The organism is Rhizobium sp. YTUHZ045 (genome assembly GCF_051124255.1).
Classification (GTDB): domain Bacteria; phylum Pseudomonadota; class Alphaproteobacteria; order Rhizobiales; family Rhizobiaceae; genus Rhizobium.
Map to the genome: position 1 here is coordinate 171,804 of NZ_CP101436.1, position 55,908 is coordinate 227,711.

56 protein-coding genes (2 of these 56 running past the window's edge) are annotated in these 55,908 nt (G+C 62.2%); 32 read left to right on the forward strand and 24 right to left on the reverse strand.

What is annotated here, in order from left to right; translation table 11 throughout:
- The 3 genes in view from NMA58_RS32205 to NMA58_RS32215 are tightly spaced (at most 20 nt apart) and all read left to right on the forward strand, a layout consistent with a single transcriptional unit that may run on beyond the window.
- Positions 1–23, forward strand: partial view of an ABC transporter permease gene (locus NMA58_RS32205; RefSeq protein ID WP_085780699.1) — the 3' end only. Its footprint begins 805 nt before the window's first position; 23 of the gene's 828 nt are visible here — the last part of the coding sequence; its start codon lies beyond the left edge, outside the window; its stop codon occupies positions 21–23.
- Positions 16–1,647, forward strand: coding sequence for an ABC transporter ATP-binding protein (locus NMA58_RS32210; protein WP_434715062.1), 1,632 nt, complete (start codon positions 16–18; stop codon positions 1,645–1,647). Before NMA58_RS32205 ends, NMA58_RS32210 begins: the two co-directional genes overlap by 8 nt.
- 20 nt (positions 1,648–1,667) lie before the next feature.
- The gene (locus NMA58_RS32215; protein ID WP_434715064.1) at positions 1,668–3,671 is read left to right on the forward strand and encodes a CocE/NonD family hydrolase; all 2,004 of its coding nucleotides are present in this window, start codon (positions 1,668–1,670) and stop codon (positions 3,669–3,671) included.
- A 3-nt stretch (positions 3,672–3,674) separates the two neighbouring features.
- On the opposite strand, the gene NMA58_RS32220 is transcribed toward NMA58_RS32215, so the two are convergent.
- Complete coding sequence (locus NMA58_RS32220) at positions 3,675–4,586, reverse strand: alpha/beta hydrolase (RefSeq protein WP_434715065.1); 912 nt, start codon at positions 4,584–4,586, stop codon at positions 3,675–3,677.
- A gap of 263 nt (positions 4,587–4,849) precedes the next feature.
- Between NMA58_RS32220 and NMA58_RS32225 the strand changes: the two genes are divergently transcribed.
- Together NMA58_RS32225 and NMA58_RS32230 are read left to right on the forward strand one after the other, a co-directional pair.
- Positions 4,850–5,374 carry an RNA polymerase sigma factor gene (locus NMA58_RS32225; RefSeq protein WP_434715066.1) on the forward strand — a complete coding sequence of 175 codons (525 nt, stop codon included), beginning with the start codon at positions 4,850–4,852 and terminating at the stop codon, positions 5,372–5,374.
- Positions 5,371–7,482 carry a vWA domain-containing protein gene (locus NMA58_RS32230; RefSeq protein WP_434715068.1) on the forward strand — a complete coding sequence of 704 codons (2,112 nt, stop codon included), beginning with the start codon at positions 5,371–5,373 and terminating at the stop codon, positions 7,480–7,482. The genes NMA58_RS32225 and NMA58_RS32230 overlap by 4 nt, the downstream gene beginning before the upstream one ends.
- A gap of 56 nt (positions 7,483–7,538) precedes the next feature.
- On the opposite strand, the gene NMA58_RS32235 is transcribed toward NMA58_RS32230, so the two are convergent.
- A complete protein-coding gene (locus NMA58_RS32235; RefSeq protein ID WP_434715069.1) occupies positions 7,539–8,465 on the reverse strand; it encodes an SMP-30/gluconolactonase/LRE family protein in 927 nt (308 codons plus the stop codon).
- 220 nt (positions 8,466–8,685) lie between these two features.
- On the opposite strand from NMA58_RS32235, the gene NMA58_RS32240 reads away from it, so the two are divergent.
- Positions 8,686–9,759: a LacI family DNA-binding transcriptional regulator gene (locus NMA58_RS32240; RefSeq protein WP_434715071.1), complete on the forward strand. Its 1,074-nt coding sequence runs from the start codon at positions 8,686–8,688 to the stop codon at positions 9,757–9,759.
- Here the strand turns inward: NMA58_RS32240 and NMA58_RS32245 are convergent, their stop codons facing one another.
- Positions 9,760–10,791 (reverse strand): L-idonate 5-dehydrogenase, encoded by a 1,032-nt coding sequence (locus NMA58_RS32245; protein ID WP_434715073.1) that lies wholly within the window; start codon positions 10,789–10,791, stop codon positions 9,760–9,762.
- 10 nt (positions 10,792–10,801) lie between these two features.
- Complete coding sequence (locus NMA58_RS32250; protein WP_434715074.1) at positions 10,802–11,743, reverse strand: 2-hydroxyacid dehydrogenase; 942 nt, start codon at positions 11,741–11,743, stop codon at positions 10,802–10,804.
- A gap of 135 nt (positions 11,744–11,878) precedes the next feature.
- Here NMA58_RS32250 and NMA58_RS32255 point away from each other — a divergent pair, with 135 nt between their 5' ends.
- From NMA58_RS32255 to NMA58_RS32295, 9 genes are all read left to right on the forward strand, one after another.
- Positions 11,879–12,643, forward strand: coding sequence for an SDR family oxidoreductase (locus tag NMA58_RS32255; protein ID WP_064695139.1), 765 nt, complete (start codon positions 11,879–11,881; stop codon positions 12,641–12,643).
- A gap of 13 nt (positions 12,644–12,656) precedes the next feature.
- Positions 12,657–13,214 carry a gluconokinase gene (locus NMA58_RS32260; RefSeq protein ID WP_434715076.1) on the forward strand — a complete coding sequence of 186 codons (558 nt, stop codon included), beginning with the start codon at positions 12,657–12,659 and terminating at the stop codon, positions 13,212–13,214.
- Positions 13,204–14,097 (forward strand): NAD(P)-dependent oxidoreductase, encoded by an 894-nt coding sequence (locus NMA58_RS32265; protein WP_434715078.1) that lies wholly within the window; start codon positions 13,204–13,206, stop codon positions 14,095–14,097. Before NMA58_RS32260 ends, NMA58_RS32265 begins: the two co-directional genes overlap by 11 nt.
- 104 nt (positions 14,098–14,201) lie before the next feature.
- Positions 14,202–15,698, forward strand: a complete 1,497-nt coding sequence (locus NMA58_RS32270; RefSeq protein ID WP_434715080.1) for a sugar ABC transporter ATP-binding protein — start codon at positions 14,202–14,204, stop codon at positions 15,696–15,698.
- Between the two features lie 18 nt (positions 15,699–15,716).
- The gene (locus tag NMA58_RS32275) at positions 15,717–16,757 is read left to right on the forward strand and encodes an ABC transporter permease (RefSeq protein ID WP_183699998.1); all 1,041 of its coding nucleotides are present in this window, start codon (positions 15,717–15,719) and stop codon (positions 16,755–16,757) included.
- Positions 16,758–16,807: 50 nt separating this feature from the next.
- Positions 16,808–17,905, forward strand: coding sequence for an ABC transporter substrate-binding protein (locus tag NMA58_RS32280; protein ID WP_434715082.1), 1,098 nt, complete (start codon positions 16,808–16,810; stop codon positions 17,903–17,905).
- Between the two features lie 95 nt (positions 17,906–18,000).
- Positions 18,001–18,339 carry a hypothetical protein gene (locus NMA58_RS32285; RefSeq protein WP_434715083.1) on the forward strand — a complete coding sequence of 113 codons (339 nt, stop codon included), beginning with the start codon at positions 18,001–18,003 and terminating at the stop codon, positions 18,337–18,339.
- Between the two features lie 313 nt (positions 18,340–18,652).
- Positions 18,653–19,723, forward strand: a complete 1,071-nt coding sequence (locus tag NMA58_RS32290; RefSeq protein WP_434715084.1) for an LLM class flavin-dependent oxidoreductase — start codon at positions 18,653–18,655, stop codon at positions 19,721–19,723.
- A gap of 638 nt (positions 19,724–20,361) precedes the next feature.
- On the forward strand, positions 20,362–22,335 hold the full coding sequence (locus NMA58_RS32295; protein ID WP_434715085.1) for a HAMP domain-containing methyl-accepting chemotaxis protein: 1,974 nt from the start codon (positions 20,362–20,364) through the stop codon (positions 22,333–22,335).
- Positions 22,336–22,413: 78 nt separating this feature from the next.
- Here the strand turns inward: NMA58_RS32295 and mctP are convergent, their stop codons facing one another.
- From mctP to NMA58_RS32325, 6 genes are all read right to left on the reverse strand, one after another.
- Complete coding sequence (gene mctP, locus NMA58_RS32300) at positions 22,414–23,889, reverse strand: sodium:solute symporter family monocarboxylate transporter (RefSeq protein WP_434715086.1); 1,476 nt, start codon at positions 23,887–23,889, stop codon at positions 22,414–22,416.
- Entirely contained in the window at positions 23,879–24,076 is a 198-nt protein-coding gene (locus tag NMA58_RS32305; RefSeq protein WP_430960608.1) for a DUF3311 domain-containing protein, read from the reverse strand. Before NMA58_RS32305 ends, mctP begins: the two co-directional genes overlap by 11 nt.
- 12 nt (positions 24,077–24,088) lie before the next feature.
- Positions 24,089–24,220 (reverse strand): hypothetical protein, encoded by a 132-nt coding sequence (locus NMA58_RS32310; RefSeq protein WP_434715087.1) that lies wholly within the window; start codon positions 24,218–24,220, stop codon positions 24,089–24,091.
- A gap of 101 nt (positions 24,221–24,321) precedes the next feature.
- Positions 24,322–24,993 carry a response regulator transcription factor gene (locus tag NMA58_RS32315; protein ID WP_434715088.1) on the reverse strand — a complete coding sequence of 224 codons (672 nt, stop codon included), beginning with the start codon at positions 24,991–24,993 and terminating at the stop codon, positions 24,322–24,324.
- A complete protein-coding gene (locus tag NMA58_RS32320) occupies positions 24,990–26,375 on the reverse strand; it encodes a cache domain-containing protein (RefSeq protein ID WP_434715089.1) in 1,386 nt (461 codons plus the stop codon). The genes NMA58_RS32315 and NMA58_RS32320 overlap by 4 nt, the downstream gene beginning before the upstream one ends.
- An 85-nt stretch (positions 26,376–26,460) precedes the next feature.
- The gene (locus NMA58_RS32325; RefSeq protein WP_064807195.1) at positions 26,461–26,925 is read right to left on the reverse strand and encodes an Lrp/AsnC family transcriptional regulator; all 465 of its coding nucleotides are present in this window, start codon (positions 26,923–26,925) and stop codon (positions 26,461–26,463) included.
- A gap of 162 nt (positions 26,926–27,087) precedes the next feature.
- On the opposite strand from NMA58_RS32325, the gene NMA58_RS32330 reads away from it, so the two are divergent.
- From NMA58_RS32330 to NMA58_RS32350, 5 genes are all read left to right on the forward strand, one after another.
- A complete protein-coding gene (locus NMA58_RS32330; RefSeq protein WP_434715090.1) occupies positions 27,088–27,867 on the forward strand; it encodes an ABC transporter ATP-binding protein in 780 nt (259 codons plus the stop codon).
- A gap of 49 nt (positions 27,868–27,916) precedes the next feature.
- Entirely contained in the window at positions 27,917–28,690 is a 774-nt protein-coding gene (locus tag NMA58_RS32335; protein WP_430960612.1) for a transporter substrate-binding domain-containing protein, read from the forward strand.
- A gap of 12 nt (positions 28,691–28,702) precedes the next feature.
- Positions 28,703–29,428, forward strand: a complete 726-nt coding sequence (locus NMA58_RS32340) for an ABC transporter permease (protein WP_434715091.1) — start codon at positions 28,703–28,705, stop codon at positions 29,426–29,428.
- Positions 29,429–29,440: 12 nt separating this feature from the next.
- The gene (locus NMA58_RS32345; RefSeq protein ID WP_434715092.1) at positions 29,441–30,130 is read left to right on the forward strand and encodes an ABC transporter permease; all 690 of its coding nucleotides are present in this window, start codon (positions 29,441–29,443) and stop codon (positions 30,128–30,130) included.
- A gap of 72 nt (positions 30,131–30,202) precedes the next feature.
- The gene (locus NMA58_RS32350; RefSeq protein WP_434715093.1) at positions 30,203–31,111 is read left to right on the forward strand and encodes a homocysteine S-methyltransferase family protein; all 909 of its coding nucleotides are present in this window, start codon (positions 30,203–30,205) and stop codon (positions 31,109–31,111) included.
- 93 nt (positions 31,112–31,204) lie between these two features.
- Here NMA58_RS32350 and NMA58_RS32355 read toward each other — a convergent pair whose 3' ends face one another.
- The gene (locus tag NMA58_RS32355) at positions 31,205–31,639 is read right to left on the reverse strand and encodes a MarR family winged helix-turn-helix transcriptional regulator (RefSeq protein WP_430960616.1); all 435 of its coding nucleotides are present in this window, start codon (positions 31,637–31,639) and stop codon (positions 31,205–31,207) included.
- 198 nt (positions 31,640–31,837) lie between these two features.
- Between NMA58_RS32355 and NMA58_RS32360 the strand changes: the two genes are divergently transcribed.
- The 3 genes from NMA58_RS32360 (at position 31,838) to NMA58_RS32370 (ending at position 34,474) form a co-directional block, all read left to right on the forward strand.
- On the forward strand, positions 31,838–33,652 hold the full coding sequence (locus NMA58_RS32360) for a chloride channel protein (protein WP_434715094.1): 1,815 nt from the start codon (positions 31,838–31,840) through the stop codon (positions 33,650–33,652).
- A gap of 136 nt (positions 33,653–33,788) precedes the next feature.
- Entirely contained in the window at positions 33,789–34,055 is a 267-nt protein-coding gene (locus NMA58_RS32365; protein ID WP_430960618.1) for a type II toxin-antitoxin system Phd/YefM family antitoxin, read from the forward strand.
- A complete protein-coding gene (locus tag NMA58_RS32370; protein WP_434715095.1) occupies positions 34,052–34,474 on the forward strand; it encodes a type II toxin-antitoxin system VapC family toxin in 423 nt (140 codons plus the stop codon). The genes NMA58_RS32365 and NMA58_RS32370 overlap by 4 nt, the downstream gene beginning before the upstream one ends.
- Positions 34,475–34,513: 39 nt before the next feature.
- Here the strand turns inward: NMA58_RS32370 and NMA58_RS32375 are convergent, their stop codons facing one another.
- From NMA58_RS32375 to NMA58_RS32395, 5 genes are all read right to left on the reverse strand, one after another.
- The gene (locus NMA58_RS32375) at positions 34,514–35,284 is read right to left on the reverse strand and encodes an ABC transporter ATP-binding protein (RefSeq protein WP_430960620.1); all 771 of its coding nucleotides are present in this window, start codon (positions 35,282–35,284) and stop codon (positions 34,514–34,516) included.
- Between the two features lie 9 nt (positions 35,285–35,293).
- Complete coding sequence (locus NMA58_RS32380) at positions 35,294–36,277, reverse strand: ABC transporter substrate-binding protein (RefSeq protein ID WP_434715096.1); 984 nt, start codon at positions 36,275–36,277, stop codon at positions 35,294–35,296.
- 39 nt (positions 36,278–36,316) lie between these two features.
- Positions 36,317–37,168: an ABC transporter permease gene (locus NMA58_RS32385; protein WP_434715097.1), complete on the reverse strand. Its 852-nt coding sequence runs from the start codon at positions 37,166–37,168 to the stop codon at positions 36,317–36,319.
- Positions 37,169–37,178: 10 nt separating this feature from the next.
- Positions 37,179–38,531, reverse strand: a complete 1,353-nt coding sequence (locus NMA58_RS32390) for an LLM class flavin-dependent oxidoreductase (RefSeq protein ID WP_434715098.1) — start codon at positions 38,529–38,531, stop codon at positions 37,179–37,181.
- Positions 38,532–38,828: 297 nt separating this feature from the next.
- The gene (locus NMA58_RS32395; protein ID WP_285193979.1) at positions 38,829–39,614 is read right to left on the reverse strand and encodes an IclR family transcriptional regulator; all 786 of its coding nucleotides are present in this window, start codon (positions 39,612–39,614) and stop codon (positions 38,829–38,831) included.
- Between the two features lie 221 nt (positions 39,615–39,835).
- Between NMA58_RS32395 and NMA58_RS32400 the strand changes: the two genes are divergently transcribed.
- The 8 genes from NMA58_RS32400 to NMA58_RS32435 are packed head-to-tail and all read left to right on the forward strand — an operon-like array spanning position 39,836 to position 48,022.
- The gene (locus NMA58_RS32400; RefSeq protein ID WP_434715099.1) at positions 39,836–40,906 is read left to right on the forward strand and encodes an ABC transporter substrate-binding protein; all 1,071 of its coding nucleotides are present in this window, start codon (positions 39,836–39,838) and stop codon (positions 40,904–40,906) included.
- A gap of 21 nt (positions 40,907–40,927) precedes the next feature.
- The gene (locus NMA58_RS32405) at positions 40,928–42,442 is read left to right on the forward strand and encodes a sugar ABC transporter ATP-binding protein (RefSeq protein ID WP_430960625.1); all 1,515 of its coding nucleotides are present in this window, start codon (positions 40,928–40,930) and stop codon (positions 42,440–42,442) included.
- A complete protein-coding gene (locus NMA58_RS32410) occupies positions 42,439–43,401 on the forward strand; it encodes an ABC transporter permease (protein ID WP_434715100.1) in 963 nt (320 codons plus the stop codon). Before NMA58_RS32405 ends, NMA58_RS32410 begins: the two co-directional genes overlap by 4 nt.
- Positions 43,398–44,339, forward strand: coding sequence for an ABC transporter permease (locus NMA58_RS32415; protein WP_434715101.1), 942 nt, complete (start codon positions 43,398–43,400; stop codon positions 44,337–44,339). Before NMA58_RS32410 ends, NMA58_RS32415 begins: the two co-directional genes overlap by 4 nt.
- The gene (locus NMA58_RS32420) at positions 44,336–45,292 is read left to right on the forward strand and encodes an amidohydrolase family protein (RefSeq protein WP_430960628.1); all 957 of its coding nucleotides are present in this window, start codon (positions 44,336–44,338) and stop codon (positions 45,290–45,292) included. Before NMA58_RS32415 ends, NMA58_RS32420 begins: the two co-directional genes overlap by 4 nt.
- Positions 45,285–46,595 (forward strand): alanine racemase, encoded by a 1,311-nt coding sequence (locus NMA58_RS32425; RefSeq protein WP_434715102.1) that lies wholly within the window; start codon positions 45,285–45,287, stop codon positions 46,593–46,595. Before NMA58_RS32420 ends, NMA58_RS32425 begins: the two co-directional genes overlap by 8 nt.
- A gap of 37 nt (positions 46,596–46,632) precedes the next feature.
- The gene (locus NMA58_RS32430; RefSeq protein ID WP_088394588.1) at positions 46,633–46,977 is read left to right on the forward strand and encodes a RidA family protein; all 345 of its coding nucleotides are present in this window, start codon (positions 46,633–46,635) and stop codon (positions 46,975–46,977) included.
- Positions 46,978–47,008: 31 nt separating this feature from the next.
- Positions 47,009–48,022 carry a succinylglutamate desuccinylase/aspartoacylase family protein gene (locus NMA58_RS32435; protein WP_430960632.1) on the forward strand — a complete coding sequence of 338 codons (1,014 nt, stop codon included), beginning with the start codon at positions 47,009–47,011 and terminating at the stop codon, positions 48,020–48,022.
- A gap of 22 nt (positions 48,023–48,044) precedes the next feature.
- On the opposite strand, the gene NMA58_RS32440 is transcribed toward NMA58_RS32435, so the two are convergent.
- The 7 genes from NMA58_RS32440 to NMA58_RS32470 all read right to left on the reverse strand — a co-directional run bounded on the left by NMA58_RS32440 (position 48,045) and on the right by NMA58_RS32470 (position 54,014).
- Positions 48,045–49,229 carry a hypothetical protein gene (locus NMA58_RS32440; protein WP_430960630.1) on the reverse strand — a complete coding sequence of 395 codons (1,185 nt, stop codon included), beginning with the start codon at positions 49,227–49,229 and terminating at the stop codon, positions 48,045–48,047.
- A gap of 154 nt (positions 49,230–49,383) precedes the next feature.
- Entirely contained in the window at positions 49,384–50,058 is a 675-nt protein-coding gene (locus NMA58_RS32445) for a 4-carboxy-4-hydroxy-2-oxoadipate aldolase/oxaloacetate decarboxylase (RefSeq protein ID WP_434715103.1), read from the reverse strand.
- Positions 50,059–50,146: 88 nt separating this feature from the next.
- On the reverse strand, positions 50,147–50,983 hold the full coding sequence (locus NMA58_RS32450; protein WP_434715104.1) for an ABC transporter substrate-binding protein: 837 nt from the start codon (positions 50,981–50,983) through the stop codon (positions 50,147–50,149).
- A gap of 31 nt (positions 50,984–51,014) precedes the next feature.
- On the reverse strand, positions 51,015–51,779 hold the full coding sequence (locus NMA58_RS32455; RefSeq protein WP_430960933.1) for an amino acid ABC transporter ATP-binding protein: 765 nt from the start codon (positions 51,777–51,779) through the stop codon (positions 51,015–51,017).
- Positions 51,776–52,534: an amino acid ABC transporter permease gene (locus NMA58_RS32460; RefSeq protein ID WP_430960932.1), complete on the reverse strand. Its 759-nt coding sequence runs from the start codon at positions 52,532–52,534 to the stop codon at positions 51,776–51,778. Before NMA58_RS32460 ends, NMA58_RS32455 begins: the two co-directional genes overlap by 4 nt.
- Positions 52,531–53,238: an amino acid ABC transporter permease gene (locus NMA58_RS32465; RefSeq protein WP_430960931.1), complete on the reverse strand. Its 708-nt coding sequence runs from the start codon at positions 53,236–53,238 to the stop codon at positions 52,531–52,533. The genes NMA58_RS32460 and NMA58_RS32465 overlap by 4 nt, the downstream gene beginning before the upstream one ends.
- Entirely contained in the window at positions 53,235–54,014 is a 780-nt protein-coding gene (locus NMA58_RS32470; RefSeq protein ID WP_434715105.1) for an SDR family oxidoreductase, read from the reverse strand. The genes NMA58_RS32465 and NMA58_RS32470 overlap by 4 nt, the downstream gene beginning before the upstream one ends.
- Before the next feature lie 256 nt (positions 54,015–54,270).
- Here NMA58_RS32470 and nac point away from each other — a divergent pair, with 256 nt between their 5' ends.
- Positions 54,271–55,176, forward strand: a complete 906-nt coding sequence (gene nac, locus NMA58_RS32475) for a nitrogen assimilation transcriptional regulator NAC (protein WP_430960929.1) — start codon at positions 54,271–54,273, stop codon at positions 55,174–55,176.
- 13 nt (positions 55,177–55,189) lie between these two features.
- On the opposite strand, the gene NMA58_RS32480 is transcribed toward nac, so the two are convergent.
- Positions 55,190–55,908 carry the 3' portion of a pyridoxal phosphate-dependent aminotransferase gene (locus NMA58_RS32480; RefSeq protein ID WP_434715106.1) on the reverse strand. 484 nt of this gene lie beyond the right edge of the window, so 719 of the gene's 1,203 nt are visible here — the last part of the coding sequence; its start codon lies off the right edge, out of view; its stop codon occupies positions 55,190–55,192.

Here is a 55,908-nt window from a genome sequence, read left to right on the forward strand (position 1 = left end):
AGGGAGGGCGCGGCGATGCCTGAGCTTCTTTCCGTCCGCAATCTGAAGATCGAGGCGACCAGTTATCCGCCGGGCGAACCGCCGAAGCGCGTGACGATCGTCGACGGCGTTTCCTTCGATCTTCAGAAGGGCAAGGTTCTCGGCCTGATCGGAGAATCCGGCGCCGGCAAGTCGACCATCGGCCTCTCGGCACTGGCCTATGGCCGCGGCGGCGCCGAAATCACCGGCGGCGAGGTGCGGCTCGGCGGTACCGACATTCTGGCGCTCGGCAAGAACGGCATCCAGAAAATCCGCGGCGCCCGGGTCTGCTACGTCGCCCAATCGGCGGCGGCAGCCTTCAATCCGGCGCACAGGCTCGGCGATCAGGTGATCGAAGCGTCGATCAAGCATGGTCTGATGACGAAAGACGAGGCGCGCAAACGGGCGCTTTATCTGTTCCGTGTTCTCGGATTGCCCAACCCAGAAAGCTTCGGTGAGCGCTTTGCCCATCAGGTTTCCGGCGGCCAGCTGCAGCGCGCAATGACGGCGATGGCGCTTTGCTCGAACCCCGAACTCATCGTGTTCGACGAGCCGACGACGGCGCTTGACGTCACCACCCAGATCGACGTGCTGGCGGCGATCAAGCATGCCATCGAGGAAACGCATACGGCCGCGCTCTACATCACCCACGACCTTGCCGTCGTCGCCCAGATCTCCGACGACATCATGGTCCTGCGCCATGGCCGCCAAGTGGAATATGGCAGCGTTCAGCAGATCATCGAGGCGCCGCAACAAGATTATACGCGCGCCCTCGTCAATGTCCGGCAAGCCTATCGCGAGGAAGCTTCAGACCAATCCGCGGCACTTCTTAAAGTGGAAAATCTCAGCGCCGAATATTCCAACGGCTTCAAGGTGCTGCACGATGTTTCGCTGCATGTGCCGAGGGGGCAGACGCTTGCGGTCGTCGGCGAATCCGGCTCGGGTAAATCGAGTCTGGCGCGCGCCATTACCGGCCTCTTGCCGCCTAGCAGCGGGCGGATTGTCTTTGATGGGAAACCGTTGATGCCTGATCTCAAGAGCCGGCCGAACGATGATCTGAGACGTATTCAATTGATCTACCAGATGGCCGACACGGCGATGAACCCGCGCCAGACGGTGCGTGACATTATCGGCCGTCCGCTGACCTTCTATTATGGCCTGAGAGGTGCGGCGAAGACCGCCCGGGTGAAGGAATTGCTCGATCAGATCGAAATGGGTAATGGCTTCATCGACCGCTATCCGGCTGAACTATCCGGCGGTCAGAAGCAGCGCGTGGCGATCGCGAGAGCCCTTGCCGCCAAGCCGGAACTCATCCTCTGCGACGAGCCGACCTCGGCGCTCGATCCGCTGGTGGCCGAGGGCATCCTCAAGCTGCTGCTGCGCCTGCAGGAGGAAGAGCAGCTTTCCTATGTCTTCATCACCCACGACATCGCCATCGTCCGGGCGATCGCGGACAGCGTCGCGGTGATGCATCGCGGCAAGCTGGTGCGGTTCGGCCCGAAGTCGACGGCACTGTCGCCGCCCTTTGACGACTACACCGACCTGCTGTTGAAATCCGTGCCCGAAATGGAAATCGGCTGGCTGGAACGGGTGCTTGCGACACGCCGCATGGAAAGCGCCGGCAATTGAATGTGAATGAAGGAGTGAGCATGACATCCCGCGGCTTCACCACCATCGAGAATGAATGGATTGAGCTCAAGGATGGAACGCGGCTTGCCGCGCGCATCTGGATGCCCGACGGCGCAGAAGAAGATCCGGTTCCCGCCGTCTTCGAATTCCTGCCCTATCGCAAGCGCGACGGAACCAGCCCCCGCGACGAGTCGACCTATCCGGTCTTCGCGGCCGCAGGCATTGCCGGCGTGCGCGTCGATATCCGCGGATCCGGAGAATCCGAAGGCGTCATCGACGGCGAATATACCGAGCGCGAACTTGCCGATGCCTGCGGGCTGATCGCCTGGATTGCCGCGCAGCCATGGTCGAACGGTTCGGTCGGGATGATGGGCATCTCCTGGGGCGGCTTCAACAGCCTTCAGGTCGCGGCACTGCGCCCGCCGGCGCTCAAAGCCGTCATCTCGATCGCCTCGACCGTCGACCGTTACAACGACGACATCCACTATAAGAACGGCTGCCACCTCTCCGCGCAGCTCTCCTGGGCGGCGACCATGCTCGGCTACCAGTCGCGCCCGCCCGATCCGGCACTTGTCGGCGAACGCTGGAAGGAAATGTGGCTGGAACGCCTCGCCGGCGAACCGTTCTTCATGGAGGAGTGGCTGGCGCACCAGCGGCGCGACCATTTCTGGCGTCACGGTTCGATCTCGGAGGATTTTTCGCAGGTGGATATCCCGGCGCTCGTCATTGCCGGCTGGGCGGACGGCTACCGCAATACGCCTCTGATGGCGGTCGAAGGTCTCGGCGGAAAGGCGAAGGCCCTGATCGGCCCATGGGTCCACAAATATCCGCACTTCGCCTGGCCGAAGCCGCGCGTCGACTTCCACAGCGAAGCGATCGCCTGGTGGAACAAATGGCTGCGCGGCGACGACAATGGCATCGACCGACTGCCGCAGGCTCGCGCCTATATTCTCGATGCCGTCAGGCCTGCCGCCCGACGCGACAGCGATCCAGGCTTCTGGATCGCCAAGGACATGTGGACGCCGCCGCGGATGCAATGCTTCTATGTCGAGCAATTCGGCCGGTTGACGCAAGGCATGCCCATCCCGCATGCGCCCGAGCATCCCGTCCATCTCCATTCTCCCCTCGACACCGGCACCGCGTCCGGAGAGTATTTTACGCTGAAGCCCGACGCCGAAATGGCCATCGACCAACGCTCAGACGATGCCGGCTCGCTGGTCTTCGACACGGTGCCGCTTGCAGAGGATCATGGTTATCTCGGCCGGCCCGTCGTAACGCTTGCGCTGCGCCCCCACGCAACAGGCGGCAATCTCTGCGCCCGCCTGGTCGATGTCCATCCGGACGGCACGGCCACCCGTGTCACCTTCGGCGTCGTCAATCTCACGCACCGTGATGGCAATGCCGATCCCAAGCCGCTCACGCCGGGCGAGAAAGTGCCGATCCGGCTCGTGCTCGATGCCTGCGGCTATCGCTTCCGCAAGGGCCATCGAATCCGCCTTTCGCTTTCGACCGCCTATTGGCCGATGATCCTGCCGCCGCCCGATGATCAAGAGGTCGAGATTGATATCGCCTCGCTCGGTCTGGCGCTGCCCTTGCTTGGGGACCACCGGAAGATCGAAATCGATGAACCGGCCAATCCCGATCCCCTGCCCAAATATATCGAGCATGCGGGCGCCGCGACGAAGCGTCAGGTCGTCCGTGACCTCTCGGCCAACCGCACGGACTATCGCATCCACGAGGAGACCGGGCTTTACGAACACCCGGAAACCGGCCTGTCGACGCGGCAATTGCGCGAAGAGGTCTGGTCGATTTCGCCAGATGACCCGCTGTCGATGACCGGCACCTCGACCTGGACTTGCGACATGCACCGGCCCGGCTGGTTCGTGCGCACGGTCGCGACCGCGCGGATTGCCTGCACCGGCAGTGATTGGATCGTCAGCGCCGTCGTCACCGCTTTCGAGGACGATGTGCAGATCTTCGAAAAGATCTTTGCCGAAAAGCGGATCGCGCGCGACCTGATGTGATCGTCAGGCTGATGCGAAATGCCGAACCGCCTCGCAGACGGCGTGAAAGCCGTCGCGCGCGCCTTCACTCATGTGACGGGCGCGAAGCCAGGCATGCACCATCTGCGGCTCCTCCCGAAAGGAGACCTCGACACCCTCCGCTGCAAGCCGGGCCGCATACTGGCGGCCGTCGTCTCTCAACGGATCGAAATGCGCGACCGTGATGTAGGTGGGCGGCAGTCCGGCAAGCGAAGACGCATTCAGCGGCTCGGCGATCTCGCTGCCTGCCGGCGCCTGCAGGATCTCGCGATAATAGGCAACATCGGCCGTGGTCAGGCCAGGCGCCGCAGCCATCTCGACATAGGAGCCGGCGGCCAGGTCTCCGCCGAGCGCCGGGTAGATCAGGACCTGACCGACGACGCCCGGTAGGCCTTCGTCGCGTGCCCGCAGTGCAAGGCCCGCCGCAAGATTGCCCCCGGCGCTATCGCCGATCAGCACGACCTTGTTGTTGGCCGAAAGCAGATGCTTCAGCACGGCAAAGGCGTCATCCGTCTGTGCCGGCCAGCGATATTCGGGAGCCAGGCGATAATCGACGGAAACGAGTTCTGCACCGGCAAAATCGGCAATCTCCGCGCAGATGGCATGATGGCTCTCCAGCGAACCGACGACGAAACCGCCGCCATGGAGATAGAGAAGTACCGTGCGCGTGCTGATCTTGCGGGGACGGTAGCGCCGGATCGGAATGCGCTGGACCATGCCGTCGGCAAAAATCATTTCAGGCGGCAGCGGGCGGTCGAACCGGGCGCAAAGGGCATCGTACCAGTTTCGCTGCTGCTCGACCGACGCTTCGACCGCGTCGGCGGGATAGAAACTATCGCAAATCTCGAGAAACTGCAGGATGGCTTTTTCGGCAGGGACAGGCGGTGGAGCGGACATGAAGAGTCCTTTCGATTTGGGACATGCAGATCCATGCCCTTGGCCGACTCTGCCATCATCATGCGCCTTCAAAACGGAGGCAATCTGTCTGGTCGCGACCCATGGATGTCGCGGCGTCCACTATTTTTGGCCTGCGGGGCGGAGACTTGCCGCCGCTTCAGAAAAAGCCATAATTTTTTTGCCGTCGACCCAAGGAACGCCATCGGAGAAACGTCTCAATCCCGAAATAGCATCTTGCTTGATAGCTTGGGGGTAGGTGCGCATTGGATGCGGAGCTCATAGAACGGGCGCAGCGCGGTGACCGGGAGGCCTTTGGGCAGCTGGTCTCGCGCCATTATGATTTCGTCCATGCGACGGCGTGGCGGTGGTCGGGCAGTTCCACCGATGCGGACGACATCGCCCAGGACGTCTGTGTCAAGCTCGGCGCGGCGATCCGCGGCTTTCGCGGCGCCAGCCGCTTCAGGACATGGCTCTACACCCTGACGCTGAACGCCGCCCGCGACCATAGGCGCAAGCTGGATCGAGAAGAACAGACGTTCCGTGCTTATGCCGCCGAACCGCTGCCCGATGCGCCCAGTAAGAATGACGATGAGATATCGAGCGAATTGTGGGCGGCCGTGCGCGCTTTGCCGGAGAGGCAATGCGACGCGGTGCTGCTCGTCTATGGCGAAGGGCTCAGCCATTCCGCTGCCGCCTATATTATGGGCTGCTCGGAAACGACCGTCTCCTGGCAGGTGCATGAAGCGCGCAAGAGACTGAAGGCCATGCTCGGCAAGGAAGAGGTATGACCATGGACAAGGAACTGGAAAAACTCTCCCGCACCACGCCGCCGGCAGCCGATCCGGAGGCGCGCGCGCGTGCGCTTGCCGCCGCCATGCAGGCCTTCGACGACGCAGGAAATGATACTGCCGCAGCCCAAGGAAATCTGAAGGGCTGGCGTCAAAGCTCCATCATCAATTGGATATGGAGCCCTGCCATGAACAAGAAATTCCTTGCCGGTTCAGCCCTTGCGACGCTGCTCGTCATTCCCGCTGCCGGTTATCTCGTGATAGCGCTGAATCACAGCGGGCTGCCGATCGTCGATCAGGAAAAGATCGCGAGTGACGTCTCGCAAAATAATGCGCCAGAGCCGGCCGAACCCGTCGAGGTCGCACCTCAGCTTGCCCAAGCACCGGCGAAAGAGAAGCAGCCGGCAGCTCAATCATCGGCGGCTGATAGCACCCGAGGCTTGCAGGACGAGGAGCAGCCGGCCGCCGCTAAACCCGCTGCGCCTTCTGAATTCGATGCCGGCGAGATCGCCCCGCTGACGAAGTCCGAGGGCTCGGCTGCGGCGCTCGGCGCGGCCAAACGCGTCGCGCCGGCCGCTCCCGGCGCCCCTCAACCGCAATTGGCAGAGTCGATGGCCGTCGCCCCCTCGCCTTTGCCGCCGGCGGAAGGGCGTGTGCAGATCCAGCCCGATGCCAATCGCGAGCGCTTTGCCAATGCTGCGGCAAATCCGGTCAAGAGCGTGGCAACGGATCCGGTTTCGACCTTCTCCGCCGATGTCGACAGCGCCTCCTATTCCTTTGTCCGCCGATCGTTGACGAGCGGGGCGATGCCCGATCCGCAATCGGTTCGCGTCGAGGAAATGATCAACTATTTCCCCTATGACTGGCCGCGCCCCGAGAGCGCAGATCAGCCCTTCAAGGCGACCGTAACGGTGATGCCGACACCGTGGAACCACGACACGCAATTGATGCATGTGGCGATCAAGGGCTATGATATCGCGCCGGCGACGACGCCGCGTGCCAATCTGGTTTTCCTGATCGACGTTTCGGGTTCGATGGACGAGCCGGACAAGCTGCCGCTGCTGAAGAGCGCCTTCCGTCTGCTGGTCAACAGGCTGAAGGCCGACGACACCGTCTCGATCGTCACCTATGCCGGCAATGCCGGCACGGTGCTGGAACCGACACGCGTGGCTGAAAAATCGAAAATCCTCTCGGCGATCGACAGACTGGAGCCCGGCGGCTCGACCGGCGGCGCCGAGGGCATCGAGGCGGCTTACAATCTTGCCAAACAGGCCTTCGTCAAGGGCGGCGTCAACCGCGTGATGCTGGCAACCGATGGCGACTTCAATGTAGGCCCGTCGAGCGACGAGGACCTGAAGCGCATCATCGAAGAGAAACGCAAGGACGGCATCTTCCTGACCGTTCTCGGCTTCGGACGCGGCAATCTCAACGATTCCCTGATGCAGACGCTGGCGCAGAACGGCAATGGCAGCGCCGCCTATATCGACACCCTGGCGGAAGCGCAGAAGACGCTCGTCGAAGAGGCCGGATCGACACTGTTTCCGATTGCCAAGGACGTCAAGTTCCAGGTCGAGTTCAATCCGGAACGGATCGCCGAATATCGGCTGATCGGCTACGAGACGCGCGCCCTTAACCGCGAGGATTTCAACAATGACCGCGTCGATGCCGGCGATATCGGCTCTGGCCACAGCGTCACGGCGATCTACGAGATTGCGCCCAAGGGAAGCCCCGCGGTCAAGAACGACGACCTGCGTTATGGCGCAGCCGACAAGGTGCTGGCCGAGACAGCGGGCAGCGGGCGCCAGGGTGAGCTTGCCTTCGTCAAGATGCGCTACAAGCGGCCGGGTGAGGACAAGAGCGCGCTGATCACCACGCCTGTCGGCGCGGGCAACGCGGTCGCCAGCGTCGATGCCGCGCCACAGGATGTCCGCTTCTCGGTGGCCGTCGCCGCCTTCGGCCAGAAACTGAGCCGCCTCCCCGCCCTCGACACTTATTCCTATCAGGCGGTTGCCGATCTGGCCGCGGCATCGCGGGGGGCGGATCCCTTCGGCTACAGGTCGGATTTCCTCGGGCTCATCAGGCTGGCCGACGGTCTCAGTCAACGGTGAGCTGCGGAGCACCCAGAAAGCGCGGCCGCCCGAAAGCGCGGCCGCGCTGCATGAGTTTACCCCGGTCTCGACCCATTGGCCGTGAGATAAACGGCGTAGAGAGACGTAGTCCCGGTGATAAAGAGGCGGTTCAATTTCTCTCCGCCGAAAGTCACGTTGGAGACGATCTCGGGAATATGGATCTTGCCCAGCAGCGTGCCATCCGGATCATAGGCGTGCACGCCGTCAGCCGCACTTGTCCAGATCCTGCCCTTCCGGTCCACGCGAAACCCATCGAACATGCCGACAGTACATTCCGCGAACACGCCGAGGTCGCTCAGCGTCCCGTCGCCTGATACCGCGAGCTTTCGGATATGACGCGGACCACCCGGCAAGTGCGATGCACCGGTGTCGGCGACGTAGAGAACCGACTCGTCGGGCGAGAAAGCCAGACCGTTCGGCTTGATGAAATCCGACGTCATCTGATCGGTCACGCCAGTTTCCGGATCATGCCGGTAGACATGACATCCGCCGATTTCCTCTTCGCCGTAGTCGCCTTCATAGTCGTGAAGTATGCCGTAGCTCGGATCGGTAAACCAGATTGTGCCGTCGGACTTGACGGTCACATCATTCGGAGAATTGAGCCGCCTGCCCGCGATCCGGTCGGCGAGCACGCCGACCTTGCCGTCGAACTCCGTCCGGGTGACCCGGCGTGCCAGATGCTCGCAGGTGATCAGCCGGCCCTGATTGTCGACGGTGTTGCCGTTCGAGTTGTTGCTGGGCGAGCGGAAGACGGAGGTATGTCCGCTGGTATCGTCGTAGCGCATCATGCGGTTGTTCGGGATATCCGAGAAGACCAGATAGCGTCCGGCGGCAAACCAGGCCGGTCCCTCCAGCCAGCGGCCGCCCGTCCAGAGGCGTTCGACCCGAGCATGGCCGACGAAGCAGCTTTCAAAGCGCGGGTCGAGGACCTCGAACCCGGTACCTTCGATTTCACCGAACATAAGTCTTCCTCCTCAAGATTGTTATCGATATCATAATGCTCGGATTTCGGAGATTCGTATAGCCGCCAAGGCGCCGGTAACCTAGCAAATCCGGTGAGAAGCAGGCTTTTCCGGCTGTGGAACCGCATACTTCTTCGATAAAATCGATTGTGCGATGATAACGATAACTTTATCGTGTGCTGAATTACACAATTCCGGCGTTGTTTGAAAGCAGAGAGCAGTGAAAAACGACGATGAGCCAAAGGTCAAGCGCCTCAAGACTGGAGACGCCCAAAAGCTGACGATGGCTGAGGTCGCCAAATATGTCGGCGTATCGGCCATGACCGTTTCGCGCGCCTTTCGGCAGGATGCGAGTGTTTCCGAAGAGACGCGCAAGCGCATCATGGAAGCCGTCGATGCGCTGGGCTACGTGCTCGACCTTTCGGCCGGCAGTCTTTCCTCGCGGCGCAGCGGCTTCATCGCGGCGCTGGTGCCCTCCATCAACAATTCGAATTTCTCCGACACCGCCCGCGGCATTACCGATGCGCTGGAGAATACCGGCCTTCAGCTTCTGCTCGGCTATACCGACTATTCCGCCGAGAAAGAAGAAAAACTGATCGAAGCGATGCTGCGCCGGCGTCCCGAAGGCATCATCCTGACAGGCGGTTCGCACACCGACCGCGCCCGACGCATGCTTGATAAGGCAGGCATTCCGGTGGTGGAAACCTGGGAGCTTCCGGAGGAGCCGATCAACCATGTCGTCGGCTTTTCCAATAGCGAGGCGATGTCGCTGCTGGTGCGGACGCTGGCCAGCCAGGGCTATCGGAGGTTCGGCTATATCGGCGGGACGACGGCGCGCGATACGCGCGGCAGCCAGCGGCGAAGCGGTTTCCTGAAGACGGTCGAGGAACTGGGCCTCGGGCCGGGCCGGGCGATTTCCTTCGGCGTACCGCCGATCACCATGGAACAGGGCGGTCAGGCGATTATGAGCCTGCTGGAGCGCTGGCCGGACACGGAAGTGGTTCTCTGCGTCTCCGACCTTTCCGCCTTCGGTGCGATCATGGAATGCAAGCGCAGGGGAATGAAGGTGCCGGGAGATATCGCCATTGCCGGCTTCGGCGACTACGAGATCTCGTCAGTCTGTCATCCCAGTATCACCACGATCAATGTCGACTGTTACGGCATCGGCCGGCAGGCCGCCGTCCGCCTGCTCGATGCGCTGCAAGGCAGCGGCGAGGCGACCGGCGACGAGATCACATTGACGAGCTACAGGGTCGTGCTGCGCGAAAGCACGGACCGCGCCCGCGCTGCATAGTCAGAAAGCGATCTGCACCTTCATCGATTTGCTGCGGTCGCTAGCCAGTTCGAAAGCGGCGACGGCCTCGTCGATTGCGAAGACGCCTGTCAGCAGCGGCTTCAGATCGACGCGGCGCGCGTTGATCAGCTCGACGGCGAGCCCGAACTCCTCGTGAAAGCGGAATGTGCCGCGCATCTCGATTTCCTTTGCAACGATCATGTTTTGCGGAATGGAGACATCGCCGCCAAGGCCGAGTTGCACGAGAACGGCACGGGGCTTCAGCACCTCAAGGCCGGCGCGCACGGCCCGTTCATTGCCCGACGCCTCGAACATGACATCGAAATATCCCTTGTCGGCGCCGTAAGCGGCAAGGTCGGATGCATGCGTGGCAACGTTGATCGTGCGATCGGCGCCGCTGGTGCGGGCGATCGTCAGAACTGTGTCGGTGACGTCGGTCGCGACGATTTCACGGGCGCCGAGAACGCGGGCGGCCACGATCGCCAGCATCCCGATCGGACCGCAGCCGGTGACCAGCACCCGCTTGCCGAGCAGCGATCCGGCGCGGCTTGCCGCATGCAGAGTGACGGCAAAGGGTTCGGCGAAGGCGGCCTCATGAATAGAAATGCCGTCGGCGACCTTGTGGCATTGCCAGCGCTCCGCCACCAGCCGCTGGCGGAAGCCGCCCTGAATGTGCGGCATCGGCATGGCGCTGCCGTAGAATCGCATGTTCAGGCAGTGGTTCTGCTGTCCCTTCAGGCAATATTGGCAATGGCTGCACGGCCGGCTCGGGGAAACCGCGACGCGGTCTCCAATGGCAAGGTCGCTCACGCCGGCACCCAGCGCCTTGACTGTGCCGGCGATTTCGTGGCCGAGGATCATCGGTTCGCGCAGCCGAACGGTGCCGAAGCCGCCGTGATTGTAATAATGCAGATCGGAACCGCAGATGCCGCCGGCTTCGATGGCAACCTCCACCTGCCCCGGTCCTGCAATCTCCGCTTCGCGCTCTTCGACCCTGAGGTCCTTTGCAGCGTGAATGACGATGGCTTTCATGTCGAACTCCTCACACGACCGGCGTCGGAAGCGCGCGACCGGCAAAATGCGCGGCGAGATTGTCTCTGACCAGTTTGCCCATGGCCCTGCGGGTCTCGATGGTGCCGGAGCCGTGATGGGGCTGCAGCACGACGTTCGGCAGCGTCAGGAAGCGCGCATCGATTTTCGGCTCGTTGAGGAAAACGTCAAGGCCGGCGGCCTGGATGGTGCGGTTCTGAAGCGCTGCGATCAGCGCTTCCTCGTCGACGGTCGTTCCGCGCGAAACATTGATCAGCATGCCTTCCGGACCGAGCGCTTCCAGCACCTCGGCGTTGATGATCTTCATGGTCGCGGCCCCTCCGGGAACGATGACGATTAGGAAGTCGGCCCAATTGGCAAGCGCGACCAGATTGGCTTCATAGCCATAGGCGACGTCCTGGTCCCTATTGCGGGCGAAATAAGAGATGTCGCAGCCGAAAGCGGCAGCCCGCTTGGCGATCGTCTTGCCGATCCGCCCCATGCCGACGATCCCAACCTTCTTGCCCGAAACCCGCGTTACCAGCGGCATGGGAACGTTGCCCCACTGGCCGGTGCGGACGAAAACGTCGGCCTGCGGAATCTGGCGTGCCGTGGAAAGCAGCAGTCCGATCGCGATATCGGCGACGTCTTCCGTCAGCACGTCAGGTGTATTCGTCACGCGAATGCCGTTGGCGCGGGCATAGGAGAGGTCGATCGCGTCGGTGCCGACGCCGTAGCAGGAAACGATCTCCAGCTTCGGCAGTTGCTTCATCAGCTCGGCGGAAGCGCCGAGTTCGCCGCGCGTCGCGATGGCGCGGATATTGCTGCCGACTTTTGAAATCAGTTCCTGCCGATCTGCGGCTTCCCACAGGCGGTGGACGCGGTAGCTCGCCTCCAGATCGACCATGTCCCACTCTGGATAGGCCCCGGTCATCAAAATTTCTACGTCAGGCATTGCGTCTTTGTCTCGCATTTTGGCTGTTGATTATGTTATCGATAACATATAATTCGAGATAGGGATGTCAAGTGAGTTTCACCGCAAGTGGCGGTATAAGCCGTCATTCGCCGCGACACCGGAGGAGTGATTTGCATGAAGAACCTGTTTGATCTGACCGGGCAGCTTGCCCTGATCACCGGCTCAAGCCAAGGGATCGGTTATGCGCTGGCCGAGGGCCTGGCGCAGCATGGCGCCGAGGTCGTCATCAACGGGCGCACGCCCGAAAGCGTCAAACGCGCAGTCGAAAGCCTCAAGGCTCAAGGTCTTTCTGCCCATGCGGCGATCTTCGACGTCACCAGCAAGGACGCTGCTGCGCAGGGTATCGCCGCGATCGAAGCCGATATCGGTCCGCTCGACATCCTGATCAACAATGCCGGCATGCAGTTCCGCACGCCGCTGGAAGATTTCCCGGCGGACAAATGGGAATTGCTGCTGACCACCAATATTTCCAGCGTGTTTTACGTCGGCCAGGCGGCCGCCAAAGCCATGATCGCCCGTGGGCATGGCAAGATCATCAACATCGCCTCGGTTCAGAGCGAGCTCGCCCGTCCGGGCATTGCTCCCTATACGGCGACCAAGGGCGCGGTGCGCAATCTGACCCGCGGTATGTGCGCCGACTGGGCCAAGCACGGCCTGCAGATCAACGCGATTGCGCCGGGCTATTTCAAGACGCCGCTCAACCAGGCACTCGTCGATAATCCGGAATTCTCGTCCTGGCTCGAAAAGCGGACGCCGGCCGGACGCTGGGGCAATGTCGAGGAACTGGTAGGTGCCGCCGTCTTCCTTTCGGGGCGCGGTTCGTCCTTCATCAACGGCCATACGCTTTATGTCGACGGCGGCATCACGACCTGCCTCTGATAAAGATCAGTCCATGGACCTCGAGAAAGAGGCACTACCCTTGGCCGTCGTGATCATGGGCGTCAGCGGCTGCGGCAAATCCTCGGTTGGAGAGCGCGTCGCCGTGCAATACGGCATGCCCTTCCTGGAAGGCGACCAACTCCACCCGGCTGCCAATGTCGAGAAAATGGCCAAGGGCATCCCGCTCACCGACAATGACCGCCTGCCCTGGCTCGACCGGATCGGCGAGGAAATAAGGACGGTGCAAGAGGCGTCGCAGGGATTGGTGATTTCCTGTTCGGCGCTGAAGAGAAGTTATCGGGATAGGCTGCGGCAGGCGGCCGATGGGCGCCTGGCCTTTGTTTTTCTGGAGGGGTCGCGTGATCTGCTGTTGTCGCGGATGCAGGCCCGTCAGGGCCACTTCATGCCGGCATCGCTGCTCGACAGCCAGCTGCAGACGCTGGAGCCGCCGACCGGTGAGCCCGGTGTCGTGACGGTGGCGATCGATATGGCTTTGGATGATATGGTGGCGCTGGCTTGTGAGGGGCTGCGAGGCGTGGCCGTCAAGGGAGGAGATTATCATGCAGGATGACCACAGAGCAGATGTCGCCGTCATCGGCGCGGGCATCATGGGAGCGGCGATCGCCACGCGATTGATCGAAACCGGCCACAAAGTATCGGTTTTCGATCTCGATACTGAAAAGGTCGCGGCGTTGGCAGCCAAGGGCGCCCACGCGGCCGCTTCGGTGGAGGATGCGGTCTCGCGGTCGGAATTCTGCGTCCTCAGCCTCAATCACGCAAATATCGTCCGCGCCGTCGTCTTCGGCGAGAAGGGGGTTGCGGCGGCGGCAAGCGCTGATAGGCTGCTGATCGATATGTCTTCGATCGACCCGGCCGAGACCGCCGACATGGCGAAGCGGCTGCGGCGGGAAACGGGCATGGCATGGGTGGATTGCCCGCTTTCGGGCGGCGTGCCCGGTGCGCTCGGTGGCAAGCTGACCATCATGGCCGGTGGAAGCCTCGAGGATTTCGAGCGGGCGCGCGTGGTGATGCGGCATCTTGCTGCCAATTATACGCTTATGGGCGCATCCGGCGCCGGGCAGACCACCAAGCTGATCAACCAGCTGTTCTGCGCCGTGCTGTTCCAGTCGGTCGCTGAAGCCGTCAAGCTGGCGGAAGCCGGCGGTGTCGATCCCTCCGCCATTCCGGCCGCCCTTGCCGGCGGCAGGGCGGACAGCCGGATATTGCAGGAATTCATGGCGAAATTCGCCGCCCGGGATTTCTCGCCGACAGGCCGGATCGACAACATGCTGAAGGATCTGGACTCGCTTCAGGCCTTTGCACTGAAGACAAAAACGCCGCTGCCGATGACGGGTGCGGTCGTAGAGATTCATCGCCTGCTTTGCGCTGCCGGCCTTGGGCCGAAGGACTCAGCCGAGATGATGCGCCTGCTCGACGGATTTGCCGCCGACTGACCTCATTTCAGGCTTGCGAGATTGTCACTTTCCGCTTGACTATTCGGCGATGTTATCGATAACATCTGTTCATGACGACAGCTGCAGCTTTGGGAGGAGCCACAGTGGAAGCCAAGAGACTGCTGGAGTTCCAATCGATCACCAAAAGCTTCGGCGGCACGCAGGCGCTGCGTGACGTCTCGATCGACCTGCGCGAGGGCGAGATCCTGGCGCTGCTCGGCGAAAACGGCGCCGGGAAATCGACGCTGATCAAGACCCTGGCCGGCATCTACAAGCCCGATAACGGCGACATCCTGTTTCGCGGCCAGAGCTATCATCATCGCCCGCCGAAGCCGAACGAGCGGCAGCCGGTGGCTTTCATCCATCAGGATCTCGGCTTGATCGAGTGGATGACGGTCGGCGAGAACATGGGCCTGTCGCAGGGTTTCTCGATGCGCCAGGGTCTGATCGACTGGAACAGGACGCAGGCGCGCGCGAAAGAGGCCCTGAAGCTGGTCGGCTGCGATTTCGATCCGACGACGCGGGTCTCGGCTCTGTCGCGCACCGAAAAATCCCTCGTCGCCATTGCCCGCGCGCTTGCCGTCGAAGCCGACGTTCTGGTGCTTGACGAGCCGACGGCGAGCTTGCCCGCCGACGAAGTCGATCGGCTGTTCAACGCGATCCGTCCCCTGAAGGAGCGCGGCGTCGGCATGATCTATGTCTCCCACAGGCTGGACGAGATTTTCCGCATCGCCGATCGCGTCGCCGTCCTGCGCGACGGATGCATGGTCGGGCAGAATCCGGTCAGCGAGACCACTCCCGACGAACTGGTGACGATGATCATCGGCCGCAGCGGCGACGGTCTCTTTTCGAAGACCGAGATCAAGCCCGGCAAGGCGATCGTCAAGGTGCGCGATCTCGTCTGCGCCGGCACGAGCCCGATATCGTTCGATATAAGACAGGGCGAACTTCTGGGGCTCGCCGGCTTGCGCGGCGCCGGTCAGGAACGGATCGGCCGCGCCTTGTTCGGCTGCGAGCCCTTCGGCGGCACGATCCTGCTGCATGACCAAACTCCGGACCTTTCGAGCCCGCTGAGCGCAATGGCGTCGGGCATCGGATTGATCGCCCGCGACCGGACGGAGGAATCCGTCGCGCTCTCGCTGTCCATTCGAGAAAATACTTATATCAACCCCGGCGCCGTCGGACGCGGGCTTTTTTCCTTCCTGTCTCCGCGCGGCGAAGCCGACCTTGCCCATGCGATCGGCCAGTCCGTCGGCCTCAGGCCGAACGATCCGGATCTGCCGGTGGAAGCTCTGTCGGGCGGCAACCAGCAGAAGGTCGTCGTCGGCCGCTGGCTGGCGACCGGCCGGAAGCTGCTGATCGCCGAAGATCCGACCGCCGGAGTCGACATCGGCGCGCGTGCGGAAATCTACCGCCTGATCACGCAGGCGCTGGAAGCTGGTCTCGCAGTCGTCGTTGTGTCGACGGATTTCGAGGAAATCGCCCATATCTGCCACCGCGCGCTGGTTTTCTCGCGCGGCAAAATCGTCAGCGAACTGACTGGAAGCGCCCTGACGACGGAGGCGGTCATCACGGCCGCATCCGCATCGGAAGCTGCTTGAGCCATCGGGAGAACAGCCATGCAATCCATTGAATCCACCGCGCTGGAGCCGACCAAGAGCGAAATGGCCGGCTTGTCCGCCGGACAGAAGATCGGGCGCCTGATTCCGGTTTATGGTCTGGTGATCCTGACAGTCGGCCTGATCCTGCTCTTTTCGATCATGCTGCCGGATACGTTTCCGACGGTCCTGAATGTTCGTTCGATCGTCTCCGACAAGGCGATCATTGCCCTCCTGTCGCTCGCCGCGATGATCCCGATGGCGTCGGGCCGCATCGACCTGACGGTCGGCTACGGCATCGTGCTCTGGCATATTCTCGCAATCAGCCTGCAGACGGTCTACGGCCTTCCCTGGCCGGTCGCCGTCCTCATCGTTCTCGCGCTTGGCGTCCTCACCGGCTTCATCAACGGTCTGCTCGTCGAGGTCGCCAAGATCGATAGCTTCATCGCCACCCTCGGCACCGGTACGGTCCTTTATGCGCTTGCCCTTTGGCACACCGGCGGCCGGCAAGTGGTCGGGGTCCTGCCTGAAGGTTTCTACGCGCTGAACGGCACCATGCTGTTCGGCCTGCCGATCACCGGCTTCTACGTGCTGCTGATCGCCATCTGCATGTGGATCGTGCTCGAATACCTGCCGATCGGCCGTTATCTCTATGCGATCGGCGCCAATCCCAAGGCCGCGGCCCTCAACGGCATTCCCGTCCGCAAATTCGTGATGGGCGCATTCGTCACGTCAGGGCTGCTGGCGGCCCTGACCGGGGTCTTGCTGGCCTCGAAGCTGCGCATCGGCCAGGCGAGCGTCGGCCTCGAATATCTGCTGCCGGCGCTTGTCGGCGCTTTCCTTGGATCGACCACGATCAAGCCGGGACGGGTGAACGTCTGGGGCACTCTGATCGGCGTCATCATCCTGGCGGTGGGGATATCTGGAATTCAGCAATTCGGCGGGTCGTTCTTCGTCGAACCGCTGTTCAACGGCGTGACCCTGCTGATTGCCATCGGCATCGCAGGCTACGCCCAGCGCAAGCGCGGAGCTGTGAGGAGGATCACACCCGCATCCAAATGAGGATGCCGGCCCGGCCGGCATTTCATAACAAACAAAATGGAGGAGTGAACATGAAGCGCAGGACTTTATTGCAGGCAACGGTCGCAACCGTCGCCTTTATGCTCAGCGTGCCGGCACTGGCCGATTCCATGGCCGACGCCAAAGCGGTGGTCGAGAAATATGCGTCCAAGGTGAGCGCATGGGATGGCCCGACGAGCGGCCCCAAAGGCGCCACCGGAAAGAACATCGTCATTCTTGCGGCCGATATGAAAAACGGCGGAATCCTCGGCGTGGCCAATGGCGTGCAGGAAGCGGCCAGCGCGCTCGGCTGGACCGTGAAAGTGCTCGACGGCGCTGGTTCGATCGGCGGCCGGACGGCGGCCTTCGGCCAAGCCATGGCGCTGAAGCCCGATGGCATCATCATCAACGGCTTCGACGCCGTCGAGCAGAAGCCGGCAATGGAAGCGGCAAAGGCTGTCGGCATTCCGATGGTCTCCTGGCACGCCGCCTCGGCCGTCGGTCCGGTTCCGGAAGTCGGCGTCTTCGCCAACGTGACTACCGATGCAATGGAAGTATCCAAGTCTGCGGCGGACTGGGCCTTTGCCGATGCCGGCGGCAAGCCCGGCGTCATTATTTTCACCGACTCCACCTATGCGATCGCGATTGCCAAGGCAGACCGCATGAAGAAGGAGATCGAAGATCTCGGCGGCACGGTGCTCGAATATGTCGACACGCCAATTGCCGAAACCTCCCAGCGCATGCCGCAGCTGACCACGTCGCTTCTGCAGAAGTACGGCGCCAAGTGGACGCATTCGCTGGCGATCAACGACCTCTATTACGACTTCATGGGACCGTCGCTCGCCTCGGCCGGCATTGCCGGCGACGGAAAGCCGGTCAACGTCGCCGCGGGTGACGGTTCGGAGAGCGCCTATCAGCGCATTCGCGCCAAGCAGTATCAGGCCGTCACGGTCGCCGAGCCGCTCAACCTCCAGGGCTGGCAGCTCGTCGACGAACTGAACCGTGCTTTCGCGGGTGCGCCGTGGTCGGGCTACGTGTCGCCGCTGCACGTGGTGACCAGCGCGAACGTCGAATTCGACGGCGGGCCGAAGAACAGCTTCGATCCCGACAACGGCTACCGCGATCAATACAAGAAAATCTGGGGCAAATAAGCCTTCCCAAGGGCGTATCTGCGGATACGCCCTTACCCCCGCTGACACCACGCCAATATCGATCCAGCTCCGGCGAGATTTGGAAAAGAGAACCCATGATCATTCGTTATGCTTTGTTTGAAGGCCAAATCCATCCCGGTCGAGAAGAGGAATTCCGCGCCTTTGTCAGGCAGCGGCTCGTCCCTCTCTGGACGAAATTTCCAGGCGCCGAGGAAGTCCGGGTGCTTGATGGCATGGAGCGCGACGAAGGCGCTCCGGTCTATGCCATGGCTCTCGCCATACGTTATCCCGATATGGATGCGGTGAACGCAGCGCTTCGCTCCGATGTGCGCTTCGAGAGCCGCGAGGTCACCGGCGAACTCCTGCAGCTCTTCACCGGCAAGGTGCATCACCACGTCTTCCAGGCCAACGAATACCCGCCGGCCATTGCCTGACCGCCGGGCATTTTCCGCGCCGACTGGAGCGACGGACGCTGCCCGGCCGTAAGATCGAGAACAGGGATCGAACAATCTTAAAGCGTCTGCGAACAAGCATTCCAGGCGCTTTTCCTATTGGGACGCTGCCAAGCCCGCGGGCACCGACCTGTGGCACAATTTTTCATCAGCGCCGCCATTATTAAATAAAATAGTCTACTGATTTAGTGGGTAATGCTCCATCTTACCCCGCATGGGAGCCTCGGCGAGGCAGATAACCGCATGATTCGCCGGGAGGCCTTCTTCTTCCAACCACGCAGATCCGCAGCATCGCATGAGCAATAATTCCGAATTTCTCTGGTATATTCCAAACGATGTCAGGCCCGGCCATCGCGGCGATTCCGCCGTCGACAATCACAACAGCCTCGACACGCTGACCAGCCATGCGAAGGCGCTGGAGGAGCATGGCTGGAAGGGCGCGCTCATCGGCACCGGCTGGGGCCGCCCCGACACGTTCACCGTCGCCGCCTCGCTCGCCGCACGCACCACCACCTTCGAGCCGCTGATTGCAATCCGTCCGGGTTATTGGCAGCCGGCGAATTTCGCGTCCGCAGCGGCGACGCTCGACCACCTCACGGGCGGTCGCGTGCGGATCAACATCGTCTCAGGCAAGGATGATCTGGCCGCCTATGGCGACAGCGAGGGCGATCAGGCGCATCGTTATAGCAGGACGAGGGAGTTCATGCGGCTGGTCCGCAGGTTATGGACGGAAGAAAACGTCACATCGGCAGGCGAGCATTTCCGGGTCACCGAATCCACCGTGGTGCCGCGCATCGAGGTCCGCGGCGACCGCCGGCACCCGAAATTCTATTTTGGCGGTGCGTCGGAGGCGGCCGAACGGGTGGCGGCCTCCGAGGCCGATGTCCAGCTTTTCTGGGGCGAGCCGCTCGACGGCGTCCGGGAACGGATCGACCGGCTCAAGGGACTGAGCCGGGACCTCGACCGCGACCTTCCCCCGCTGGAATTCGGGCTGCGGATCACAACGCTTGTCCGCGACACGACGGATGAGGCCTGGGCCGATGCCGAGGCGAAGGTCGCCGAGATGGCGAAGAACAACGGCGTCGGCTGGCACGATCACCAGCGCGTGCTGGCTGTCGGCCAGCAACGGCTGCTCTCTTTGTATGAGCGCGGCGACGTCCTCGACGACAATCTCTATACCGCGCCGGGCAAGTTCGGCGGCGGCGGCGCCGGCACCACCTGGCTGGTCGGCTCGGCGGCGGATGTCGCCCGATCGCTGCGCAAATATCAGGATCTGGGGATCACGCATTTCGTGCTGTCCGATACGCCCTATCTCTCGGAAATCAAGCGGCAGGGCGATCAGCTGCTGCCGCTGCTGCGTGGCTGACGCCGCTGACGGGCAATTCCATGAGCACAGGATGTCGGATCGTTGCAGCACATTGTTGCGGCCGTTGAGTCGGCGCCAAACATCGTTTGCGCTGCCGCAGTGCATCCGAAGTGATTCGCGATTTTTGTCCGGCGTTCCCAGATCATTGTCCGAGTGCAAGGCGGCCAAAGAGTTGAGCGCCGAATTTACAACAGCAGATGTCGGCCGTTTCTGCGAAACAACTTAGCATACACTTCGCGCATTACATCCGTGTAAAAAATGCCGACAAGATATACGAAAAGCGCAGCTTACTGGCTCTCTGCCGTCTCCGTTTACATTCTCTAAAATATATTCCCCTAAATTTTTAGGATATCGGGAAGGCGTTCTCAGGATCGTCACCTACGCCATGACGGCGAGCCGGGCTTCCGAAATCTTGCACGAAATCGACGATGTTACTTTCACGCGCGCTTCCGCGCTTCTGGGCATTGGCTCGGCCGCTCCCTGAACGTGCAGTTCATGCGAAGTGGCATGTCGGGCGCGAACAGCGCCTCGGGACGCGTTCGGGTACGGACCGAGGACCGCACGCTTGAATGAGGAGTCGCGAGCGATCCTGATGCCCCAGCGACTTTTGATAACCTCGCCAACCATGGAGAGTGCCAATGAACAGCATTAAGAATTTCGGGATCGCGGTGCGTCTCACCCTCGGCTTCAGCTTCCTGGTTCTGCTGATGGCCGGCCTGGCCATCTATTCGGCGGTCGAGGTCGCGAAGATCAACAGCGATCTTGAAACGATCAATGACGTCAACAGCGTCAAGCAACGCTTTGCCATCAACTATCGCGGCAGCGTGCATGATCGGGCGATCGCCATCCGCGACGTGACCCTGGTGACCTCGGCGGATGAACGCAAGGCCGCCGAGGCGCTGATCGATAAGCTCGCGGCCACTTATGCCGAGAATGAAAAGCGCATGGCCGACATGGTTGCATCCCCGGCAGGTGCCACGGATCAGGAAAAAGCCATTCTCACCGAGATTGCCGGCATTCAGGCGAAAACCAATCCTCTGGTCGCCGAGATCATCGCGCTGCAGGAGAAGGGCGACGGCGAGGCGGCCCGCAAGATCCTGCTCGAACAGGCCCGTCCGGCTTTCGTGCAGTGGCTCGGCGCCATCAATAAATTCATCGACTATCAGGAAGCGCTGAACAAAACGATTGGCGGTAAGGTTCGCAGTTCGGCAAGCGGGTTCAAGCCGATCGTGCTGACGGCGCTGGGGATCGCGGCTCTTCTCTCTATTGTCGCTGCCGTCATCACATCCCGTACGATTGTCGGTCCGCTGGCAAAACTCCAGCTTTCGCTAAAAGCGATGGCGGAAGGCAATCTCGACGGCGACCGTCGCCTCGAAGCGCGCGGCGACGAGATCGGCAAGCTCGCGCGCGCCGTGGCCGGCTTGCGTGACGCGATTTCGGCGAAGGCGGCACGGCAAGCCGATGCGGAAAGCAAGCGGGCTATCGCGGAGCGGCAACGCCTCGAGCAGGATGCCGACGAACGCCGCACCCATGCGGAGCAAACGGACCAGGCTGTCGGCCGGCTCGGCGACGCCTTGCAGGCCCTGGCAGACGGCGACCTCACGCAGCAGATCGACACCCCGTTCATTCCGTCCCTGGAAAAGCTCCGCGCCGACTTCAATGCCGCGGTCGAAAAGCTCCGCGCCGCCATGCAGAAGGTCTCTCAGAACGCCAGCGCTATCGCGGCCGGCGCACAGGAGATCCGGTCGGCCTCGGACGATCTCGCGAAGCGGACCGAACAGCAGGCCGCTTCCGTCGAGGAAACCGCCGCTGCTCTGGAAGAAATCACGACCACCGTCGCCGACTCCAGCCACAGGGCTCAGGAAGCCGGGCAGCTCGTCCGCAAGACCAAGGACAATGCGGAACGCTCCGGCAGCGTCGTTCGCGATGCGGTCGACGCCATGGGCAAGATCGAATCCTCCGCCACTGAGATCGGAAGCATCATCGGCGTCATCGACGAGATCGCCTTCCAGACCAACCTGCTGGCGCTGAATGCCGGCGTCGAAGCCGCCCGCGCCGGTGAAGCCGGCAAGGGCTTTGCCGTCGTCGCCCAGGAAGTGCGCGAATTGGCGCAGCGTTCCGCCAAGGCGGCAAAGGAGATCAAGGAACTGATCAACGCTTCGAACGGCCATGTGAAGAGCGGCGTCGCCCTCGTCGGCGAGACCGGAAAGGCCTTGCAGGAGATTGCCGCGCAGGTGCAGCAGGTCGACGGCAATGTCGGCGCGATCGTCGGCGCTTCGCAGGAACAGGCGACGGGGCTGAAAGAGATCAACGCCGCTGTCAACAGGATGGATCAGGGCACGCAGCAGAACGCCGCCATGGTGGAGGAAGCCACAGCTGCCGCCCACAACCTCGCCAAGGAAGCCGATGCGCTGTTCCAGTTGCTCAGCCAGTTCAATATCGGCGGAGCGGTGGCATCAAGGCGCATGACGCCGCCCGCCGCAGCAGCGCAGCACGCTCAAGCTGTCGCCTCGCCCGCTCGGCAGATGATCGCGAAGATCGGCAAGTCGTTCCAGGGCGGCGCGGCGGTCCAGGGGAACACGGCATTGGCGGGCGATTGGGAAGAATTCTGATCGCGGAAGCGCTCCTGCGCCCCTGCCATAATTTGCAATGAGGAAGGGCAGCGTTTGCTGCCCTTCGCGTTTTCGTGCCTACGCCCGAGCCGGGGCCCTGGCTGGAAGCAGGGCGTTGACCACGACTGCAACCGCGATGTTTGCCGCCAGCGCCAGCAGGCCGGTATAGACGGTGAAGGGTTCGCCGCCGAGGCTGATCAGATGCAGAGGCTTCCAGCCGGCATCCCAGACCAGGAAGGTGCCGCCGCAGAAGCCGACGAACCAGCCGGCAAGCAGGCCGGGTGCACGGAACCAGCCGGTGTAGAGACCGAAGACCAGCGCCGGGAGCGTCTGCAGGATCCAGATGCCGCCGAGCAGTTGCAGGTCGAGGGCGAACTGCGTCGGCAGGAAGAGGATGACAAGCAGCGCGCCGACCTTGACGACGAGCGATGTCACCTTGGCGACCTTGGCCTCGCCCGCATCGCTGATTTTGGGATCGACATAGGCCTTCCAGAAGTTGCGGGTGAAGAGATTGGCCGCGCCAATGCTCATCACCGCCGCCGGCACCAGCGCGCCGATGGCGATCGCGGCAAAGGCGAAGCCGGAGAACCAGCCCGAAAACAGCGTCTTGAACAGCGTGGGAACGACGTCGTTCGCACTGTCAAGCTTCAGGTTGGCGGCATGGCCCATATAGCCGAGCAGCGCCAGAAGGCCGAGCAGCAGCGTATAGGCCGGCAGCATGATCGCATTCTTGCGGATCGTCTTGCCGCTGTTGGAGGCAAAGATGCCTGTCAGCGTATGCGGATACATGAAGGCCGCAAGCGCCGAGCCCAGAGCGAGCGTGGCATAGGCGACGTACTGATTGCCGCCCAGCAGCAGGTTGCCGGAGCCCTTGGCCTGGAAGGCCGCATCGGCCGAGGCGAAGACATTGGCGTAGCCGCCGAGCTTCGACGGGATCAGCGCGACCGCGGCGATCACGACGATATAGATCATGATGTCCTTGACGAAGGCGATCAAGGCGGGCGCGCGCAGGCCCGCCGAATAAGTATAGAGCGCCAGCACGATGAAGGCGATCGCCAGCGGCAGTTCGCCATGCAGTCCGAGCGCCTTCAGGACCGCCGTCATGCCGACGAGCTGCAGGGCGATGTAAGGCATGGTGGCGATGACGCCGGTCGCCGCGACGGCAAGCTCGAGACCGCGCGATCCGTATTGACCATGGACGACGTCGGCGGCCGTCACATAGCCGAAATCCTTGGCGCGTTTCCACAGCACCGGCATGACCATGAAGACGAAGGGATAGACGACGATCGTATAGGGCAACGCGAAGAAGCCGTAAGCGCCGACCGTGTAGACCAGCGCCGGCACGGCGATCACGGTATAGGCGGTGTAGAAATCGCCGCCGACGAGGAACCAGGTAATCCAGGTACCGAAGTTGCGTCCGCCGAGACCCCATTCATCGATATGGGCCAGCGTCTCGGGCTTGCGCCAGCGGCTGGCGACGAAACCCATGACGGTGACAAGCGCGAAGAAGAAGATGAAGACGGCAAGCGCCGTACCGTCGATGTCAGTCGTCATGGCGAACACTCCGATAGGCGATCCAGGTCAGCGTCGCGGTGATCGGCACCCAGAGAAGCTGATACCAGTAGAAGAAGGGAAAGCCGAAAAGCGCCGGCTCACGGAGATTGTAGAACGGCGGCCAGAGCAGCCCTATGTACGGGATGATAAGCAGCCACAGCGCTGCCTTGCTATGTGGTTTTTCCATGTCGGGTACCTTTCAGGCGCCGCGGGGGGCGGCAGCCATGTTCCAGTTGTCGGCGTGGAAGGCGGGTCTGTCAGCCGCAGGCTGCGGCGAGCCCGGTTCGGATCGCTCGACCTTTCCAGCCGATCGAAAGCTGATGTAACGCATATGAATTCCTCCCAACGACTGACACTTGGCCAGCCGCGGAGGGAGTCCTATGGCGTCGGTTTTGTCGTCACAAGATGGGCGCGGGGCGGAAATGCCGGCATCTACCCAGAAGTGGGTAGGCGAGGATTTCCGCTGATTTTCGAGACGATACCGTGATCGAGCGCGTAACGGATGAGGCCGGCCGTGGTGGCGATGCCGAGCTTCTTCTTGAGGTTCTTGCGGTGCGTTTCCGCCGTGGCGGAGGTTATTCCGAGCGCTTCGGCAATCTCCCTGTTGCTTCTGCCGGCAACGATCAGCCCGAGAATGTCGCGCTCACGAGGCGTCAGAGGGGCACTCCCCTCCTCCGCGCGTTCGCCCATAAGCGCATCGAAGACCCCTGAGGAGAAATAGGTGCCCCCGGCCGCCACGGTCTCGATGGCCGCAACGATCTCGTCCGTCGAAACATCTTTGAGCACGTAGCCGGCAGCGCCATGCATGACCGAGGAGGAGATGTATTCCCGGCTGTCATGCATGGAGAGCATTACGACCCGGGCTTGGGGAAGCTCGTTCCTGAACAGTTCGATCGCATCGATGCCGCTGAGTTTCGGCATGTTGATATCCATCAACACCACCTGCGGCTGGATCTGCCGGGCGATGTCGAGACCCGTTTGCGCGAGCCCGGCGGTGCCGGCGACTTCGATATGGTCGAATGTTTCGAGCACCGCTTTCAACCCGTCCAGCACCAGCGGATGGTTGTCGACCAGGAGAACCCTGATTTTCGCGCGTTCGTTCATGCGGCTTCAGCCTGCTTGCCGGCGGGCAGATTGGCCGATCTCGGCATCATCGCCGTCAGCGTCGTGCCGGACTCGCTGCTGTTGATGAGCAACAGCCCGCGGAAGTGGGCCATGCGCTCCTGCATGTTGCGCAGCCCGAGACCCGATCCGCCGGATCCGCCGTCCTTGCTGCCGTCGAAGCCGGTGCCGTTGTCTGAAATCGTCATGCGGGCGCGGCCGCCGTCGCTCCACAGCTTGACCGAAAGCTTCGAGGCGCCCGAGTGCCGCTCGACATTGTTGAAGGCCTCTTGGGCGACGCGGTAGAGGGCGGTGCTGGCTTCCACCTTCAGCATGCCATTAAAGCCCGAGGCGTCGATGTCAGTCTCGATCCCCGTCCGTTCGGCAAAGTGATGACAGAGGGCCTCGAGCGCCGCGGTCAGGCCGAGATCGTCGAGCACGCGGGGGCGCAGATCGTGCGAAAGCAGCCGTATTTCCTTGATGGCGCCGTTCAGCGCCTCGACACCGCGATCGATGGTCAGCGCCGCATCGTCGACATTGGTCCTGACCTTGCGGCCGGCGAGGTCCATTGCATAGCGCACGCCGAGAAGGGTCTGCGAGATGCCGTCATGCAGCTCGCGCGCCAGCCGCGTGCGCTCCTCTTCCTGGGTGTCGATGACCCGCTGCGTCAGTTCCTTAAGGCGGCTGTCGGCCATGCGGCGCTCGTGGAAGGTCAGGAGCATGCAGGTCGTGAAGACGACGAGCACCGAGGGCACGGCAATCAGCGCGACGATGACGAAGGTTCGCCTGATGTTGGCGCGCATCACGGCATTGGCGGCCGCGCTCTGGGCAAAGACGTCGTCCAGATAGACGCCGGTGCCCACCACCCAGCGCCATTTGTCGAGGCTGACGACGAAGGAGAGCTTGTCGGCAATCTGTCCCGTGGAAGGTTTCTGCCATTTATATTGATGCAGGCCGCCGCCCGCCTTTGCCGTGGCGATCAGCTCGGCAATCACCTTGTCGCCGTCAGGATCGGTCAGGTCCAGCCAATTCTGGCCATGCCGGAAACTCTGGCGCGGATGGACGATATTGTTGCCGTCATGGTCGTAGACGAAGAAATAGCCATCCCTGCCATAGTCGAGAGAGGTCAGAATCCCAGCCACCCGCTGCTTGGCGGCTTCGTCGTCGGGGCCGGCCTTGTCGTAGATCGTCTGGATGGCGGACAGGGCAAGATTGGTCAGATTGAGGATTTCGCCTTCCTTGGTCTTCAGCATGTTCTGTTCGAATGTGTCGATGCTGTTCTTGGCGAGATTTGCCGACTGCCAGGTGATGAAGGTGGTGATTGCAAGGATCGAAATGACGAGCGGAACGATCGCCAATGCGATGATCTGGTGTCGTAAAGTCAAGGCTCGTTCCTCCCGAAATTGCGTCCGGAATTATGCCCTTTGTCCGACATGAGTCCAGCAGCTTGCCGGCGGTATGAGGTGATGGCTATTCCAGGGGCACGAACAGGCCGAGCTTGACGTCCCGCAGCACCACATTCGTATGCATGCGGCGGATCTGCGGATTGTCAGCCATGATGAGGGCGGCGATGTCGTCATAATGCTCGACGTCGCGGGCGGTCACGATCGCGATCAGATCGACCGCGCCCGTGACGTAATAGACCTGCTGGATATGATCCTGTTTTTCCGCCCAGACGCGGAACTTCGCCAAGGCGTCGTAATTGTCCCGCTCGATCTCCATCCCGACGATGAACACCATCGATGTACCCGTCGCCTTACGGTCGAGGACGGCGACCTCCGCCTTGATGATGCCCTCCTCGCGCAGCCGCTTCAGCCGCCGCTGCACCGCCGAGACCGACAAACCTACCCGCTCGGCGATCGTTTCGGCCTTCAGCTGGCAGTCGCGCTGAACGATATCGAGGATGTCACGGTCAAAACGATCCAGTTGTTCCATTATCCAGTCCATTTCGGCGTTTCGCGGCTCATGCGTTCTGCCTGGTTTGCCGCATGAGAAAGATTATTTTGCACATTAAATGCAGAAGAGGCAGAAATTGCGCGAAAAAACCGCGCAACTTTATCATTATCCTTCGCAAACTCAGTTTAGCCGGACCCATGCATGTCGGATCAGCCCACTCCTGCTCTTCGCGTCGAAGATCTTCATAAAAGCTTCGGCTCGCAACAGGTTCTCAAGGGTATTTCGGCTGAGGCCCATAAGTCTGACGTCATCTCCATTATCGGCTCGTCCGGTTCTGGCAAGAGCACCTTCCTTAGATGCATCAATTTTCTGGAAACGCCGGATCGTGGCCGCATCGCCGTGAACGGCGAGGAAGTCGCTCTGAAGAGCGGCCGCGGCGGACGGCTGCAGCCGCAGAGCTGGAGGCAGATCGAGCGGCTGCGAACCGGGCTCGGCATGGTCTTTCAGAGCTTCAATCTCTGGGCTCATCGGACCGTGCTGGAAAACGTCATCGAGGCGCCGGTGCATGTCATGGGCGTTTCCAGGCGCGAAGCGATCGAAAAGGCGGAAGCCCTGCTGCACAAGGTCGGGCTCTTCGACAAGCGCGACGCCTATCCCGCCTTTCTGTCCGGCGGCCAGCAGCAGCGCGCGGCGATCGCAAGGGCACTCTGCGTCGATCCCGCCGTCATGCTGTTCGATGAGCCGACATCGGCGCTCGATCCCGAGCTGGTTGGCGAGGTGCTGAAAGTCATTCGCGATCTGGCGGAAGAGGGCCGGACCATGCTGATCGTCACGCATGAAATGCGCTTCGCTCGCGACGTCTCGAGCCGCGTCCTCTTCCTGCACCAAGGGCGGATCGAGGAGGAAGGTCCGCCGGAGCAGGTCTTCGGGGCGCCCGTCAGCGCCCGCTGCCGAGAATTCACCCGCCTTAGCGCCCACTGATCACTGCATCGAGCCATCACCGACAACACGAACCAGGAGAATCCTGCGAATGAAACTGCTCCCCACGCTTTTCGCCGGCGTCGCATTTGCGCTTTCCGCCGTCGCGGCACAGGCCGAAGTCCGCTTCGGCATCATGAACGAATCTTATCCGCCCTTCTTCGCCAAGGATGCCTCGGGCGAATGGCACGGATGGGAAATCGACCTGATGAATGCCGTCTGCGAAGAGATGAAAGAGAAGTGCTCGATCGTCGAGATCTCCTGGGACGGCCTCATTCCGGCTCTTGAGAGCAAGAAGTTCGACGTGATCTGGTCGTCGATGTCGAACACCGCGGAACGTTCGAAGGTGATCGACTTCACCGACAAATATTACAACACCCCGAGCACCCTGATCGGCCCCAAGGACCAGAAGCCGGGTGCAACGGCAGAGGATGTGAAGGGCAAGACCATCGGTATTCAAGTATCGACGATCCAGTCGGAATATTACAAGAAGTATTTTGCTGCCGTTGCCGAGGAGAAGACCTACCAGACGCTCGACGAAGCTTTCCAGGATCTCGCTTCCGGCCGCATCGACTATGTCTTCGGTGATTCCCTCGCGCTCGACGCTTTCCTCAAAAGCGATGCGGGCAAGGATTGCTGCGCCAATATGGGCGATGTCGCCGACGACAAGGAGATCCTGGGCGCTGGTGTTTCGGGCGGCCTGCGCAAGGAAGATACAGAGCTGAAAGCCAAGTTGAACAAGGCGATCGCTGCTGTTCGCGCCAACGGCCAATACGACGCAATCACCAAGAAATACTTCGATTTCGATATCTACGGCGCGAAGTAAGCTCTCCTAGAAATGGCGACCGCGCAACAAGGGATTCTGGACCTGCTCTCCCCCTATCCTCCGGGATGGGGCGGCGTTCTTCTGGCAGGTGCGGTTGCTACGGTCGCCATCTCCGCCTGCGCCTTCGCCGTCGGCCTGCTGCTTGGCACGGGCGGTGCGCTTGGAAAGCTTTCAGGCAATCCTGTGCTCCGCCTGGTGCTCGATCTCTATACGACAGTCATTCGCGCCGTTCCCGAGCTGATCCTGATCGTCGGGCTCTATTATGCCGGCACCGATGGCCTCAACCGGCTGCTGGCGGCATTCAACCTGCCGCCGGTCGACGTGAACGGTTTCGTTGCCGCCGTCGCAGTTCTCGGCTTCGTGCAGGGCGCCTATATGACCGAGGTGCTGCGCGGCGCGATCCTTGCCATTCCCGTCGGCCAAATCGAGGCCGCCAAGGCTTTCGGCATGGGGCCGGTGCTGCGCTTCCGTCGCGTCCTCTTGCCGGCGCTGTTGCCGAATGCGCTGCCCGGCCTTGCCAATCTATGGATGTCGGTCACCAAGGACAGCGCGCTGGTCGCGGTCGTCGGCTATCAGGAACTGGCGCTCGCCACCCGCCTCGCCGGGGCAAGCACCAAACACTACTTCGTCTTTTTTCTTGCCTCGGCTCTTCTCTATCTCGCCATCACACTCGCTTCTAACGTCGTCTTCAAACTGATCGAAGGGCGGGTGCGGCGGGGACAGCCGCGTCTGGCCTGAAGAAAGCGCGCCATGAGTTTCACCTGGATCTCCTCCTATTGGCCGCTTCTTCTGACCGGCGCCTGGCAGACCGTAGCGCTGCTGGTTATTTCCGTGGTCTTCGGCTTCGTCATCGCCATCGGTCTCGCCTTCGCGCAGGTCACCGGCGGCAGGCTGACGCGACTCGCCGCCCGCGGCTACTGCACCTTCTTCCGTGGCACGCCGCTGTTGATCCAGCTTTGGCTCCTCTATTACGGGGTCGGCTCGCTGCTGCCCATGATCCCCGGCATCCGCCAGAGCCTGTTCTGGCCGATCCTGCGCGAGGGGTTTTTCTTCGCTTCCGTCAGCTTCACGCTGAATTATGCGGCCTATGAGGCTGAAGTGCTGCGCGGCGCGCTGCTTGCCGTTCCCAAGGGCGAGCTCGAGGCCGGCCGCGCCTTTGGCCTGTCGCCCTGGAAGCTCACCCGCCGCATCTGGCTGCCGCGCGCCATTCGCATTGCCCTCCCGACCATTGCCGGAGAGATCGTCATGCAGTTGAAGGCGACGCCGCTCGCTTTCACGGTGACGGTGATGGACCTCTATGCCGTCGCCAACAAGGTTCGTCAGGACACGCTGCTCGTCTACGAACCGCTCATCGTCGTCACTCTCTTCTATCTCGCCCTGACTGCCGTGATCGCCCGCGTCTTTCGAAGTCTCGAAGCGCAGGTGCCGGTTCGCCGCTAGGCGGAAGCTCGCCATATGTTTTGAAAAGCCCGGCGCCGGTAATGGCGCGACAGCCTGAATGGAGACTACCTCATGAGCACAACGCGAATTCTCGACGGCGGCATGAGCCGCGAGCTTCTGCGGCTGGGCGCCGAACTGAAGCAGCCGGAATGGTCGGCGCTGGCGCTGATGAATTCGCCTGAGGTCGTGCGGAAGGTGCACCAGGAATTCATCGCCGCCGGCTCTGAAATCATCACGACGAACAGCTATGCGCTCGTGCCCTTCCATATCGGCGAAAACCGCTTCCAAGAGGAGGGGCCGGCGCTGATGCGACTTGCAGGTCGTCTGGCGCGCGAGGCTGCCGATGCCGTGACCGGCCGGAAGGTGCTCGTCGCCGGATCGCTGCCGCCGATCTTCGGCTCCTACGAGCCTGAGAATTTCCAGCCTTCCCGGGTGCAGGACTATCTCGAGGTGCTGGTCGAAAACCTCGCTCCCTTCGTCGACCTATGGCTCGGTGAGACTTTGAGCCTGATTGCCGAGGGCGAGGCCGTCCGCAAAGCGGTGGCGGCATCGGGCAAGCCGTTCTGGATTTCCTTCACATTGGCGGATGACGAGGCGGCGATCAGGGGCGGCGCGCCGAAACTCCGCTCCGGCGAAAGCGTCGAGGAGGCGGCGTCCTGGGCGGTGTCATCGGGTGCGGCGGCTTTCCTGTTCAATTGCAGCAAGCCCGAGGTTATGCAGGGCGCGGTCGAGACGGCGGCACGGGTGTTCGGGGAGAGGAATGCTCAGATCGAAATCGGTGTCTACGCCAATGCCTTCGAAGGGGAAACAGGCGAGGCAGCCGCCAATGAAGGCCTGCACGATACCCGTGACGACCTGAATGACGACGCCTATTCGCGCTTTGCCTGCTCCTGGGCCGAAGCGGGTGCCACGATCATCGGCGGCTGCTGCGGCATCGGCGCAGCCCATATCCATCGCCTCAGCAGGACGCTTTCCTGCTGAGGTGATATCTTGGCCGCGGGTAATGGTTGCGGTGCCGCCTCCACTCGCGGTTCGGTGTCTCAGGTATATTCCTGTGATCGTGGAGCGAGTCGACTATTCCGCCTTCGACGCCGACTTCTGAAGCTCGAGAAGAAGTTCGATCAGCTTCGGGGCCATCACCCTGATTTCTGAGAGATGCACGGCGCTCAGCCTCGTCAGAAGCTCGTCCGCCTTGTCGGTCAAGGCAAGCGTCTGGCGGCGCCGGTCGGCAGGGTCGGGATGGCGTTCGACCAGCCCCGCATCCGACAGCCGCCCGACAAGCTCGGTCGCCGTGTGAGGCGCGATGATCAGCCGCTCGGCCAACATGCCGATGGTCATCGCTTCGCCGCGTTGTCCCTTGATCGCCAGCAACGCCTGATGCTGCTGGGCAGGCAGGCCTTCCGACTGTGCGGCAGAGGCGCTGAAGTCCATGAATTGGCGAAGTGCGAATCTGAGATCGGCAAGAGCCTCGTAATCCTCCCGTCTCAGCGGCGGCGCGGCTTTCTTCAAACTCGTTCTCCTCTGCCGCAAGTGGCGATCCGTGCGGGAGTTATTTCCGGTCTCGAATAGATGGGCAGGCGTCAGCCGGTCAAGGGAAGCATGTTCAAAAGACATGTTCGTCTTCACGCTTTCATCCGTTGATTTATATCGTAGTACGATATATCCAAGCCTCTCAAGCATACTTATTTCCGCGTAGCAGAGGCTTCCATGGCGCAGCATCAAACCAGCAACCGGCCGCACGACTTTACGGGCGGTCTTTCCCGGCGCGAGGCCGGAGATTTCACCACCGACAGGCGGGTCCTCGTCCTGATCGGCATGGCTATCATCATCGGCTCCGCCAGCGCCTTTGCAGCATGGTGCCTCGTCAGCCTTATCGCGCTGGTGGCGAATGTCATCTGGTTCGGCAAGATCGGCATCGAGTCCGCCTCGCTGGCCGGCGTGACGCGTTCATTGTGGGTGGTAATGGTGCCGCCGCTCGGCGGCCTCGTCATCGGGCTGATGGCTCGCTTCGGCTCCGAGAAGATCCGCGGCCACGGCATCCCGGAAGCGATCGAGGCCATCCTGATCGGCGGCAGCCTGATGTCGCCGAAGGTCGCTGTCCTGAAGCCGCTGTCTTCGGCGATCTCGATCGGAACGGGCGGTCCGTTCGGCGCCGAGGGACCGATCATCATGACCGGTGGCGCGATCGGCTCGCTTTTTGCCCAATTCTTTCACATGAGCGCGGCCGAGCGAAAGACACTTCTCGTTGCGGGTGCGGCGGCGGGCATGACGGCGATCTTTGGTTCGCCGATCGCCGCGGTCATGCTGGCGGTCGAACTGCTGTTGTTCGAATGGAAGCCGCGCAGCTTTATTCCCGTCGCCGTCGCCGCCTGCGTGTCGATCTGCTGGCGCCCGCTGCTGTTCGGCGCCGGTTCGCTGTTCCCGACCCATTTCCAGGTGACCTTGCCTTGGTGGGGGATTTTCGCCTGTGCGGCAATGGGCATCATTACAGGTCTGCAATCCGGCTTGCTGACGACGCTGCTCTACAAGATCGAGGACCTGTTCGAAGCATTGCCGATCCACTGGATGTGGTGGCCTGCGCTTGGCGGTCTCGTCATCGGTCTCGGTGGCCTGATCGAACCGCGGGCGATGGGCGTCGGCTACGACATCATCGACGGGCTGCTCAACAATCGGCTGCTCGCACCGGCTGTACTGTCGATCCTGCTGGTGAAGACGATCATCTGGCTGTTTGCCCTTTCGTCGGGGACTTCGGGCGGCGTACTCGCTCCCCTTCTCATCTTCGGCGGCGCGCTCGGATGGCTCGTCGGGATCGTCATGCCCGGCAACGATCCCGGCTTCTGGGCGCTGCTCGGAATGGCCGCGATGATGGGCGGAACCATGCGCGCGCCGCTGACGGGGACCTTCTTCGCGATGGAGATCACCGGCGACGTCGGCACCCTCGTTCCCCTGCTCGCGGCAACGGTGGTGGCTTATGCCATCACGGTGCTGCTGCTGCGCCGCTCCATCCTCACCGAGAAGATCGCGCGCCGCGGCCAGCACATTACCCGCGAATATGGCGTCGATCCGTTCGAGTTGTCCCGAGCCAGGGAGATCATGATCAGCGATGTCGACACGCTTCCTGTCAGCATGACGGTCGGTCAGGTATGCGACTTGTTCGTCTCTCAAGAGAAAACGCACCGAATCTATCCGGTGGTCGATGCTGCGGGCAGGCTGGCCGGCATCGTCTCGCGGGCTGATGCCCTTCTCTGGCAGGGGAAGCCGGACCTCGCTGCCCAGACGCTTGCGGAGAATGTAACCGATGACGCCGTGCCTGTCGGGCATCCGGACGATACGGTCGCCTTCATCGCCGACCTGATGCTGTCGACGGACAGCGGCCGCATTCCGATCGTCGATGCAGCATCGGGCAAGCTGTGCGGCCTGATCGCCCGCAAGGATCTGCTGCGGCTGCGCAGTTCCTATCGGTCGGCGGAACTGGACCGGCGGCCCTATCTGACGGCCGGAGCAAGGAGCAAGCCTTCATAACCGTCTGCGGTCTTTTCCGGGCAATACGCGGCCGAGCATCTTCGGCCCACGTGAGCTAACCAGTGACGGCTGCTTGCCACTCACCCAGTCTCGGCGTATATAGTCATTATAGTCATTCTGGTCAGGAGAATGCGCGATGCAGCCGTCACCACACGTCGATGAAAGCTGGACCGTTGCCAGTGCGAAGGCGAAGCTTTCCGAGGTCATCGAACGCGCGCAATCCACGCCGCAGACGATTACGCGAAACGGCAAGCCGAGTGTCGTGGTCGTCTCTGCCGAGGAATGGCAGCGGAAGACCGCCCGCAAGGGAACGCTTGCCGAATTTCTGATGCAATCGCCCCTACGCGGCGCCGATCTGGACCTTGAGCGTCAACGCGATGAACCGCGTGACCCGGCGCTGTGAAGCTTTTGCTGGATACCAATATCCTGTCCGAGGTGACTAAGCCGAACCCGGATGCGCGCGTCCTGAAATGGCTGGATAAGCTCGATGAGGATCGCTCCTTCATCAGCATCGTATCGGTAGCAGAGATCCGGCGCGGTGTTGCCCTGATGGACAAGGGGCGCAAACGCGACGCCCTGGCCGAATGGCTTGCCCACGACCTGACGCAACGTTTCGAGCATCGCATCATTCCAGTGGATGAACCGGTTGCCTTAGCCTGCGGAGATCTTAGGGGCGATGCAAGACGGAAAGGCCGCGGCCTGTCGTCAATGGACGGCCTGGTCGGGGCGACAGCGATTGCTCATCATCTCAGCCTCGCGACGCGTAATATTAGGGATTTCGACGGCTTCGGGATCGAGCTGATCGATCCCTGGGCCGGGTGAAATGTCTTCGGCCTGCAGAACCGATAGAGGCCGCAGCGTTCAGTGCAATCCGAACAGGTTCAGCAGCTCCTCGCGATGGCGAACGAATTCCGGCGCGCTGCGGTCGCGCGGACGCGGCAGATCGATTTCGATCAGGCGCGGCTCGGCTCCCTTCTCCCGCGGCAGGATCAGGATTCGGTCCGCGAGATAGATCGCCTCTTCGAGATCGTGTGTGACGAGAATGGTCGTTACATCCTCGTCGCGCCAGATCCGTGCGAGCTCCTGCTGCATGCCGATCTTGGTCATGGCGTCGAGCGCCCCGAGCGGTTCGTCGAGCAGCAGAATTTCGGGCTGGACGGCAAGCGCCCGGGCGATGCCGACGCGCTGCGCCATGCCGCCGGAGAGCTGCCGGGGATAGGCCGCTTCGAATTGCTGCAGGCCGACGAGCTTGACATAGCGGCGCGCCCGGTTCCTCGCCTGCTCACGCGACAGGCCTCTCGTTTCCAGGCCGAAAGCAACGTTGTCGAGCACCGTAAGCCAGGGAAGAAGGCGCGGCTCCTGGAAAATCACTGCGCGTTCCGCGCCGACGCCTCGTATTGCCTTGCCGTCGACCAGCACCTCTCCGGTATCGCAATCCTCAAGCCCGGCGAGAACCCTGAGCAGTGTCGTCTTGCCCGAACCGCTGGCGCCGACGATGGCGAGGCTTTCGCCGGAGCGGATATGGAGGTTGATGTCCTTCAGAACCTGTAGGTGGCTGCCGTTCAGCCTATAGGATTTTGAGAGGCGACGGATCGTCACCTCCCCGCGGCGAATGTGCTCGGCGATGCTCATGGCGGTTCCTCAGTTGCTTGCCGGCTTGGCGTCGGCTGAGAAGAGAATGTCCTTTGCCGCCAGTTGGCCTTGCTTCAGCTTGCCTTCGCGCACCAGGACATTGATCCAGAACTGGATGTCGCGCTCGACCGGCAGACCCCCGGCACGCACGCCGTAGCCGCGGAAATACTGCGCAATATCGGGATTCTCGCCACGTTCGGCGAGCGCCTTGGCCAGGATCTTCTTGGTTTCCTCGGGATGCTCGCGGGCATAGTCGAGAGCGCGGGCCGACTGCTCGACGAAAATCTTCGAGGCTTCCGGATGTTGCTTGGTGAAATCACGGCGCAGGACCACGAAGCCGCCCGCAATGTCTCCTAGCACGTCGGTATCGTCGAAAACCGGGCGCAGGCCGCCGTTCTTGAGCGCAGCGCCTTCGAAGGTCGTCTGCCAATAGCCGAAGGCGGCAATGTCGACCTGCTTGGAGCGCAGCACCTGCTCGAGCTGCGGCCCGGGAACGACGACCTGATTGGCGGAGTCGCTCGGCAAGCCGACGGAATGCAGGGCCTCGCGGATGGTATAGTCGAGATGCGCGCCCAGCGTGTTGACCGCGATACTCTTGCCGGCAATGTCCTTGATGCTTTTGATCGGGCTGTCTTCCAACACGTAGAAGGTCGATTGCACCTCGTCATTGATGCCGTTCGACGGATAGGCGGCGACGAAATCATTGCCGCCGATGATCGAATTGAGGACGGCGGAGGTGGCGGCGCTGCCGATCTCGACGTCGCCGGATGCGAGAGCGATGAGAGACGCAGGGCCGCCCTGGGCATAGCCGACATTCTCAAACGTGATGCCGGTGTCTTTGAAATAGCCGAGCTCTTCGGCAAGTTCATGGGCGGCAAGACCGCCCTGGCTGGCGAGGTAGCGCAGCTTCACAGTGTCGGCGGCTGCGGCCGTCGTGGCAAGACCGAGAGCGATCACGGCCGGCAGGAGAAGATTGCGGGGATGGAATGTCATGGAATGTCCTTTCGGAAGAGGAAAATCGGGGGAAGCGGGTTACGTGTTCGGCTGAGACCAGCGGCAGAGACGGCGCTGCAGGAGAACGAGCAGGGCATTCGCGGCAAGCCCCAGAAAGGCGAGCAGCAGGATCGCCGCAAACATCAGCGGGATCTGGAAATTGTACTGGGCGTTCATCACCTGAAAGCCGATGCCCTTATTGGCGCCGATCATCTCGGCAGCGATCAGCAGCAGAAGCGCAGTGGTCGCCGAAAGACGCAGGCCGACGAAAATCGCAGGCACCGATGCCGGCAGGATGACACGGCGGAAGACCGTCAGCGGTCCGGCGCCATAGGTGCGCGCCATCTCAATGAGCTTCGTGTCCACTTCCTTCACGCCGCCGATGGTGGAGAGCAGCACGGGAAACAGTGTCGCCCAGAAGATCACGAAGATCTTGGACGTTTCGCCGAGGCCGAGCAGCAGGATGAAAACCGGATAGAGCGCCAGCGCCGAGGTCTGCCGGAAGAGCTGCAGGATCGGGTCGAGCGCCTGTTCGACCAAGCGAAACTGTCCCATGAACAGGCCCAGCGGAATACCGACAAGGACGGCAAAGGCGAAGGCCGTTCCGGATCGCTGCAGGCTGATGGCGATGTCATCGAGCAAGGCGCCATTGGAAAGATTGGTCCACAGCGCCGATAGGATCACATTCAAAGGTGGGAAGACGGCGGGATTGATCCAGCCCCTGGTGCTCGACACCTGCCAGAGCACGAGGAAGCTGATGAGCAGACCGTAGCGCGGCAGAAATGCCGCGAGCACTCCGCGTATATGGGAGGCCAGAGCGGAACTATTACTTTTGCTGCTTTTCAGTCGGCCGAAGCTTCTCGGAAGAGCCTGGTTGATTTCGTAGGCCATGGGTTTCTCCTCACTCCGCTGCCTCAAGGACAGTGCGTCCGGCAGCCCAGCGGTTTGGCGGGAAAGGCAAGCCGAGATTTTCCCGGAGCGTCTTGCCTTCATAGGCAGTGCGGAACAGGCCGCGGCTCTGGAGTTCCGGGATGACGAGATCGACAAAGTCGTCGAGCGCCGTCGGCAGCCAAGGCGGCAAAATGTTGAAGCCGTCGGCCGCTTCGTTCTCGAACCATGTCTGCAGCGTATCGGCGATCTGCTCTGCCGTGCCGACGATGGTGTAGTGGCCGCGGGCCGATGCGATCCACTGATAGAGCTGGCGGATGGTGAAGTTGTTTTCGTCTGCGATCTGGCGGATGAGGGCCTGGCGGCTCTTCATGCCTTCCGTCGGCGGTGCAGGCGGCAGCGGCCCGTCGAGATCATAGCCGTGCAGGTCGAGCGTGCCGCCGGTCAGGCCGTTGAGCAGGCCGATCCCGTCTTCTTCCACAATGAGCGAGGTCAGCCGGTCGTATTTCTCGCGCGCCTCGGCCTCGGTCCGGCCGACGAAGGCGGATACGCCGGGCATGACCAGGATATGATCGGGATTGCGGCCGAGTCCGCGAGCGCGCGCCTTGATATCCCGATAGAACTCCTGGGCGGTTTCGATATTCTGGTGGGCGGTGAAGATGACTTCAGCCGTGGCGGCGGCGAGTCCCCGGCCGTCTTCCGATTGGCCGGCCTGCACGATAACGGGATGGCCCTGCGGCGAGCGCGAAACGTTAAGCGGGCCGCGTACGCTGAAATGCTCGCCACGGTGATCGGTGTCGTGCAGTTTCGCCGGATCGAAGAAGACGCCGGTCTCCTTGTCGCGGATGAACGCGTCATCCTCGAAGCTCTCCCAGAGTTTGCGGACGACGTCGACATGCTCGGCGGCGCGGCGATATCGTTCGGCATGCGGAAGCTGTGTTTCGCGGTTGAAGTTCTGCGCCGTCAGGTCGCCCGTCGTGGTCACCACGTTCCAGCCGGCACGGCCTCCCGAAATCAGATCCAGCGAAGCGAACTTGCGGGCGGTTGTATAGGGCTCCTCGTAGGTGGTCGAGGAGGTCGCTATAAAGCCGAGATGGGTGGTGAGAGGCGCAAGGGCGGAGAACAAGGTGACGGGCTCGAAGCCGGCGACGCGGGCGTTACCGCCTTCACGCGCTCCGCCGAAGCCAACGGCCAATCCATCGGCCAGGAAGTAGGCATCGAAGAGGCCTCGTTCCGCCGTCAGGGCGAGCTGCTTGTGAAACTCGAAACTGGTCGCCCCATCGACCGGCTGGTCGGGATGCCGCCACGATGCAACATGCTGTCCACCGCCGGGAAGAAATGCCCCAAGCCTGATTTTCCGTGTCATTTCGCATCCTCTCCGTTCGTCGTTTGCCGTCGGAATATTAATTACGTACTCTATAAATTTAATAGAGAAACATCATTTCGTAGTTTCGGGGGAAGAGTGAATAGATTTGCGGGATTGGGCTCAAACTGGAAATCAACATCGAAGAGCACAACGAGACATAGCTCGTCCTGCAGCGGCTCTTCGATGTGCACGCGGGCAGAGCCCAGCGAGCGTGCTAAGATTTAAGGAAGCACGTGGCTCGGCGCGAGTTCCCGCAGGAAGTGTCGCCGGCGATCAATGCGCGTCGTGTACGGGGTATCAGCCCCGTTTCGGCCGAGCCGGGGCATGCTCCAGGCCAGTGGCGGCCTTCTTCAGGCAATCGAGGTAGCGGTCGCGGTTCGCAATGCCGTCGTCGCGCGGCGTGACCAGGCAGAGCGTTGCGGCCGCATGACCCTCCTCGCCCCGCACCGGCACCGCGAAACAATGGGTAAAGCTGTCGACGATGCTGTTGAACGTGAAGAGACCTTCTCGCTCGGCCTGGCGGACCTCGACGATGAAGCTTTGCGGATCGAGCCATTCGCCGTTCGGCAGACGAAAATCTTGCGACGGAATGAAGTTCAGGATTTCCTGATCCGACAAATGCGCGACCAGCAAGCGCCCGGAGGCCGTCCACGGGATCGGCACCGACTGGCCGATATCCGTCGAAATGCGGAACGGCCGCGCGCCTTCGCGCATGCGCACGACCGTATATTTGTTTCCATCCAGCATGCAGAACTGCGCCGTCTCCCGCGTTTCGTCGGCGAGCTGTTCCAGCGCGGCCTCGCATTCGCGGGTGAAATCAAAATGGTTTTCATAGGCGGCGCCGAGGAAATAGAGCTTACGGCCGAGATAGACCCGCCCCTCGCCGCCCGTGAATTCCAGTATGCCGTTGCTCAGCAGAAGGTTGACGAGCTCGTAGACCGATGAGCGCGGCGCGCCGATCTGTGCGGCGATTTCATTCGGCTTCAAGGCCTGCCGCTTCTGGCGCAGGAAATCGAGGATTTCGAAAGCCCGGTCGAGCCCACGGGCCCGCTTGCCGATCGCTTCGTCCTGAATTGCGTCCATTGCTGTCGATCCCAATTTCTGTTCGGCCAAGCTTTTCAAACCCTCCGCCGCATCTGTCAACCGATCCTGTTGTTGCCAGCCGACGAAAATTTTTTTCATCCCCCTTGCGAGGCAAAAAAATCGGCATAAGATCGACGCGTCCGGTATTTAGATCATGTGTACATTATATTGGACAAAAACAGATGGCAAGCGTTAACGCTGCCACACAAAAGGGGATCGACATGAAAAATTCTGAGAACAGCATTTCCGCCTCGCGCCGCCGCCGCCTTCTCGCCGGAGCCGCCGCCGCTGCCACCCTTCTCGTTCTTTCCACCGGCTCGGCCTCGGCTGCCGCCAATTGTATCAAGGGAGACAGGAAGGCGCCCTACACGATCGGCTGGGCGAACATCTATTCGGTGCCGACCTGGATGAAACAGACCGAAGGCACGATCACCGCCGAAGTGGAGGAGTTGAAGAAGGCCGGGCTGGTGAAGGATCTGATGATCACGGATGCGCAGGGCAACGCCCAGACGCAGATCCAGCATATCCAGTCTATGATTGATGCCAATGTCGACGCCATCGTCGTGATCGCCGGTTCCTCCACGGCGCTCGACCGCGTCATCTCGGATGCCTGCGACAAGGGTATCGCGGTGGTGAATTTCGACAGTCTGGTCAATACCGACAAGGTGACGGCGAAGATCAACACCGATTCCAACGAATGGGGCGCGACGGCGGCCAAGTGGATGGTCAGCCAACTCGGCGGCAAGGGCAAGATCATCGTCATGAACGGCCCGGCCGGCATTTCGGTGAGCGACGACCGCCGCAAGGGCGCCCAGCCGGTTCTCGATGCCAATCCCGGCATCCAGGTGATTACCGAAACCAACACGGAGTATAATGTCGCGCCGGCACAGGAAGCGATGACAAGCCTGCTTTTCGCCAATCCGGAAATTGACGGCGTACTGTCGCTCGGCGGCGCCTTGTCGGCCGGTTCCGTCCTCGCCTTCGAGCGTCAGGGCCGCGACCAGGTGCCGACAACAGGCGAAAATGCCCGCCAGTTCCTCGAGCTCTGGAAAGAGAAGGGATTGAAGGGCTGGGCGACGATGCAGCCCAACTGGCTCGGGGCGCTCTCCGTCTATACCGCGGTCCAGACGCTGCAGGGCAAGGATGTCCCTGCCTTCGTCAAAGTGCCGCTGCCTGTCATCGACGACAGCTCGATCGGCAGCTATCTCTCGCGCGCCGACAAGTTCCCGGCTGACGGCTATATCTACTCGGACTATGACAAGGCACTCTTCGACAAGCTGCTGAGCAAGTAATCCGCGTTGGGGAACGTCGTCATGACGGAAGAAAGCCCCCTGCTGGAAGCCCGGCAGGTGTTCAAGGGGTTTTTCGGCAACCCCGTCTTGAAGGGCGTCGACATCGCCCTTCTGCCGGGCAGGGTTCACGCCCTGCTCGGCGAAAACGGCGCCGGCAAGTCCACGCTGATCAACCTCCTGTCCGGCGCGCTCCAGCCGGACGGCGGGTCAATCCTGATAGACGGCCAACCGGTCGGCCGTTACAGCCCGGCGGCGGCCCGCAAAGCCGGTATCGCCGTGGTTCAGCAGGAGCTGAGCCTGACGGCCAGCCTCTCGATTGCCGAAAATATCGGACTCGGCGCCTTTCCGCGCCGGTTCGGCCTCATCGATTACCGAGCCCTTCACCGCGGCGTGCAGGAGGTGTGCGATATGGTGGGGCTCAGCGAGCCGTTCGACATGCCGGTCGCCGATCTCGCGCTCGGCCGCCGCCAGATGGTAGAGATCGCCAAGGCGCTGTTTCGCAAGCCGCGCGTGCTCATTCTAGACGAGCCTACCTCGTCGCTCTCGGCCCATGAAGCCGGCGTCCTCGCCCGATTGATCGAGACGCTCAAGGGGCGCGGCATGGCGCTCCTCTATATTTCCCACCGCCTCAACGAGGTGCAGGCGCTCTGCTCGCATGTTACGGTGCTGAAAGATGGTGGCGTCACTGCAGATCAGTCGCTTTCCGGCATCGACGGCGAAGGGCTGGTGCGTCTCATGGTCGGCCGCGAGCCCGGCGACCTGTTCCCGCCGCGCGGGGCCACCACGCCCGGTGTCATGCGCATCAGCGTCGAAGGTTTTTCCGCTGGCATGGTGCGCGACATCGCCTTCTCCGCCCGCGCCGGCGAGATCGTCGGCATCGGCGGGCTTGTGGGTCAAGGGCAGGAAGATCTGCTGCTTGGCCTCTACGGCGCCATTCCGGCCGCCGCCGCCCGAGCGGAAGTCTCCGGCAAATCGGGCCTGCCCGCCGATGTCGGCGAGGCGAATGCGGCTGGTATCGTCTATGTCCCGGCCGACCGCAAGCATGAGGGGCTGGTGCTGCCGCATTCCATCGCATCCAATCTCATCCTGCCCTCGCTCGGACGGCTTGCTGCCAAGGGCCTTCGCGACCGGCAGGCGGAAACCGGCCTCGTCGCCGATCTCGCGCGCCGGCTGACGATCAAGGGTGATACGGGCCGCCCGGTGCAAGCGCTTTCCGGCGGCAACCAGCAGAAGGTGGCGCTTGCCAAATGGCTGCCGCTCGATCCATCTGTTCTGCTGCTCAACGATCCCACTCGCGGCGTCGACATCGAGACCAAGCGGGAGATCTATCTCATGCTTCGCGCCTTCGCCGCCGAAGGGCGGCTCGTCATCCTCGCCAGTTCCGATACGCCCGAACTCGTACATCTCTGCGATCGTGTCGTCGTTCTCCGCGAAGGACGCGTCGCGGCGATGCTGTCGCAGGATGAGATAAGCGAAGGAGCGATCGTCGGTGCGGCCATGGGCGTCACGACCACGGCACAGGGAGAGGCGGCATGAACACCAGTTCCTCATCCCGGCTCTATCCCTCGATTCAGATGCGCCGCAATCGCGGCCTCGCCGGCCTCTATCTTGTCGTCGCGGCCTTTCTGATCCTTTATGCGATGCTCTTTCCGGGCATCCTTTCGATCGGCGGCTTCTCGAAGTTCACGCAGAACTGGTTCCCGCTCGCACTCGTCACCATGGCGCAGGCGCTGCTCATGCTGAACGGCGGCATCACGCTGGCGATCGGTCCGCTCGTCAGCCTCGGCGCGGTCATCGCCGCGACGACGATGGAAGGGGCGCTCGGCGTGCCAGGCGGCATTCTCGCGGTCGCCGCCGCCGGCCTTGCGGTCGGCGCCGCCACCGGCGCGATCGTCACCCATCTGAGGCTTCCTGCGATCATCGTCACGCTCGCCGGCTCCTTCATCATCAGCGGCGTCGCACTCATCCTGCTGCCGCGACCCGGTGGCGCAATCCCCGACTGGCTGTCGACGGTGCTGGCCGGCCATACGCCCGTCGCCTTTCTCATGCTCTTGGCGATCCTGGCGCTGTGGAAGCTGTTTCTCGCAACGCCGCTCGGCCTCGGCATCTACGCGGCCGGCGACAACCCGGTCGGCGCATTCCGTTCCGGCGTGCCGGTCGAACGCGTGAAGGTCACGGCTTTTGCGCTCTCCGGTCTTCTGGCAGCGCTGACCGGCCTCTTCGTCGCCGCCCAGACCGGCTCCGGAGACCCCGTGATCGGCACACCCTTCACGCTGAACTCGATCGCCGCCGCCGTGCTCGGCGGAGTCGGCTTCCTCGGCGGTAAGGGCACAATGCGCGGTGCGATCAGCGGCAGCCTGCTGCTCTCGGTCATGATCAACGTCATGTTCTTCCTCGGCTTCCCGCCGGTCGCACAATATGTCGCTCAAGGGTTGATCATCGTCGGCGCGGTTGCCGTTCCGGAACTTCTTGGCGCCTGGAGGGCAAGACGATGAACATCATCAGATCAGCATTCCGCAACCCGCCGCTCCTGACCTTTCTTCTGGTGGCGCTCGTCTGGATCGTCGCAAGCTTTACGCTGCGCGGCTTCGGCGCCTACGGCCATTTGCGCTACCTTCTCGAGCTCGCCGCCGTGATCGGCATCGCCGCCGCCGGGCAGACGCTGGTTATTCTGATGGGCGGCATCGACCTTTCCGTCGGCGCGGTCATCACGGTCACGGCGATCCTGCTGCCGCTGATTTCGCCGGCATGGGATCCGACCGGCCTTGCCGGCATCGCGGCAGCCCTTACCATCGCCACCGGAATCGGCCTGGTGAATGGCGCAGGTGCCACCTATCTCCGCGTGCCGCCGATCATCATGACGCTTGCCATGGCGACCTTCCTGCAGGGCCTGCTCGTCATCGTCGCCGGCGGCAGCGCCGTCACCGTCAGCAATCCCGCAGTCATCATGCTTGGGCAGTCGCGGCCGCTCGGCATTCCCTCGGGCATCATTCTGTGGCTCGCCGTCGCGGTTCTCGTCCTCCTGCTCGTCCACCGCATGCCGATCGGCGCCCGTTTCCTTGCCCTTGGAGCGAACCCGCTGGCCGCCCGGCTTTCCGGCGTCAGCGTCACGCGCAACACCCTGATCGCCCATACCCTGTCGGGTTTTTTCGCAGGTCTTGCCGGCATTCTCGTTCTCGGCATGAACCGGCAAGGCTATGTCGGCATCGGCGATCCCTATCTGCTGACCTCGATCGCCGCCGTCGTGCTCGGCGGCACCTCGATCCTCGGCGGGCGCGGCACCTATGCCGGGACCATTCCGGGAGCGATCCTGCTTGTGACGGCGACGGCGCTGATCACCGTCGTCAACGCCTCGCCCGGCTGGCGGTCGATCCTGTTCGGCACTCTGATCCTCGCCCTTCTGCTCGTTTCCGGCCGGGAGGCGCGCCGATGACGGGAGGTTACGACGGGCCGGTGATCGACCCGCACCACCATCTCTGGGATCTCGGCCTGCAGCGTCATCCCTGGCTTCAGAAGGCGCGGGTATCAGATGAAGGGATGGTGTTCGGGAGCTTGGCATCGATCCTGCGCGACTATGGCATCGACGACTATCGCGCCGACGCCGCGCGCCAGAACGTGGTTGCGACCGTCCATGTCGAGGCCGGCTGGTCCGTTGCCTACCCGCTGGAGGAGAGCCGTTGGCTGGATGGCCTCGACCGCGGCTCCGGCGTGGCGCACCGTTATGTCGCCGGCATTGCCCTCGACCGGCCGGACGCCCTGCGCCTGATCGAGGCGGAAGCGGAAAATCCCAATGTCGTCGGCATCCGCGATATTCTCAGCTGGCATGCCGATGCAGCGAAGAGTTTTGCGTCGAGTCCGGATCGCATGAGCGATCCTGTCTGGCGGGCGGGGCTTGCGCATGCCACGCGGCTGGGGCTGGTCTTCGACCTGATGCTTTATCCCTGGCAGATGGATGAAGCGCTTGAGCTCGTACAGGCCTTTCCGGAGACGCTTTTCGTCCTCAACCACGGCGGAAGCCCCGTCGACCGGACGCAGGATGGCATGACGCTCTGGCGCCGCGGCCTGCGGGCACTCGGTAAAGAACCCAACATGCGCCTGAAGATTTCCGATCTCGTCGCCTACGACAATAACTGGACGCTTGAAAGCCTGCGGCCGGTGATCGAGCATTGCCTCGATTGTTTCGGGCCTGAACGTTCGATGTTTGCGAGCGATTTTCCGGTCGCAGGTCTGCACGCCTCTTTCGACGAGGTCTATGAGGTTTTCCGTACGGTCGCCTCGCGGCTTTCTCCGGACGACCAGCGCGCCCTGTTCTTCGCCACCGCCAACGATACCTACCGTCTCGGGATCGCCGACCCGGCCGAAGCCGGGAGGGGCTGCCATGTCTGACCTTCATGCTGTGTGGGAAAACGTGCTGATCGATGAGCGGGTGCGGGGCTTTCCGCCGGGTCATCCACCGCTTCCGCTCTCGGAAATCGGCAAACAGGGCTGGAAGCCTTATGACGGCAGGATGGCTCTGCCGCTGATCTCGCTCGACCGGCAGGCCTTCTCTGCCAATGTCGACCTGATGATCGTTTATGTAAAAAGCCACGATGCCGAAATCGCTCCGCATGCCAAGACGCCGATGTCGACGGCGCTCGCGGACGCGCTTGTGACGGCTGGTGCCTGGGGCGCCACGGTCGCCGATATCCGCCAGGCCGCCGTGCTGCTCAAGGCTGGACAACGCCGCCTGATCCTCGCCAACGAGATCGGCGGGGCGGCAGCCGCCCGACGGCTTGCGGCTTTGCTCGGCCGGTATCCTGATGCCGAACTCCACATCTTCGTGGATTCGGTAGCACTCGTCGAAGCGCTCCGGTCGGCGTGGCGAGAGCGTACGGACCTGCCGCCTCTGGGCCTGCTGGTGGAGCTCGGCGCGGGCCGGGCCGGCATCCGCAGCGCCGCTGCCGCTGAGGCAGTTCTCGAGGCAATTCTTGCCGCCGAGACGTCGACCTTCCGGTTGAGCGGCATTGCCGCCTATGAAGGTGCTGCCGCGACCGCCGATGCGGCAGAGACAATTGTTCGCATCGAGGCTCTGATGGCAATGACGGCAGATTTTCTGTCGAAGGTGCGCACCCGCACAGGCCCTGACCGACCGCTTCTTGTGACATCAGGCGGCTCGGTGTTTTTCGATCTCGTGATTGCCGGGCTTTCAGCCGCGGTTGCCGCCGATCCGGCCTGCCGGCTGATCCTGCGAAGCGGCGCCATCTTCTTCCACGATCACGGGGTCTATGAGCGCGGCCCTGCCGGCCTCGATGCGCGCGGCGGCTTCCGTATGGCTGGCGAGACGCTTTCGGCGGCGGCAGGGTTTCGTCCGGCGCTCAGGGTTTGGGCCGAAGTCCTGTCGCGGCCGGAGCCGCGGCTTGCAATCTCAGGCATGGGCATGCGCGACGTGGCGATGGACCAAGGGCTGCCGCGGCCGCTGGCGATCTATCGCGATGGGGCATATCTCGGCGATCTCAAGGGCGCCGAGGTTTTCCGCCTCAACGATCAGCATGCCTTCGTCGCCCTTGCCGAGGCGAATGACGTCTGTGTCGGCGACGTCATCGAGTTCGGCATCTCGCATCCCTGCACCTGCCTTGACCGGCACGCCATTCTCTATGGCCTCGACCCCGATCACTCGGTGACGGCGGCCTATCTCACAAGCTTCGGCTGAACCTTCCCTTCAAAAGCAAGAAAAGGAAAACCTGCCCATGATCCAGCGTTATCAGAAAGGTTCGCGAATGAGCCAAGCCGTCAGCTATGGCGGTCTCGTCTATATTGCCGGCCAGGTCGCGGAAAATCGCAAGGCTGGGATCGAAGAGCAGACTCGCGATGTGCTCGGCAAGATAGACGCTCTTTTGAAGGAAGCCGGTACGGACCGCTCGCGTCTGATCGCCGTCAATGTTTTCCTGCCGGCAATCGTCGATTTCGAGGCGATGAACGGCGTCTATGACGGCTGGATCGACATCGAAAACCCGCCGGCGCGCGCCTGCACCGAAGCACGCCTCGCCGATCCCGATTTGCGCGTCGAAATGACCGCGATCGCCGCGCTCTGAGGGCGATGTAACCGCCCGGACTGGAGACATGATGCACAGCGGCATTGTCAATCCGATCGACTTCTCGCGCGAGGGCCGGCAGGCCGGCCACCTCGCCATTCCTTATTCGGTAGACCGTTCGCCCTATTATCAGATCCGCATCCCGGTCCTCCATCTCAGGAATGGCGAGGGCCCGTCTCTGTTGCTGATGGCGGGCAATCACGGTGACGAATACGAGGGTGAACTGCAACTCGGCCGGCTGATGCGGCTGTTGGACGTTACGGAAATAAGCGGCGCCGTCACCATCCTGCCGATGGCGAACCTGCCGGCGGTGATGGCGGCCAAGCGCTGTTCGCCCTTCGACGGCGGCAACCTCAACCGCGCCTTTCCCGGCGATCCTCAGGGATCGCCGACAGCGCGGATGGCGCATTTCCTCGAACGTGAACTCTTTCCGCGCCACGACGTCGTGCTCGACCTGCATTCGGGCGGCACGTCGATGGCGCACCTGCCGTGCGCGCTGATCGAGCGGCAGGCCGATGCCGCCCGCTTCGAGCGGTCCGTGTCGCTGATGCGGGCGCTCGGCGCATCCTATGCCTTCATCGCCGATAACGGGCGGGCGGCACCGACATCGATGGGTGCTGCCGCACGGGCGGGGACAATCGGGCTTTCCGGCGAATTTGGCGGGGGCGGAACCGTGACGCCCGAGACGATGACCTTCACGGCGGCGGCAATCGATCGGCTGCTTTTGACACTCGGCATCGTTGAGCGCCCGGTCCTGTCGCGAGGACCGCTCCTTCAGCCTGGGCCGCTGCAACTGCTTTCGCTATCCCGGCACAGCCAAGGCATCTATGCGAGCCGCAGAGGCTGGTTCGAGCCGGCTGTCGCGCTCGGCGCCACCGTTGCCGCCGGCGATCTGGCGGGATGGTATCATGATCTGGAGCGCCTGGACCAGCCAGAGGAAGAGCTGCGCTTTGTCGAAAGCGGCATTGTCATCTCGCACAGGCTGCACTGCGACAGCCAGGCCGGGGACTGCCTGATCCAGGTCGCCGAATTCACCGCATCCTGAGCCAATCCCCGCGCGCTCGCGCTTAACTGATTGCGTCCACCGCGGCCTTGACCCAATCGAGACGCTTTGCCGGAACGAGGCCGTAGTTGTAGAAATTCACCCCATCGGCGCCGGCATCGAGGGCGGCCTTGGCGCGTGCGGCGAGCACCATAGGTCCGCCGACCTCGGGATAGAAGACGCGCAGCCCGACTCCGAGGAACTTTCCCGGCCCCATTGCCGCCCGGCCGGCTCGGATGACATCACCGACGGCCTCCGGCGTCATGTCGTAACAGCAAAGAATCGCCCCGTCGCAGAGCTTGCCGACGGCTGCGAGATCGACGCCGCCGAGCCAGCCGTCCTTCAGGTCAATGAGCACGATACGAGTCGCCGGATCGGCCGCACCCTTGATCTCGCCTATCAGGCTGGTCACCGGCTCGCTGCGCCACGCAAGATAGGCATGGAGATCGGGATGATCCCAGAAGGCATCGATGCCAGCCGCCGGGAAATCCGGGAACTGCCGCTCCGGCACAGCTCGTTCGCAGAGTTCGGCAATGAAGCGCGCCACAGTTCTGCGCGCGCCTCCGACTGGCACGCCGGCCTTTGCGGCGCGCGCGATGCAATGATCGCAGAAGCAGAGCGACAGCAGGAAATCATCTTCGGCATTCAGGCCGACGCCGTCTTTCTCGTGGTGGTATTCATGCGCGAAGCCCATGAAGTTCGGGCTTTCGAGCTCGACCATGTCGGGCCGGTAATTCACCGTGATGTCGCGGACAAGGGTGACGGCATAGTCGCGCGCGGCCGGGCTGGAGGGGCAAAGATTGTAATAGTTGGGATTGCCGAAGGCGTTGCGCGTCACGTGGTCGGGATGCAGCATGCCGAGGCGGCTATTGTGGAGGCAGACCGTCCAGCAGGAGACCTTGAGACCCGTGGTCTCCCGCTCCCTGACGAGCGCTTCGAGCATGTCGCCGCGCTCGGTCACATTCTGGGCCATCAGCGGCCGGATCAGCTTGTCCTGCCACAGGCTTTCATCCGGCCGGAAATAGACCGTCCCGTCTTCGGGGAAGTAGGCCTTCTGCTGCGGGCTGCGCGGCTGGAGGAAGCGGCCGGCATGATAGGAGGTCGCCAGGCTGATTGCCGTGAGACCGGCACGTTGGCGAAGCTCGGTGGCGAGCGGCCGGAGCCCCTGGTCCTGAACGTCCCAGGGGTATGTCCACATGGAAAGATGCATCGCCTGCTCCCGTCAACGCTGTCCGCTTTATAGAACATGTGTCCATAATAGTGTCCAGAGTTCGTCTGCAGAAATCCCCCCAGGCGAGCCAAGCTTATCCAGTCAAGGCGGGCGACGGCATGCAGCCCCCTTGCAAGACGGCGTCTATGTCATCTCAGATGTCGACAACAAGGCCCTTGGCCTTCAGCACCGCTTCCAGTTTGCTGACCTCGATGACCGATTTGCCCGCCTTGTAGTCGGCGATATAACCGGCTTCGGCATCTTCGCGAGCTTGCGACAGCCGGGCGGCTTCCTGGGCATCCTGCCTGCGCACGACCACCAGCCCATCGGCATCGCCGACGATGATGTCGCCGGGATTGATGATTTCGCCGCCGACGATGATCGGATCGTTCACCGCCGCGATGGTTTCCTTGACCGTCCCCTTGATGCAGACGCTGAGCGAGAAGACCGGGAAACCGAGTTCCCGCAATTGCAGCGTGTCACGCACGCCCGTGTCGGTGACGAGACCGCCGATGCCCTTTGCAAGGCAGGCATTGGCAAGGACATCGCCGAAGGAACCGGCCTCTTCGTATTCACCGGCCGAGACGACGATGATGTCGCCCGGCTTTGCATAGTTTATGGCGAGCTGCAGCATAATGTTGTCGCGCGGCGCGCACTTCACCGTGAATGCCGGGCCGCACAATTTCATGCGGTAGTCGACGGGCTTGAGGCGGGAGGAGAGTGCGCCGCGGCGCCCCTGGGCTTCGTGGATGGTCGCCGGCGAAAATTTGGAAACGGCCTCGATGTCGGCTTTGCTGGGCCGTTCAGCGATATCTTTTATATGAATCATGGATGCCTCACATCGTTTGTAGACGGCGGGCAAATCCCGCCGTCTTATCTCGGTTGCATTGTCTTCGGGAGGTCCGAGACCGATCGGTCTACGGGATCGGGTCGAATTTCAGTTCGCTAAGCGGCACGACTTTGTCGGTGCGGGTCATCTTGTATTCGGTGCTCGGGCCGAGCCACTTGTCCCAGATCTTGTTGATCTCGCCGGATTCGTCGAGCTTGTGCAGAATCTCGTTGATCTTGGCGGTGAGCGCCGGCTGATCCTTGGCCATGCCGATGCCGATCGGCTGGTAGAGCATCGGCTCCTCGATCATCCGCATTTCCTTGCCCTTGCTCTTCGATTCATTGACGAACTTGGTCGTCGTCATGGTGTTTGCCACCATGCCGCGCGCCTTGCCCTGCTGAACGGCGAGATAGGCGGAAGCCGTGTCCTGGAAGGTCAGCGGTTCCGATTTGTTGAGTTTGATCGACATTTCCGACGTCGAGCCCTTGGTCGAAGCGATGCGCTGGCCTGCATAATCGGCCTTCGTCTTGCCTGCATCGTCGGCCGGCACGATCAGCATTTCCTTGGCGAGATAATAGGGGTCGCTGAACTGGATCTGCTCGGCGCGGCTCAGCGTATAGGCAAGATTGGCTACGGTGATGTCGACGCGGCCAAGCTTGACCTCGGGCACGCGGGCTTCGACCGAAACAGGCTTGATTTCAGCTTTGACGCCGAGTTCCTTGGCGATGGCGCCGCAGAGATCGACGTCGAAACCGGCCATTTCGCGGGTCTTCGGATCGGGCGAAGCGAAGGGGGGAACGTCGGCGAAAGTCGCGCAGCGTAGCGTTTTTGCCGACATGATGCTGTCGAGCTGATCGGCCTTTGCAGGCATGGCGGCGGCCAGGCCGGCGAATGCGACGGTAAGGCTGAGGTATTTCCAGTTCATTGCTGTTCTCCTTTGTTTTTGGTGGTTGGTATCAATGCCTGAGATCAGCTAGGAAACGCTGAGCCCGGGGATGGGTCGGATTGCTGAAGAAGTCCTCAGGCGTCGCCATTTCGATGATCTGGCCGGCATCGATGAACCAGATCCGGTCGGCGACCTCGCGCGCGAAACCCATTTCGTGGGTGACGCAGAGCATGGTCATGCCTTCCGACGCCAGGCTCTTCATGACGGCGAGCACTTCGCCGACCATTTCGGGGTCGAGCGCGCTGGTCGGTTCGTCGAACAGCATCACCGGCGGCTCCATCGCGAGGGCACGAGCGATCGCCACACGCTGCTGCTGGCCGCCCGAGAGCTGGCCGGGATAGGCTCGGGCCTTGTCGGCGAGGCCGACGCGGTCGAGAAGTTTGAGCGCCTTCTCGTGCGCGACTTCGGGCGCTACGCCCTTCACCCGGATCGGCGACATCGAGACGTTTTCTGCCACGGAAAGATGCGGAAAGAGGTTGAAGTTCTGAAATACGAAGCCGATCCGGCTGCGCATCGCGTTGAGCTCCTTTGCCCGCATCGGCGCGTGGATGTTTTGTCCGTCGAGCGTGATCGACCCGCTGTTGATCTCCTCCAGGCGATTGATCGTGCGGATCAGCGTCGATTTTCCGGAGCCCGATGGACCGCAGATCACGACCACCTCGCCGCGCGCGACCTCAGCATCGATGTCCTTCAGGACCGGATAGTCGCCGTAGCTCTTGCAGACCTGCGAAAGCCGGATCGTCTGCGCTTGCTGCGCGGAAACTGACATGGTCATAACTGCTCCGATACGATTTTCGCTGGCGTGACCAAGGAGGCCGTGGGAACATTGAGGAGTCCCGCACGCCGCCGCGTGATGCGCCGCTCGAGGCGATTTGCGAAGTAGGTGAGCGTCCAGCAGATGATGAAGTAGACGATCGCCAGGATAAGGAAGACCTGGAAGGGCTGCGTCAGGAGCTGGTTGTTGACCTGGCTCGCCGCAAAGGTGAGATCCGGCACATTGATCACATAGCCGAGCGTCGTATCCTTGATCGTCGAGACGAAGGTGGAGAGGATGCTCGGGATCATGTTGTAGAGCGCCTGCGGCAGGATGATGTAACGCATCGCGCCCATATAGCCGTGGCCAAGCGCACGCGCGGCATCCATCTGGCCGGGTCCGAGCGCGACAATGCCGGCGCGGACGACTTCGCTGAGAAACGCGCTCTGATAGACAACCAGCGTCGTCAGCATGGTGACGAAGCTTGGCACATCGGCGCCGGTCAATAGCGGCACCAGGAAATAGCTCCACAGGATGAGCATCAGGAGCGGTACGCCACGGGTGAAATAGACGAGCGCGGTGACCGGCCAACGCAGCAGCGGCGACCTGGAGAGCCGCGCCATTGCGAACAGGATGCTCACCGGAAAAGCGAGTGCGATGCTGAGCGCCGAAAGGATCAGCGTATTGGCAAGCCCGCCGAGCGGTCCGTTCGGATATTGGCCGATCAGGAGCAGCAGCCAATAGTCTTTGATGATGGCGATCATGTCCTGGATCATGCGCGGGCACTCCGGGCAGGATCGGCGCGCATCGACAGGTAGGCGCCGATGCTCATGATCACGAGGGAAAAGAAGAGGTAGAGAGCGGTGCCGATCAGGTAGATCTCGAAGGTGCGGAAACTGAGGTTCTCGATTTCCTTGACGGCATGCGTCAGCTCTGACGCGCCGATGACGACGGCGAGGCTGCTGTTCTTGAACAGGGAGACGCTGTGATTGATGAGCGGCGGCAGAGCGTTGCGCACGCCCTGCGGCATGATGACGAAACGCATCGCCGAGACGTAGCCGTGGCCCAGTGCACGGGCTGCCTGCATCTGGCCGTCACTGACCGAACGCACGCCCGAACGAAGATCTTCGCTGAAATAGGCCGCCTGGCAGAGCCCCAGCCCGATCACCGCGAAGATGGACTCCGCATTGTGGCTTGCCAGCCAATTCGCGATACCGCTCGGCATCAGCGTGAAGATCCCGAAATACCAGAGCATGAGCTGCACCAGCGTCGGGACGTTGCGGTGATAGGAAACGTAAGCGGCGACCAACGGATCGCCGAAGCGAAAGGGCGACAGGCGCAGACCCAGCAGCAGAAGTGCCAGCGTCATCGCCAGCAACCAGGAACCGGCATAGATGATGAAGGTCATCTCGATGCCATGCAGCAGCATGGCGGCATATTCCGGATTTCCGAGGATCGCCGAAAGGTCGAAGCCGCTCACGGTTTTGGTTCCCCGGATTGATCCGTCTTCGCCACAGACTGCGGCTTGGCCGTCTGCAGGCCGCCCATGACCTGCAGCGTCGGGGTGATCTCCATATGTCCGATGTTGACCGCGACCGGGGCTGCGATGGCGAAGGCGATCGCATCGGCGATATCGGCCGCCTGCGGCAATTCGAAACCCTCGATGAACCGCTCCCGGACGCTGGGGTCATTGCCATGGACGTGATTGAAGATATCGGTGGCGACCCGGCCGGGGCAGATTTCCGTGACCCGCACCCGTTTGCCGAAAGCGTCGATGCGCAGCTGGTTGGACAGCATGCTCACGCCTGCCTTGGTGGCGTGATAGGATGAGTTGCCGCCGAAATTGTAGGCGCCGGCGATCGACGAGATGTTGATGACGTGGCCGCGGTCGCGCGCCACCATGCCCGGCACCACCAGGCGGCAGAGGTGCAGAACGGCCCGGAGATTGACGTCGACGATGAGATCGATATCGCCCTCGTCGGCTTCCAGGAATTTCTTCGGCCGGTCGACGCCGGCATTGTTGACGAGAATGTCGAATTCCAACTGAGCCGTGAGCTCGGCCATTGCCTTTCGGTCTGTCACATCGATGACATGAGGGATGCAGCCCGTCCGCGCGGCCAGCTGCTGCAGCGGCTCAGTGCTGCGGGCAACCGCGTGGACCTCGATGTTCTCCCGGCAGAGCCGCTCGACAACGGCTGCGCCGATTCCGGAGGAGGCGCCGGTTACCAGTGCGGTCTTGTAGTCGGAGAATGGCATTGTCGTTCCCTTGTTGTTGATTGAGAGAGTAGCGAAGCTTCAACCCCTTGCCTAAGACCGATTATCTCTGGAGCAATAAGCAACGGTTATGGAGCTTTGCGCGGCTGCCGAAGAACAGAAAGATGCGATGTCGGCGCTATTTGCCGTATCCATACCTCAGCAAGGCCCGGCCGGTTGACGATCGCGTCGCGTTGCAAAAGCTATACGCGTCTGCAAACATGCCATCCCAGCAGATCAGAACGGTTCCCCGATCCCCATGGACATCAGACGCCTCAAATCCTTCATCGTGATCGTCGACAGCGGCAGCATCACGCGCGCGGCGGATCTTTTGCATATCGCCCAGCCGGCGCTCAGTCAGCAGCTGGCGGGACTGGAGGAGCATTTCGGCCAGAAGCTTTTGATCCGCAGCCAGCAGGGCGTCAGCATGACCGATGCGGGCCATGCGGTGTATCGCCACGCACAGATTATCCTCCGGCAGATGGAGCAGGCGCAAGCGGATGCTTCTGCGGCCGGCAATTCCCTTGCAGGGCGTGTCTCCGTTGGTCTGGTCCCTTTCAGCAGCGCTGCCACGTTGTCGGTCGATCTGCTGGCAGAGACCCGGAAGCGGCATCCCGGCATCCTGTTGCATCTGACCGAAAGTGTGGGCCAGACCTATAGCCAGATGATCATGAACGGCCGGCTGGAGATAGCCCTTCTGCATGGAACCGGACCAATCAAAGGCGTGCGGTTCGAACCGATCCTCAGCGAGGAATTTTTCCTGGTCGCGCATCGCGATTTTGCGATCGACGCGGATGCAAAACCCGTCTCCGTCAACACTCTCGACGGGATACCGATGCTGCTGCCGCCGGCCTATAATTTTGTCCGCCGCGCAGTCGATACGGCCTTCACGCGCACCCGCACCAATTTGAAAGTCGTGGCGGAAGTCGAGATCGTCCGCACCCTGGGGCGCGCGGTCGGCCGCGGTCTCGGCGCAACGATCATGCCGAAAGCCATTGCCGATCGTATCGTATCGGAATCGAGCGAGCCGCTGATCTGCCGGCTCGTCTCTCCGCGGATCGAGGAAACCCTGTCGCTTTGCGTTTCCGACCAGAATCCCCTGTCGGAGCCGGCCCTTGCCGTCCGAGATATTCTCCTCGAGCTCACAGCGCGGCTGAAAGCCTGAGGCAGGCTGCCGGTTAGCGCATATCCTTACAGAACTCGGCGATGCGGGCGCAACCGTCGGCGAGTTTCTCCATGCTGGTCGCGTAGGAAATGCGGAAGAACGGGCTCATGCCGTAAGCCGCGCCTTGCACGGTCGCAACATGGTGTTCTTCGACCAGCGCCATGACGAAATCGACATCCGTCTCGATCTTTCTTCCACCTCTGCTGGTCTTACCGATCAGCCCTGAAATGTTGGGATAGATGTAGAAGGCACCTTCGGGCCTGTGGCAGCGCAGCCCCTCCACCTCCGACAGTTTGTCCAGAACAAAGTCGCGTCTCTTCTTGTAGATCGCCGCCCGCTCCTTCAGGAGATCCTGAGGTCCGTCGAGCGCTGCGGTCGCGGCCGCCTGGGTCAGCGTCGCGATGCCGCCGCCGTTCTGTCCGTTGACGTTGCTGATAGCTGCCATCAACTCTTTCGGCCCGGCGCAGAAGCCGAGCCGCCAGCCCGTCATCGCGTAAGCCTTGGAGACGCCGTTCATCGTCAGCACGCGATCGTAAAGCCTCGGCTCGACTTCCGCCATTGTGCAGAACTGGAAGTCGTCATAGACTAGGTGCTCGTAAATGTCGTCGGTCATGATCCAGACGTGGGGATGACGCAGCATGACCTCGGCGATGGCGGCCATCTCGGCCCGGGAACAAGCCGCACCGGTGGGATTGTTCGGGAAATTCAGGAAGAGCCATTTGGTGCGTGGCG

Excerpts from the sequence above, each read along its gene's own strand:
- NMA58_RS32435 (WP_430960632.1), top strand. The coding sequence starts at position 47,009 with ATGCACAGCGGCATTGTCAATCCGATCGACTTCTCGCGCGAGGGCCGG.
- NMA58_RS32430 (WP_088394588.1), top strand. The coding sequence starts at position 46,633 with ATGATCCAGCGTTATCAGAAAGGTTCGCGAATGAGCCAAGCCGTCAGC.
- NMA58_RS32315 (WP_434715088.1), bottom strand. The coding sequence starts at position 24,993 with ATGAACGAACGCGCGAAAATCAGGGTTCTCCTGGTCGACAACCATCCG.
- NMA58_RS32290 (WP_434715084.1), top strand. The coding sequence starts at position 18,653 with ATGAGCAATAATTCCGAATTTCTCTGGTATATTCCAAACGATGTCAGG.
- NMA58_RS32380 (WP_434715096.1), bottom strand. The coding sequence starts at position 36,277 with ATGACATTCCATCCCCGCAATCTTCTCCTGCCGGCCGTGATCGCTCTC.
- NMA58_RS32210 (WP_434715062.1), top strand. The coding sequence starts at position 16 with ATGCCTGAGCTTCTTTCCGTCCGCAATCTGAAGATCGAGGCGACCAGT.
- NMA58_RS32265 (WP_434715078.1), top strand. The coding sequence starts at position 13,204 with ATGCAGGATGACCACAGAGCAGATGTCGCCGTCATCGGCGCGGGCATC.
- NMA58_RS32425 (WP_434715102.1), top strand. The coding sequence starts at position 45,285 with ATGTCTGACCTTCATGCTGTGTGGGAAAACGTGCTGATCGATGAGCGG.
- NMA58_RS32325 (WP_064807195.1), bottom strand. The coding sequence starts at position 26,925 with ATGGAACAACTGGATCGTTTTGACCGTGACATCCTCGATATCGTTCAG.
- NMA58_RS32400 (WP_434715099.1), top strand. The coding sequence starts at position 39,836 with ATGAAAAATTCTGAGAACAGCATTTCCGCCTCGCGCCGCCGCCGCCTT.
- NMA58_RS32295 (WP_434715085.1), top strand. The coding sequence starts at position 20,362 with ATGAACAGCATTAAGAATTTCGGGATCGCGGTGCGTCTCACCCTCGGC.
- NMA58_RS32260 (WP_434715076.1), top strand. The coding sequence starts at position 12,657 with ATGGACCTCGAGAAAGAGGCACTACCCTTGGCCGTCGTGATCATGGGC.
- NMA58_RS32220 (WP_434715065.1), bottom strand. The coding sequence starts at position 4,586 with ATGTCCGCTCCACCGCCTGTCCCTGCCGAAAAAGCCATCCTGCAGTTT.
- NMA58_RS32340 (WP_434715091.1), top strand. The coding sequence starts at position 28,703 with ATGGCGACCGCGCAACAAGGGATTCTGGACCTGCTCTCCCCCTATCCT.
- NMA58_RS32445 (WP_434715103.1), bottom strand. The coding sequence starts at position 50,058 with ATGATTCATATAAAAGATATCGCTGAACGGCCCAGCAAAGCCGACATC.
- NMA58_RS32455 (WP_430960933.1), bottom strand. The coding sequence starts at position 51,779 with ATGACCATGTCAGTTTCCGCGCAGCAAGCGCAGACGATCCGGCTTTCG.
- NMA58_RS32215 (WP_434715064.1), top strand. The coding sequence starts at position 1,668 with ATGACATCCCGCGGCTTCACCACCATCGAGAATGAATGGATTGAGCTC.
- nac (WP_430960929.1), top strand. The coding sequence starts at position 54,271 with ATGGACATCAGACGCCTCAAATCCTTCATCGTGATCGTCGACAGCGGC.
- NMA58_RS32365 (WP_430960618.1), top strand. The coding sequence starts at position 33,789 with ATGCAGCCGTCACCACACGTCGATGAAAGCTGGACCGTTGCCAGTGCG.
- NMA58_RS32360 (WP_434715094.1), top strand. The coding sequence starts at position 31,838 with ATGGCGCAGCATCAAACCAGCAACCGGCCGCACGACTTTACGGGCGGT.
- NMA58_RS32460 (WP_430960932.1), bottom strand. The coding sequence starts at position 52,534 with ATGATCCAGGACATGATCGCCATCATCAAAGACTATTGGCTGCTGCTC.
- mctP (WP_434715086.1), bottom strand. The coding sequence starts at position 23,889 with ATGACGACTGACATCGACGGTACGGCGCTTGCCGTCTTCATCTTCTTC.
- NMA58_RS32440 (WP_430960630.1), bottom strand. The coding sequence starts at position 49,229 with ATGCATCTTTCCATGTGGACATACCCCTGGGACGTTCAGGACCAGGGG.
- NMA58_RS32250 (WP_434715074.1), bottom strand. The coding sequence starts at position 11,743 with ATGCCTGACGTAGAAATTTTGATGACCGGGGCCTATCCAGAGTGGGAC.
- NMA58_RS32285 (WP_434715083.1), top strand. The coding sequence starts at position 18,001 with ATGATCATTCGTTATGCTTTGTTTGAAGGCCAAATCCATCCCGGTCGA.
- NMA58_RS32305 (WP_430960608.1), bottom strand. The coding sequence starts at position 24,076 with ATGGAAAAACCACATAGCAAGGCAGCGCTGTGGCTGCTTATCATCCCG.
- NMA58_RS32235 (WP_434715069.1), bottom strand. The coding sequence starts at position 8,465 with ATGTTCGGTGAAATCGAAGGTACCGGGTTCGAGGTCCTCGACCCGCGC.
- NMA58_RS32415 (WP_434715101.1), top strand. The coding sequence starts at position 43,398 with ATGAACATCATCAGATCAGCATTCCGCAACCCGCCGCTCCTGACCTTT.
- NMA58_RS32420 (WP_430960628.1), top strand. The coding sequence starts at position 44,336 with ATGACGGGAGGTTACGACGGGCCGGTGATCGACCCGCACCACCATCTC.
- NMA58_RS32335 (WP_430960612.1), top strand. The coding sequence starts at position 27,917 with ATGAAACTGCTCCCCACGCTTTTCGCCGGCGTCGCATTTGCGCTTTCC.
- NMA58_RS32245 (WP_434715073.1), bottom strand. The coding sequence starts at position 10,791 with ATGAAAGCCATCGTCATTCACGCTGCAAAGGACCTCAGGGTCGAAGAG.
- NMA58_RS32410 (WP_434715100.1), top strand. The coding sequence starts at position 42,439 with ATGAACACCAGTTCCTCATCCCGGCTCTATCCCTCGATTCAGATGCGC.
- NMA58_RS32255 (WP_064695139.1), top strand. The coding sequence starts at position 11,879 with ATGAAGAACCTGTTTGATCTGACCGGGCAGCTTGCCCTGATCACCGGC.
- NMA58_RS32375 (WP_430960620.1), bottom strand. The coding sequence starts at position 35,284 with ATGAGCATCGCCGAGCACATTCGCCGCGGGGAGGTGACGATCCGTCGC.
- NMA58_RS32395 (WP_285193979.1), bottom strand. The coding sequence starts at position 39,614 with ATGGACGCAATTCAGGACGAAGCGATCGGCAAGCGGGCCCGTGGGCTC.
- NMA58_RS32405 (WP_430960625.1), top strand. The coding sequence starts at position 40,928 with ATGACGGAAGAAAGCCCCCTGCTGGAAGCCCGGCAGGTGTTCAAGGGG.
- NMA58_RS32385 (WP_434715097.1), bottom strand. The coding sequence starts at position 37,168 with ATGGCCTACGAAATCAACCAGGCTCTTCCGAGAAGCTTCGGCCGACTG.
- NMA58_RS32450 (WP_434715104.1), bottom strand. The coding sequence starts at position 50,983 with ATGAACTGGAAATACCTCAGCCTTACCGTCGCATTCGCCGGCCTGGCC.
- NMA58_RS32275 (WP_183699998.1), top strand. The coding sequence starts at position 15,717 with ATGCAATCCATTGAATCCACCGCGCTGGAGCCGACCAAGAGCGAAATG.
- NMA58_RS32230 (WP_434715068.1), top strand. The coding sequence starts at position 5,371 with ATGACCATGGACAAGGAACTGGAAAAACTCTCCCGCACCACGCCGCCG.
- NMA58_RS32390 (WP_434715098.1), bottom strand. The coding sequence starts at position 38,531 with ATGACACGGAAAATCAGGCTTGGGGCATTTCTTCCCGGCGGTGGACAG.
- NMA58_RS32350 (WP_434715093.1), top strand. The coding sequence starts at position 30,203 with ATGAGCACAACGCGAATTCTCGACGGCGGCATGAGCCGCGAGCTTCTG.
- NMA58_RS32310 (WP_434715087.1), bottom strand. The coding sequence starts at position 24,220 with ATGCGTTACATCAGCTTTCGATCGGCTGGAAAGGTCGAGCGATCCGAA.
- NMA58_RS32280 (WP_434715082.1), top strand. The coding sequence starts at position 16,808 with ATGAAGCGCAGGACTTTATTGCAGGCAACGGTCGCAACCGTCGCCTTT.
- NMA58_RS32470 (WP_434715105.1), bottom strand. The coding sequence starts at position 54,014 with ATGCCATTCTCCGACTACAAGACCGCACTGGTAACCGGCGCCTCCTCC.
- NMA58_RS32330 (WP_434715090.1), top strand. The coding sequence starts at position 27,088 with ATGTCGGATCAGCCCACTCCTGCTCTTCGCGTCGAAGATCTTCATAAA.
- NMA58_RS32345 (WP_434715092.1), top strand. The coding sequence starts at position 29,441 with ATGAGTTTCACCTGGATCTCCTCCTATTGGCCGCTTCTTCTGACCGGC.